The organism is Symbiobacterium sp., assembly GCF_040797425.1.
Taxonomy (GTDB): domain Bacteria; phylum Bacillota; class Sulfobacillia; order Symbiobacteriales; family Symbiobacteriaceae; genus Symbiobacterium.
Genome location: NZ_JBFNEH010000036.1, coordinates 1 through 41,691 on the forward strand (window position 1 = coordinate 1; position 41,691 = coordinate 41,691).

Below are 41,691 nucleotides of genomic sequence, written 5' to 3' on the forward strand. Positions count from 1 at the left end.
CAGCTTTAGCAAAGCCGCCCCTTCAGCCACTTGGGTATCTCTCCACGGCTGCGTGATGCCGCCGCTCGGGCGGCAGCGCAAGTGATACTATACCATGTCCGCGGACGCGACGCAACAGGAATTCCTTGCCCGTATCCCACGCCGGCCCATCGCGGCGGTGCGGCGCTCGCACCGGCCTCCTGCGGAGCCTGAACCGGCGCCAGGACGCGCCTTCGCTCGCCCTGCTTGGGCCAGTGTACACTCAGGGCACTACTTGCGCGTGAACGCGAACGTGAAGTAGCTGGTCGTCTCGATTTGGTCGTCTTGCAAGATGATGCCGGAGTTGGTATGGCCCAGCACCCTCGGGCCGTCGGCCCCGACGGTCGCCATCGCCGTGAGCAGCACGGCGACGGAGCCCGGCGAATCCAGGTGGTCCGGACCCATCCGGAGCAGCCGTTCCAGGTCGCCCGCCATGATCGTCGCCAGTGTCTCCTTGTCCCGGGCCTCGGCCTCGTCCGGGGTGAGGTAATGGGAGAAATCGACGGAGGCCACGAGGATGCGCCCGGGGCCCAGCTCGGCGGCCAGGGCGCCGGAGAGCCGTTCCAGTTCGGGCCGGGTGAGGCCGGGGGGCAGGATCAGCGGCACGACCCGCGCCGCCGGCGCGTGGAACTTGATGTAGGGCATCAGGGTGCCCATGGCGTGCTCCTGCTCGAGCACCTCGTCGTTCACCGCGGCGAGGCCGGCGGCCACCAGGGCGTCCACCGCCTCCCGGTCCACCTCCACCAGCCCGAAATCGGTCTGCCAGGCCCGCCGACCGGTGATGACCGGTCCGCCGGCCGCCTCGTGGTTGGGCCCCACCAGGAAAATCACCTCCGGCGGCTCGGCCTCCAGCCGCAGGAAAAAGCCCGAGAGCAGCTCCGCCGCCAGGTCGTGGTGCGGCACCAGGCCCCCGGCCAGGGGTTCGGCGACACCCGTCGCCGAACTCCTGGCCGCCTCAAGGCCATGGTAGAACAGGTTGGGATTGAAGAAACGGTTGGGCTGGGCCGGCTCCCGCGCCGTCCTGCCGGAGGCGGCGGCCGCGGGGGCCGCATCCGGCGTCACCGCTTCGCCCGCGGCCGGCCGCCCCGACCCCTGCACCGGCGGCTCTCCGGCCCCGGCCAGCCCCAGTGCCAGTGCGAGCGCTGCCGCGGCCGCTGCGGCGGCCGGCCACCATGCCCGCCGCCCTACCATGCGATGCTCACCGCCCCGGGGCTGCTCACGGCGTAGACCAGGCCGCTCTTCTGGTGCATCAGCACGGCCTCCTCCGCCCGGTACTCGCCCCCGGAGACCACCCGTGCGAAGTACCGGATGGGCTTGCCGTTCTTACCGGCCCAGAACGTCACCCGCTGCCCGTCCACCTGCAGGGCCCAGCTGTCATACTGCGACCAGTCGATGCGCTGACCATAGGCCCACCGCCGCTCCAGGTACCGCAGCCCGGAGGGCAGCGTGTCGGTCAGCTCGTAGGCCCCGCCGGGTGCGTCGCCCGGCAGCGAGTAGGTCAGGGTCACCGTGACGATGTCGCCCGGCTTCCAGGTCTCGGGCGCAGGCGAGTAGGTGCGCACCACGCGGCCCCCGTCCATCGCCACGGTCGGCCGCCCGGGCCGGGTGTACGTGACCACCGCGGCCGCGGTTCCCCGCACCGCCGTGACCTCGAAAGACGCCAGCTCCTCCGGCCGCAGCGCCAGGGCCAGCCGCTCGCCGGGCTGCAGCGTCTTCTCGTGCTCCTGCCCGTTCAGCCTGTAGGTAAGGCCCACGGGTTTGCCCTTCAGGTTTTCCAGCCCGCTCCGGGCCGCCAGCAGCTGCTCCAGGTGCAGCACGATCTCCGCGGGCTGGTTGTCCATCAGATAGCTGATCAGCGCCGCGGCCTGCGGTTCGCCCAACCGGGCGGCCAGGATCGCTGCCAGCGCGGTCGCCTGCAGCTGCTCGTCCCGGTCGGCGCCCACGGCAACCCGCACGTCCTGGCCGATCTCCTCGCCGTGCTGCGCCATGAAGGTGCGGTAAACGGGGCGCACCGTCTCCAGGTCGCCCAGCGTCGCGGCGGCCAGCATGGCGCAGAGCCGCTCCCACGGTGTGGCTTCCGGGTCGGCCAGCAGCCGATGGGCGTCGATCAGCACCGGCTCATCCAGCGCGGCCAGGCCGTAGAGCGCCCAGGCCCTCCGGTCGCGCCGCTCGCCCTCGTCGGCCCGCACCTTCCGCAGGTAGCCGGCGAGGGCCGACCGGTCGAACCGCTCCGGTGCGAGGTCGGCCACCAGGGCGGTGAGCTTCAGGTCGCCGTCGCTGTAGGGGAGGAAAGCGACGGAGCCGTCGGCGGTCTGGTAGCGCATGGTCTCCAGCTCGGGCTCAGGCGAGGCGTCCCCCTGCCCGAAGTAATCCTCCAGCAGCTCGGCGGCCACCGTCCGCCCGAGCTTCGCCTCCAGGCGGTTGCCCCAGAGCCAGCGCATCCGCTGCAGGAGGTTCAGGTAGCGGCCCCGCTCCCAGTCCAGGAAGGTCACGTAGGTCAGCCCGTCGTCGGCCCCGGAAAGCTTCGTACCGGGCTCCAGCAGCCGGAAGTCCACGCGGTCCTCGACCAGGTGGGTCTGCCGCACCGCAAAGGTGCGCTCCAGGGCGTCCGTGAGGCTCCCGGACCTGGCCGTGACCCGCAGTGTGTATGTCCCCTCGGCCGGCAGCGGCTCCAGCGGAATCGACACGGGATCGAAGGCCGGTCCGGTGAGGTCGAGCCGCTGGCGATGCCCCGACGGCCCCTCCACCTCCACCTGGTAGCGGACCTGCGCACCCGCCGCCAGGGCGGTACCGTAGGCGCGCACCTGGAACACCGGCCGCTCACCCACCAGGTAGCTCTCGCCCATCACCAGGTCGGCGAAGAAGGGCAGGCTGACCGGGATCTTGATGGCGCCGCTCACAGCCTCCATCGTCCCGGTGAGGACCGCCTGGTAGGTCAGCCGCCAGCTGGTGAGGTTGTCGGGCACGCGGAACGAGACCGTGGCCTTGCCCGCGTCGTCGGTCGTGACGGTGGTGAAGAGCACGGCGTCCTTGAAGTCGCGGCGGATGCTGCCGCCTTCGCCGCCCTTCTCCGCGCCCCCGCTCATCGGCGGCGGCTCGTGGGAGTAGCGGGTGCGCACGATGCCCGTGCTGACCGTGTTGCCATATAGATCGTTAAGGATGTCTACGTACTGCTCCCGCACTGCGTAGAGCGCCTCATCCACCAAGTTCAGGTTGACCAGCGCCCCCGCCGCCGGCCGTCCGGCAGCGTCGCTCACGGCCACCTGCACCTGCACCTCGTCGCCGGGGCGGTACATCGCCCGGTCCGGAGTGACGGTCACCTGCAGGCGCCGCTGCTCCGGGTCGACGCCTACGAAGCGCGTCGCCGTCAGGTAGCTCCGGCCGTCAAAGGCGACGCCGTACAGGGTGAAGTTGGGGAGGTCGGCGGCCTGCAGCGTCGCAGTATAGCTGGGGGAATCCTGCACCGCATACTCCCGGATGCCCCGGCGCGCCGTGAAGAACAGGAACCCGTCGGGCCGGTCATCCAGCCTGACCTCTCCCTTCTGGAACACGTACACCACCGGCTCGCCGACCGGGACCCGATACCGCTGCGACCCGGCGGGGACCAGCTGCGGCCAGCCCCAGTCCGAGTCGAGGCCGTACCACCGCCCGGAGATCCAGGCGCTGCCATACAGCCACAGGCCGCGGGAGTCCCGCACCCGGTAGCGGACCTCGTACTGCTTCTCCGGCTCCATGGGGAACCGGAAGGCGGCACGGCCCTCGCCGTCGGTCTCCGCGCTGCCCTGCAGGATCTCGCGGAAGTCGGCCTCGTACCGGTACCGCTTGCGCACGACCTTCTCGATGAAGTCGTAGTACTCGCCGTCCTCGATGCGTTTCCAATTCTGCTCGATCACGGTGAACTCCACCGGCCGGCCCGCCACCGCGGGTCCCTGCACGTCATTCCCCGTGCCGGCCTCAATCTGGTCGAGCACCACCTGGTTCACCTGCACCGTCACGACGGCCTGGTCGCCGTCCCGGTTCGTCTCAGCCTGGGCCATCACATCCCGCTGGAAGAGCCGGATCCGGCGCTCCTCGTACACCTCGCCCACCTCGGGCTCGCCGCCGGTGACGTACAGGAAGAGCGACTCGTCCCAGCCCCAGCTTTCGGCCGTGTGGGGCGGCGTATAGGAGATGACCGCCTCTCCGGCGGCATCGGTGATCACGCTGGCCCGGTCGTCCTTCGAGTTGATGTGGTAATCCAGCTTCATGTCGGGCACCGGCGTCCCGTCGAAGAAGGTGGCCCGCACCTTAAAGGTCACCCTCTCGCCGCTGAAGAGGGCCTCCCGGTCCGGCGTCACCTCGATCTGGTAGGCGGGCTTGGTGTAGGTGACCACCTCGAACCAGCGGCTGTCGAAGGTCTCCTCGCCGACCCGGACACGCACTGCGTAGGACCCGGGCGTCAGGTTGGGCAGCTCCAGGCTGCCGATGAAGCTGGAGCGCTCCACCGGGAGCGTCGCGCTCGCCAGCACGGTCTGGTCGCCCCAGCCCCGGGTGACCTCCACCCGCACCTCGTCCACCGGCCGGGCCTCCGGTTCGCGGGGATGGACGATGCCCCAGACGTGCACCGTGTCCGCGGGCTTGTAGACGGAGCGGTCGATGTAGAGGTAGTGCCAGTAGAGTTCCGCCAGCGACGCCTCCCCGTCGCCCCAATACCAGTACTCACGCGTGCCGTGCACCACGGCCTCGCTGTGCCCGGACCGGGCAATCCAGAAGGCGATCGGCACCTGTCCGTCCTCGTCCTTCCCGGCCGGGATCTCCACCCGCGCCACGCCATGCCGGTCGGCGGTGGCCGCAGGCGTGCCGTCGGGGAGGAACAGTTCGGCGTTCGCAGCAGGCCGGCCGGTCGCCAGGTCGTTCAGCCACACCAGGCCGCCCGTCGTGCCCTCCGCCAGGTAGTACGAGAGGTCGGTCACCTGGAAGTGGACCTGCCGCACCGCGCGCCCGAGCTGGATCTCGGCCAGGTAGTAACCCGCCGGCAGGGGCTCGGGAAGGGCCAGGTAGCGGTCGTATTCCGCCTCCACCGGCGTGGCGGTGAACGCCGCGACGGAGGCCAGCCCCTCGGTGGGCTCGCGGTGACGGTCGCGGGCCACGCTGCTCCACCCGGGCACCGCGAAGGTGCCGCGCAGGGCCCTGATGTACCCGGCCGCGTCAGAGTACCGGTAGACCGCGACCGTATACTCGTCGCCCTTGCCCTTGTCCCAGATGCGGAAATGCGGGACCGTGCCGGTGCCGAACTCCGCGGACTCATCGAACACGTGAAACGCCGACCACTCCCCCTCCGCCACAGGGTCGGCGGTCTCGAACTGGAAGGTGTACGCGCCCAGCCGCCCCTCCCCCTGCGTGCGGCCGAGCCCTTCCTTCAGGGTGACGGTGTAGATCGTGCCCGGCTGCAGGGTGTCGGCGGGCACGAAGACCGCCGTCTTCTTGTGCCGCTCCCACCGCCCCTCGATCGCGGGGCTGAAGGTGACGTAGCCGGATGGATCGGCGTAGTCATCGTGGGAGAAGGTGAGCTCAATGCCGGTGTTCACGGGTACTCCCGTCCCCCGGTGGGCCGGCAGAGTGCCCAGCAGCCGGAACTCGGTGCGGGTCTGGAAGGACCACTGGTAGTCCCGGTCGACGCCGGCCTCCCGGCTCAGCCGGAAGCGGTAGACCCGGTCGGGCTCCAGCGCGGCGGCGATGGTGAACCGCGTGCCCGCGCTGTCGGCCTGCTCGATGCGCAGCTGTGCGGCGGGCTCCACCGCGAGGGCCGACTGCACCATGGCCAGTGTGAGCGGCCGCCGGCTGGTCAGGATGAGATCGCCTGCGGGGTCGAGTCCCGCCGGGTCGAAGGCCGCCGGGGAAAGCGTCACCTCGGCCGCGTCCTCCTCGGGCGGCTGCGGCGTGGTGGACGGGGCTCTCCCCGGGCGGATCACGGCGACGGCCGTCAGGATCAGCGCGAGAACAACTACCAACACGATTGCGTTCTGTCGGGTGCGCATGGGCCATCACTCCCGCGCAGAACTCGAACTCGCGCGTTGGACGAAAGCGCGGGTGCAGAAGTTTCGCACGCCCATTCCTCCGCCCGCCGGCTCACCCGCCTCCGGACGCGCCGGGGCGGGAGATGCCTTCCGGCACCTCCCGCCCCATCATCCGACATCATTCGCCGCCCAGCACCGCCTCCAGCGCCGCCACGAAGCGGGCGTTCGCCTCCGCCGTCCCCACGGTCACCCGCAGGTGGTGGGGCAGGCCGAAGGAGCCGCAGGGGCGCACCAGAACCCCGCGGCTGAGGAGCCGGTCGAACACCTCGGCGGCGGGCCGCCCGACGTCGAAGAGCACGAAGTTCGCCTCGCTGGGCACGTACGGCAGCCCCAACCGGTCGAAGGCGGCATACAGGTACGCCTTGCCCTCCCGGGTGAGCGCCAGCGTCCGCTCCACGTGCTCGGTATCGCCCAGGGCCGCCAGCCCGGCCGCCACCGCGAGGCCGTTCACGCTGAAGGGGTCGCGGGCCCGGAGCAACGGCGCCAGGACCTCCGGCCGCATGATGCCGTAGCCCAGGCGGAAGCCCGCCATGCCGTAGATCTTGCTGAAGGTCCGTGCGATGACCAGGTTCGGGTAGTCCAGCAGGAGCGAACGGCTGTCGAACGGGGTGCCGTCGAACTCCCGGTAGGCCTCGTCCAGCACCACCAGGGTCGAGGTCGGAATCCGCTCCATCACCGCCCGCAGCGCGTGCTCGGGGAAAACGGTGCCGGTGGGGTTGTTGGGGCGGCACAGGAAGAGCAGCTTGGCGCCATGCGCGGCCGCCGCCTCCGCCATCGCCGGCAGGTCCATGCTCCAGCCCGCCAGCGGCACCGTGACGACCCGGGCGCCCATCAGCTCGCCGACGAAGCGGTAGGCCGAAAACGAGGGCGCGGGCACCACGATGGGGTCTCCCGGCTCCAGGTAAACCTCGGCCAGCAGACGGAACACCTCGTCCGAGCCGTTGCCGACGAGGAACCAGTCCGCCGGCAGATCCCACAGCTGGCCGAGCCGCTCACGGAGCCGGCGGGCAGTTCCCTCCGGGTAGGTGTGCACCTGCATCAGGGCCGCGCGCGCGGCCGCCAGCGCCCGCGGCGACGGGCCAAGGGGGTTCTCGTTCTGGTTCAGCTTCACAAGGTCGGTGAGCCCCAGCTCCCGCTGCACTTCCTCCAGAGGCTTGCCCGGGACGTAGGGCTTCATCGACTGCACGGCCGCGCGCATGACGGGCACCGCCCTCAGTCCTCCTTCTCTTTCTCCCGCCGCTTGCCGCGCCGGCGCGCCAGTTCCTCCGCCACGTCCCGGGGACCAAGTCCGTTGTCCACCAGGGCGATCAGGGTATGGAACCAGACGTCGGCCACCTCGAAGGCCAGGTTCTCCCGGTCGCGGTTCTTCACCGCCAGGACCACCTCGGTGGCCTCCTCGCCGATCTTCTTGCAGTACGCGTCGGCGCCCTTTGTGAAGAGCTTGCTGGTGTAGCTGCCGGGCTCCGGGTGCGCCCGCCGGTCCACCAGGACGGCGGTGAGTTCCCGGAGCACAGTGCCGATGTCGTAGGGCACCGTCTCGTCCGGCTGGATGGGCCAGAACGCGGTGTCCACCAACGCCCGGGGCGAACCGTCCACCCGCCGGGTGAAGCAGGAGTACGTGCCCTCGTGGCAGGCCACCCCCTCCTGCTCCACCAGGAGCAGGAGCGAGTCGCCGTCGCAGTCGGTGCGCACCTCGCGGACCCGCTGGTAGTGGCCGGAGGTCGCGCCCTTCTGCCAGAGCTCCTGCCGGCTGCGGGACCAGTACCAGGCCGTGCCGGTCTCCAGCGTCAGGCGCAGGGCCTCCTCATTCATGTAGGCCTGCATCAGCACCTGGCCGGTCTTCACGTCCTGCACCACGGCCGGAATCAGCCCGTCGGGCCCCCACTTCAGCTTCACCGTCTCCATCATGGTCGCACCAACACCCCTTTCTCCCGGAGGAAGGCCTTCACCCCCTCCACCGTGTGCTCGCCGCTGTGGAAGATCGAGGCGGCCAGGGCCGCGTCGGCCCGGCCCACGGTGAGGACTTCGAGGATGTCCTCCGGGCTCCCTGCCCCGCCGGACGCGATGACGGGCACCGCGACCGCGTCGGCCAGGGCCTGGTGCAGGGCGATGTCGTACCCCTTCCGGGTGCCGTCGGCGTCGATGGAGGTGACCAGCAGCTCGCCGGCGCCGCGCCGGGCCGCCTCGGCCGCCCAGGAGACCGCGTCGATGCCCGTGGGGGTGCGGCCCCCGTGCAGGTAGACCTCCCACCAGCCCTCGGGCCGCCGCTGGCAATCGATGGCCACCACCAGGGTGGACGAGCCGAACTGGTCGGCGATCTCGTCGATGAGGTCGGGCCGGAGTACGGCTGCGGTGTTGACCGAGACCTTGTCGGCCCCGGCCCTGAGATACTCCTTCACGTGTGCGACCGTGCTCACGCCGCCGCCGATGGTGACAGGGATGAACACCTGCTCGGCAGCGCGCCGGAGCACGTCGAGGGTGGCCGACCGCCCCTCGTAGGACGCGTTGATGTCGAGAAGGACGATCTCGTCCGCCCCCTGCCGTTCGTACGCGGCGGCCAGGGCGACCGGGTCGCCGGCGTCCCAGGTGTTCTGGTGGAACTTGACGTTCTTCACCACCCGCCCGTCCTTGATGTCGAGGCAGGGGATGATGCGCTTCGCCGTGGGCATGCTCACGTCGCCTCCTTCGTGCAGTCGCAGGACCGGGTCGCGGGCGCCGTCGTCAGCGGGCCGCCGGGGGCTGCGGCTCCCCGGCAGCCTCCCCGCAGGCCGCCAGCGCCTCTGTCAGGTCGACGGCGCCGGTGTAGAGCGCCCGGCCGAGGATGGCGCCGACCACCCCGGGGATGCGCGTGAGCCGCCGGATGTCGGCCAGCGATGCGATCCCGCCGCTGGCGATCACGTCCAGCCCCGTCTGCCCCATCCGCTCCAGTTCGGCGAAGTTGGGGCCGCTGAGCATGCCGTCGGTGGCGATGTCGGTGTAGATGATGGTCCGCACCCCGGCGGCCTTCACCCGCGCCGCCAGGTCCACCGCCCGGACCGCGGTCACCTCCACCCAGCCCCTGGTGGCCACCAGGCCGTCCCGGGCGTCGATGGAAACGGCAATCCGGTCGGGCCCGAAGCGCTCCACCGCCCGGGCCACGAGGTCGCCCTCCAGGGCCGACGTGCCGATGATGGCCCGGGATACGCCCAGTTCCAGGGCCGCCGCCACCGCCTCGAGGCTGCGCAGCCCGCCGCCCAGCTGCACCCGCACGGCGGGGGCTTCCGGCGGACGGCGGACCGCCTCCACGATGGCGCGCACGGCGCTGCCGTTCTGCGGTCGCCCGTTCACGGCGCCGTCCAGGTCCACCACGTGGATCCAGCGCGCCCCGGCGGCCGCCCAGCGGGCGGCCGCCCGCGCCGGGTCCGGATCGTAGACCGTGGCCTCGTCCATGCGCCCCTGCCGGAGTCGCACCACCTGGCCGCCCTTCAGGTCGATCGCCGGGTAGAGCTCAAATCGCATACCATGCGCCCCCAGTTGGCCAGCATCGCCAGCCCCGCCCGGGAAGACTTCTCCGGGTGGAACTGAATGCCGAGCAGGTGATCGCGGCCCACCACCGACGGGTAGGTGCGGCCGTAGGTCGTGAGGGCCAGGGCCGTGGAGGGCGCCTCCCCCTCCACGGCGTAGGCGTGGTCGAAGTAGGCCCACAGCGGCTCCGGCACCCCGTCGAAGACCGGGTGGTCCTGCCGGACGAGCACCTGGTTCCACCCGATCTGGGGCAGGCGCACCCCGCCTGGCAACCGGGTCACCCGTCCCTCCAGGAGGCCCAGACCCGGCCGGAGGCCGCCCTCCTCGCCGGCCGCGAACAGCAGGTGCATCCCGAGGCAGATGCCCAGGATCGGGCGGCCGGCGGCCGCCGCCTGCTGCAAGGCCCGGTCGAGCCCGCGGCGGGCCAGGTTCTGCATGCCGGCGCCGAAGGCGCCCACGCCGGGCAGCACCACGCCGTCCGCCCCGGCCACTGCGGCGGGGTCGTCGGTGACCTCGGGGTCGTACCCCACCGCCCGCAGGGCGTTCCGCACGCTGGCCAGGTTGCCCATGCCGTAGTCGACGATGACGATGCGGACCATCAGAGCAGGACTCCCTTGGTGGAGGGGATGCCCCGGACCCGCGGGTCCAGCGCCACGGCCTCGCCCAGAGCCCGGGCGAATGCCTTGAAGAGGGCCTCGATCATGTGGTGGGTGTTGCGCCCATAGTGAACTTTCAAATGCAGGGTGATGCCCGCGTTCATGGCCAGGGCCCGGAAGAACTCCGGCACCAGTTCGCTGTCGAAGTCGCCCACCTTCTGTGCGGGGAAGTCTGCGTCGAAGTGCAGGTAGGGCCGGCCGCTCACGTCGACGGCCGCGAAGGCCAGGGTCTCGTCAAACGGCACGAAGGCCGAACCGTAGCGCAGGATGGAGGCGCCGTCGCCCAGCGCCTGGCGCAGGGCCAGCCCCAGGGCGATGCCGGTGTCCTCCACCGTGTGGTGCGCGTCGACCTCCAGGTCGCCGGCCGCCCGGACGGACAGATCGGTCAGCCCGTGGCGGGCGATCTGGTCCAGCATGTGGTCAAAGAAGGGCACCCCGGTCTGGACGTCGGCCCGGCCGGTTCCGTCGAGCCGCCAGGTGACCACGATGTCGGTCTCACGGGTCTTGCGGGCCACTTTCCCGACTCGTTCCGCCATCTCTGCCGCCTCCTCTCCGTGGTGTGGCGACGCCGGCGCTACCCGATCCCCGCGGAGCCCCGCCGCGCCGCCGCTTCCAGACGCACCTGCATGGACCGGGCGTGGGCCTGCAGGTCCTCCGTGAGCGCGAGGCGCACGGCGTGGGGCGCCTGGGCCAGGAAGGCCGCCTCGCTGTAGCACGTCACCGCCGACCGCTTGATGAAGGTCTCCACGTTCACCGGGGAGGCGTACCGCGCCGTGCCCTCGGTGGGGATCACGTTGGAGGGGCCCGCGATGTAGTCGCCGATGGGCTCGGGGGTCCACGGGCCCAGGAAGATGGAGCCGGCGTGGCGCACCAGCGGCAGGAAAGACCAGGGGTCGGCCACGTTCACCTCCAGGTGCTCCGGTGCGACGGCGTTGACGATCGCGGCCGCCGCCGGCAGCGACGCCACCGTCAGCGCCGCACCCAGCTCCGCCACCGACCGGCGGATGGTCTCCGCCCGGGGCAGGGCGGCGGCCTGCCGCTCCATCGCCGCACCCACAGCCTCCACCCGCCCGACCCCGGCCGTGGTGACCAGGATGACCATGCCGTTCGGATGCTCGGCCTGGGAGAGCAGGTCGGCGGCCAGCCACTCGGGGTCGGCCGTGCCGTCATCCACGGCCAGCACCTCCGTCGGTCCGGCCAGCATGTCGATGCCCACCGGGCCAAAGACCAGCTTCTTGGCCAGGGTCACGTAGTAGTTGCCGGGTCCGGCGATCGTGTCCACGCGGGGGATGGTCGCCGTGCCGTAAGCCATCGCCCCGATCGCCTGAGCGCCGCCCACCTTGTAGACGTCTTTCACCCCGCAGGCCCGGGCGGCCACCAGCATGTGCGGGTCGATCCGCCCTGCGCGGTCCGGCGGGGTGCAGACGATGACCTCGCGCACACCCGCCACCACGGCGGGAATCACGGTCATCAGCAGGCAGGAGAAGAGCGGGGCCGACCCGCCGGGCACGTAAATGCCGGCCCGGTCCACGGCGCTCACTTGCTGCCCCATGATCGTCCCATCGGGGCGGGTCATGAACCAGGAGTGCGGCACCTGGGGCCGGTGGAACGCGGTGATGTTGTCGACGGCCACCTGGAGGGCGGCGCGGAACTCCGCCGACACCTGCGCCGCGGCCGCCGCATACTCGGCCTCGGCCACCCTGAGGCCGCAGCCCCGCAGGTCGGCCCCGTCGAACCGGAGGGTCAGGTCGTAGAGCGCCTCGTCGCCTTCCCGACACACACGATCCAGGATTGCCCGCACCTGCGCCTCCACCTCGGGGTAGAACCGGGTCCGGCGCTCGTTCAGAAACTCCAGGAATGCCTGCGGGTCCCACACTCTCAACATGGCGTGCTCTCCTCCTCAGCCCACTGCGACCGCAGGCGGGGCTACATAGAATGGAGGGAATCCCCCAGTAAGGAGGGCGATTCCCATCAACCGACCCACGGAATTCGCACTGCCGCCTGCTCCATCCGCGGCCCCGCCCATCACCGGCGAGCAGGCGCTTTACCTACTCGGCCTGCTGGGACACCTGGCGCAGAAGGCGCACCGCGACCCCGGCGGACTCTCCGGCCCCGGCGGGTCCGCCCGGCCGGGCCAGCAGGCCGAGACCGGCAACCCGGGGGCCGCACGGGCCGCGAGCCGCACCGGCCCCCAGCGAGCGGAGGGCATGGCCCCCGTGCCGCTGGTGGCGGGCGTGCCGGTGCCCGTGCTGCCGGCGGGCGTGGCGGACCGCAACTACTGGTTCCCGGACAGGTCCCGCTGCCCGATCCGTCCCCGGATGCCCTGGATGATCGGCCCGATCCGCTCGGCCTTCAGCCTGTAGGCCGCCCGGTTGGCGATGAGCCGCATGGAGGAGGTCCAGAGCTCCTCCACCACCACCAGGTTGTTCTCCCGCAGGGTGCGGCCGGTCTCGACGATGTCCACGATCAGATCCGCCAGCCCCACCTTCGGGGCGACCTCGATGGACCCGTGCAGGAAGACGGTCTCTACCTGGATGCCCTTGCTGTTGAAGTAGGCCTCCGTCAGGCGGGGGTACTTGGTGGCCACCCGCTGCGGCGAGCGCCCGCTCAGCAGGGAGGCGGCGTCCACGCCGGCCGGGGCCGCCAGCACGAAGCGGCACTTGCTGTAGCCCAGGTCGAGCAGTTCATAGACCTGCGGCTCGGCCTCCATCAGGACGTTCTTGCCGACGATGCCCAGGTCGGCGGCCCCGTATTCCACGTAAGTGGGCACGTCGGAGTCCCGGGCGACGATGAAGCGGGTGCCCTGCTCCGGACACTCGATGAGGAGGCTCCGTCCCTCCTCCTCCGTCAGTTCCGGGCCGGCCAGGCCGACGTCCCGCAGGAACCGCACCGTGGCGGCGTAGGGACGGCCCTTGGGCAGGGCGATGGTGAGCGGTGACATGGCTTCGTAGCTCCCTTCAGTGAATCGAGGGCACCTCGGGCGTGAGCACCCGGGCGGCGCCGCGGGCCCGTGCATAGGCGGCCAGTTCCTCGCCCGAGCGCCCCAGCAGGTCCACCTCCACGGTGAGCCCCTGGGCCCTGAGGCGCGCCGCCCAGGCCATGGCCTCGGCCTCCCGGCCGGGCGGACAGGCGATGAGCGCATCCAGCCCCTCCCCGGCGGCTGCACACCCGTTCCGCTCCTGCGCCATCAGCAGCCGGTCCACCGCCAGGGCGAAACCAGTGGCGGCCAGCGGCGCGCCGAACTCCAGAAGGAGGTTGTCGTAGCGCCCGCCGCCCATCACGGGGGCGCCGATGCCGGGCAGGTAGCCCTCGAAAACGACGCCGGTGTAGTAATCCAGTGAGCGCACCAGCCCCGGGTCGAGGCTCACCTGCTCGGAAACGCCCAGGGCCTCCAACAGGCGCAGCACCTGCCCCACGTGTTCCAGGGCCTCGGCCACCTGCCCGCCGACCCCTCCGAACCGCTCCTGCGCCTCGGCGAAGCCGCCGTGAAAGTGCGCCAGGCCCAGCAGCAGGTCCGCCCGCTCGCCGGAGAGGCCCGCCCGGATGACCCCGTGCTCGAAGGCCACCAGGTCCCGGGCGACCATCGCCTCCTTCAGCTCAGCCTCTGCCTCCGGCGACACGCCGGCGAACTGGAAGAGCCCCTCCACGATGCCCACGTGGCCCAGGCCAATCCGGAAGCCCTCGAGCCCTGCGGCCTTCACCGCGGCGCAGGCGAGGGCGATCACCTCGGCGTCGGCCACCTCGCCGGGAGCGCCCACCAGTTCGACCCCGGCCTGCCAGATCTCGCTGGCGGCACCCGCGCGCAGGTCGCGATGGCGGAAGACCGGGGCGAAGTACGAGAGCCGCAGCGGGAGCGGCTCCCCCGCCAGGCGAGTGGCCACCAGCCGGGCGATGGGCGTGGTCATGTCGGGCCTGAGGGCCAGGGTGCGCCCCTTGCGATCGAAGAACTGGTAGAGATCCTCCGTCCGCGCCCACTTCCCCGCCCCGGCGGCCAACGCCTCCAGGTACTCGAACACCGGGGTGGCCACCTCCCGGTAACCCCAGGCGCGAAACACGCCGTCGAGCTGTGCGGAGAGGCGGCGCATCCGGGCGGCCTCCCCGGGCAGCCGGTCGCGGACCCCTTCGGGCACCTGGGTGCGGAAGACAGGCGCGCTCACGTGGATCCCTCCGTCCTTTAGCGAGCTAATGTAGTAATGTGATAAAATGAAACTACCATAACTCCCCCTCCCGGTCAAGAGGACGCGTAAAGGCCCGACCGATTTCCGGTCGGGCTGAAGGGAACCGTCTCAGAAACCACCTGGGCGGGCCTGGGCCTCGTTGACGGTGAGGGGCCGGCCGCCGTACTCCTGGTTGTGGAGTTCAGCGATGGCCCTGCGGCCGGCCTCCTCGTCGGCCATATCGACGAAGCCGAAACCGCGGGAACGGCCGGTCTCCCGGTCGGTGATGATGCGGGCATTCTCGACCTGGCCGTAGGGCTCGAAGAGGGCCCGCAGGTCCTCCGGTGTTGTGCTCCAGGGCAAGTTGCCTACGTAGATGCTGAATGGCACGACTCGTTGCCTCCTCTTGTTGGGGCGCCGATCCGTTCGGATAGTCAGAGCCCTGTTACCGAGTTAGCCACATTGTGCGCGTCTCGACCGGGTTCACTCCGGCGAAATCCTGGCGCGGGTCTGCCCGCAATCTCCCTCGGGGCTCACTCGGCTTGCAGTCTTACCACCGCGCCGCCGAGCGGAATGTGCCACTCCACGCCGGGCTCCGTCATGGGCGTGACGACCAGAATCGTCCGTTCGCCGAAAGAGTAAATTCCAGCGAGCATGCCCCTGTACGTCTCGCCGCCGGAATGCACTTCGATTTCGCGGCCGACGCACTTGTCTATGGGGGTGTAGGCGGTAAACACTGTAATCATCTCCTCTCGAGAGTTATCAGAATTGAGCGGTTGGAGGTGAGGGAAGGCAGTGGTTGGTAAGCGGCGGTGAGCCGCGCGTGTCGAATGCCGGTCGCAGCCTGCAGAACAGGGTACTCCCGGGCTACAGGCATTGGCGATAGAGCGGCGTTTCCGTGGGACCCCAGGGACTCGGCCTTCGCCCAGGTGGGCGGGCTGCTGCTGATGACGCTGGGCATGGGCTTTCCGTTCGCGCTGGGGGGCGCGGTGTTCCTGGCCGTTGCGAGGGAGATGTTCGTGAGGAGGATCAAGGCGGCCTGGCGACAGTGGTCGGTGCGTACGGGGGCGCGGCGCCGGGCCGCGCTCGGGGGGCTGACCTGAGGCCAACGGCGGGGCATGATATAATACTAAAATCTCATACTCGATACAGGAAAGGGTGGACGGCATGCCCCATCACGGCCCGGCGCTGGGCAGCCTCGTCCTGGTCGCGGTTCTGGCCTTTCTGGTTCCGCTCCTGCTCAACCGGCTGAAGCGGGTGCGCATCCCCATCGCAGCCGGCGAAATCCTGGCCGGCATGCTGGTCGGCCGGAGCGGCCTCGGCCTGGTCCAGGGCGACGAGCTGCTCTCCATCTTCAACTTCCTGGGAATCGGCGCCCTGATGTTCCTCGCCGGGATGGAGGTCGACCTGGCCGCGCTCGCCGGCGGAGGTGCCCGCCCGAAGGGGCGCCCGGAGTGGCTGGCGCGCCTGCACCACCCGCTGGCCCTGGGAATGGTGCTGTTTCTGCTCACCATTTACGGCGCCCGGTGGTTCGCCGGGCTGCTCCAGCAGCGCGGACTGGTAGAGGAGCCGCTCTTCCTCACGCTGATCATCACCACGTGCGGCCTGTCGATCATCCTGCCGGTGCTCAAGGACCGACAATTGCTCGGGGATCCTTTCGGCCAGGTGCTCTTCTCCACCGCAGTGATCGCCGACTTCCTGCCGATGCTGGGCCTTTCGGTGCTCGCAGCGGTGAGGGTGAGCGGCTCGGCGGTGGAAGCGCTCTGGATCCTGGTCCTGGTGGTCTTCGGCGCCGCGGTGTACCTGGTCGCCCGCTGGCTCAGCCGGTTCAACCTCCTGGAGGGTCTCAGCGGGGGCACGGCGCAGATCGGTGTGCGGGCGGCCTGGGCCCTCATGCTGGTGTTCCTTGCCCTGGCGCAGACCGTGGGCGTCGAGGCCATCCTCGGCTCGTTCCTGGCCGGGCTCCTGCTCTCGATGCTGGCCGGCCCCCAGCGGGACGAGATCACCCACAAGCTGGACGCACTGGGCTTTGGCTTCCTCATCCCCGTCTTCTTCGTGATGGTGGGCGTCGAGTTTGATCTGCACGCCCTGCTCGCCGACCCCGCCGCCCTCGCACTGGTGCCGCTCCTCCTGGGCGGCACGCTGGTGGTCAAGGCGCTGCCCGGCCTCCTGCTGGCCATCTGGCACCCGCCGCGCCGCACCCTTGCCGGCATGGTCCTGCTGACGACACAGATGTCGGTGACCATCGCCGCCTCGGCCGTGGCCCACACCGTAGGGGCCTACGGTGCTTCAACCCACGCCGCCGTCGTGCTGGTGGCCATCACCACGGCCATCCTCGGCCCCCTCCTGTTCAACCGCATCCTCGGCGATGCCGATGCGACCCCCGAACGCCGGTCGGTAGTTCTGGCCGGCATGAACCGGCTGTCGCTGCACGTAGGCCGCCGGCTCCTGGCGCAGGGGATTCCGGTATGTGCGGTGGATGAGCACCCCGACCGTGCGCAGGAGTTCGCCGCGGCCGGCATTCAGGCGGTGCTGGCCGATCCCGCCTCCGCGGCGGGGCTGCGGCAGGCGGGAGCGGAGCGAGCCCGCGCCCTGCTCGCGCTCACGGGCAACGAGCGCTCCAACCTGGCCGCCGCGCGGCTGGGACGCCGGGAATTCGGCATTCCCCGCGCCATCCTCTTCGCCACGAGCCCGTCGGGGCTGGCCGAGGCCCGGCAGGAGGGGCTGGAGGCCGTGAACCCCGACCTCGCCCCCGCCCTCCTCGTGGAGAGCCTGCTCGCGAGCCCCGCCGCGACCGAACTGTTCACCGGTGCGGACCAGGACGTGCAGATTCAGGACTTCCTCCTCGCCGGGGGCCCGCTCGTGGGCACCGCCCTGCGGGATGCGCCTCTTCCGGCCGGCGTGCTGGTGGTCGCGGTGCGGCGCGGCCCGGCGAAGATCGTGCCCCACGGCGACACCGTCCTGCAGCAGGGCGACCTGCTGACCGTGGTCGGGCCTCCGGAGGCATGGGAGGAGATGCGGCGGCTCACGGGGTGAGGCGCCCTTTCCCCCTGTCTAACTGTGCTGTTTTATTCAGGTAAAGTCGGGTTGTTCTGACAGTTCGCTGCTCCCTATACTGGACTTAGAGCCCAACCGAGCCTGACAGGGGGTCTGATCCATGCAGCGACCGATGGCAGAGCCGTACAAGATCAAAGCCGTGGAGCCCATCCGCATGACGACCCGGGAGGAACGGGAGCGCGCCATCCAGGAGGCTGGGTACAACACCTTCCTGCTCAAGAGCGAGGACGTCTACATCGACCTGCTGACCGACTCCGGCACCAACGCGATGTCCGACCGGCAGTGGAGCGTGCTGATGATGGGCGACGAGGCCTACGCCGGCGCCCGCTCGTTCTACCGCCTGGAAGAGGCGGTGCGGGAGGTGTACGGCTTCAAGTACGTGGTTCCCACCCATCAGGGGCGCGGGGCGGAACACCTCATCTCCCGCATCCTCATCCGGCCCGGCCACTACATCCCCGGCAACATGTACTTCACCACCACCCGCACCCACCAGGAGCTGCAGGGCGGCACGTTCGTCGACGTCATCATCGACGAGGCCCACGACCCGCAGGCGGAACACCCCTTCAAGGGCAATGTGGACATCGCCAAGTTCGAGGCGCTGATCGACCGGGTGGGCGCCGAGAACATCCCCTACATCAACGTAGCCCTTACCGTGAACATGGCCGGCGGCCAGCCCGTCTCCATGGCCAATCTGCGCGCGGTGCGGTCCGTCTGCGACCGGCACGGCATCCGCATGTGGTGCGACGCGACCCGAGCGGTGGAGAACGCCTACTTCATCAAGGAGCGGGAAGAGGGGTACCGGGACAAGCCGGTGCGGGCGATCCTGCGGGAGATGATGTCCTACTTCGACGGCTGCACCATGTCGGCGAAGAAGGACTGCCTGGTGAACATCGGCGGCTTCCTGGCCATGAACGACGAGTGGATCCTCCAGAAGGCCCGGGAGCAGGTGGTGATCTTTGAGGGCATGCCCACCTACGGCGGCATGTCCGGCCGGGACATGGAGGCCGTTGCGCAGGGGATCTACGAAATGGTGGACGACGATTACATCGCCCACCGCATCTACCAGGTGCGCTACCTGGGCGAGCAGCTGCTGGAGGCGGGCATTCCGATCGTGCGCCCCATCGGCGGCCACGCGGTGATGCTGGACGCCCGCGCCTTCCTGCCCCACGTCCCGCAGGAGCAGTTCCCCGCCCAGGCCCTGGCGGCGGCGCTGTATGTGGACTCCGGCGTGCGCGCCATGGAGCGCGGCGCCGTCTCGGCGGGGCGCGACCCCAGGACAGGCGAGAACATCTACCCGAAGTTGGAGCTGGTGCGGCTGACGATCCCGCGTCGGGTCTACACCGACCGGCATATGGACGTGGTGGCCTACTCGGTGAAACACCTGTGGGAGCACCGGGATACCATCCGGGGTCTCCGCATGGTCTACGAGCCGCCCACGCTCCGGTTTTTCACCGCCCGCTTCGAGCCGATCGTCTGAAGGCCTGGGTCGGCCACCCTTTGTGGTCATCCCGGCCAGCCGGCAAGGCAGCCCGCGCAGGGCTGCCCTGCCGTTTGTCATGACACCGTCAGTGCGGAAGGGCCCAGCCGCCCGCGGCGTCACCCCATGAGGCGCGGCCACATACGCTGAACCTGAACTCTTGTGCGCGAAAGGAGAGGAAGGAACTTGCAGCAGCCCGTTACCCAGCCGATTCCGGCGGGCTGGCCCGGCGTGGCCACGTACGCCTACCAGGCCCCGCTGCAGGCCCCGCCGCAGGCCGCTCCGGTAGCCCCCGCTCCCTTCCCGACGAGCCCGAACGGGGCGCAGCCGCCGATGCTCGCACAGCAACTCGTGCACGTGGCCAGGTCGCTGGAACAGCTCTTCCCCGGTTATCAGGCGCTGGTCTCGCTGCTCCTGGAGGCGACCGCCACACGGCCCTCGCCGAGGCTGCAGGAGGCGGTGCGCAGCGCTGAGGAGGCCCTCTATTACCACGGGGCCACGCTGGGAGCCATCCGGCGGATCCTGTGCGGTGAGGCATCTGCGAACGTACTTATGAACCTGGCCACGGCCTTCCACCACCTGAGCCGCGCCCAGCCGCGGGTACGCGCGGCGGCCGATCAGGTGCTCGCCCTCGTCCCTTCCGCCCAGCACGGCCTGATGGGCAGCCTCGTCCAGTCCGCGGCCGCTGCGGACGGCGTCCTGGCGCAGGCGGGAACGGCCATCCAGGCGCTGGTCGGCCAGCAGGCGTGGGAATCGGCCAGGACGGCCTGAACGCCGGCCGTGTGCGGGCCCAGGCGGGGTTGGCCATCCCTTCAGTACATCAAAAGCGGCACAGGGGGCTTGTCCCTGTGCCGCTGCGCGTCGGTCCTTACTGGCCGCGCTGCTTGAGCCGTTCCAATACGAGCCGGTACCCATCGGCCCCGTAGTTGAGGCACTTCTTCACCCGGCTGATGGTGGCCGTGCTAGCACCCGTGGCCGCAACGATGTCCTCGTAGGTCATGCCCGCATCCAGCATCTTGGCCACCTCGAGCCGCTGTGCGAGAGCCTTGATCTCCCCGATGGTCGCTATGTCCTCAAAAAAGCGGTAGTACTCGTCGACGGTCTTCAAGGTCAGCATCGCCTCGAAGAGCTTATCGGTCAGTTCATCGCGGAGTTTCTCGTTGACCGGCATGCACGGGATCCCTCCCAGCACAGCGCATATCCATCCGAGAGTATATTCGCTTTCGCGAACGAAAACCCCTTTCGTGCCGGACAAGCCCACACGCAGAAATGCCACGTTATTCCTCCACGACGGTCCGGCCCGCCGTTGCAGCGGGCCCCAGGCCGCAGAACGCCCGCCCGCACCTCTTTGGTGCGCAGGGACAACAGAATCGGGTCCTCCCCCCGGGAACGGGGGAGGACCCTTGCCGTCACGCCGCCACCGCGAGCAGTCCGGCCACCGCCACCAGAACCATGCCCACGACGGAACAGACCTGGAACAGGAGGAAGAACGCGGTGGACAGGTGTTCGTGGCGCCTGAGGGCCATCGACAGCGGGGCCATCAGCAGGATACCCAGTGCCAGGTCGATCAGTCCCAGTCCCAGAACCGACTTCACGGCGGACCCCTCCAGCGGTTGGACTTTTTCGTCGCTTTTGTTATTTATGTGCCGCCGCTGCCGTTCCCTGCATGAGTCGGTCGATTCCGCGAACGACTGCCGCCTGCCCCCGGCGTGTCGCGCAGCGGCCGGGGGCAACTGCCCCCGGCCGGTGGCGAGACTCTCATGAGTACGTTACTCCAGTTCGAACGTGACCGAGACCGCGGCCGAAAACATCGTGGTGCCGCTATACACCGGCACGGCTGCGGCCGCAGCCCCGCCGTCCATCCTCATGCCCTCGGCTTCCGCCTTGGCCCGAACCAGAGAAACACCCTGGTCCTGCACGGAGACCGACTGCACCCGGGCCACCTTCGCACCCAACTCACCCGCGACCAGGTTGGCCTTGGCCCTGGCGTCGTCCACCGCGAGCTTCAGGGCTTCTTCCAGCAGCTTGTCGGAGTTCTTCACCGAGAAGCTGACGCCGTTCAGCTCGTTGGCACCGGCCTCCACAGCCGCCTGGATCAGGTTGGCCACCTTGTCCAGTTCCTGCGTGGTGATGGTGAGGGTGTTGGTGGCGCGGTAGCCGACCAGCTGCCGGCCCTTTTCCTGGGACCAGTCGTACTCGGCGCTCAGGTTGAAGATGCTGGTCTGGATCTGATCTTCCTTAATCCCCATGGCCTGCACGGCCTCGGCGATCTTGGTGATGCTCGCCTGCAGCGCGTTGTAGGCCTCGATCGGCGTCGACCGGAGCTCGCTCACGCCCAGCGAGATCACCGCGGTGTCGGGCTTCGCGTCCAGCTGGCCGCGCCCGGTCACGGTGAGGGTCCGCGCCGTGTCCTGGGTCTCCGCGGCCTTAGCCGGGTGAACGGGCGGGGCGAAGAAGGCGAGGCTGGCGACCAGGAGCCCGGCCAGAAGAGCAGCAACGAATCCGCGTTTCATTCCTCGTTCCCTCCTGTGGGAGAATCTCGTCCGTTAGACGGGGGCACGCCCGGAGTCCGGTGCAGAAATAACTATCCCTTACCAGAAATCCCGGGTCGCGCAGGAGCCGTCTTGCGCGGCAGCGTATCCATTCGGTGGCGGAAAGGAGGTATGACTCGGTATGTCAACGCAAATCCGCCGACGCACGGTTCAAACCCCGCGGCTGAAGGTTCACATCCGCGAGGCGGGCTCCGGTCCGGTTCCGATCGTGCTCCTGCACGGCAACTGCAGCTCCTCGGTGTTCTACGAAGACCTGATGCTGGCCCTTGGCGACGAGTACCACACCATCGCCCCTGACCTGCGCGGCTACGGCGATACCGAACCGCTGCCGGTCGATGCGACCCGCGGCTGCGGTGACTGGGCAGATGACCTGGCCGCCCTGGTGGACACCCTCGGACTCGACCGCTTCCACCTCGCCGGCTGGTCCATGGGCGGCGGCGGGGCATCAACAACGCCATGGCGCCCAAGTACCACAACCTGGCCGGCTTCGCCGACGTCACGCCCAAGCCGCCCGTGCTCTGGATTCGCGGTGACAGCGACCCGATCGTCAGCGACACTTCGATGTTCGACCTCGCCTACCTCGGACAGCTCGGGGCCGTGCCGGGATGGCCGGGCGCCGAGGCCTGTCCGCCGCAGCCGATGATCGCGCAGACCCGCTTGGTGCTGGACCGGTATCGCGCCGCCGGCGGGTTTTACGAAGAGGTGGTCGTGGCCAACGCCGGCCACTCGCCGTTCATTGAACAGCAGGAGACGTTCCTGAACCACTTCCGCCGCCACCTGAACCGGGCGGGCCATCACCCTTCGACGCAAGGCTGAGCCACTCCGTGCTCGGCCGGCCCACCAGGTAGCCCTGCGCGTAGTCCACGCCGAACTCCCGCAACAGCTTCAATGTTTCCTCGCTGTCGACGAACTCGGCGATGGTCTTCTGCCCCTGCGACCGGGCCATGGCCACCATCGCCCGCACCAGGTGCTGGTCGGCCGACTCGGTGGGGAGGTTGCGGATGAAGGCGCCGTCGATCTTGAGGTAGTCCACCGGCAGGTGCTTGAGCAGGTGGAGGGTGGAGAAGCCGGAGCCGACGTCGTCCAGGGCGAAGCGGCAGCCCAGTGAGCGCATGGCGGTGATGAACCGGCGCGCCTGCTCCAGGTCGCCGATGGCCGCGGTCTCGGTGATCTCCAGGACCAGGCGCGACGGGTCTACCCGCCGCTGCTCCAGTTCTTCCTTGATCATGCGGGCGAGGCCCGGGTCGGACATGGTCTTGCCGGAGAGGTTCACCTCGAACGCCTCGACCTCGCTCTCCCCATGTTCGGCCATCAGCCGGATGGCCTCCCGCAGCACCCACCGGTCGATCTCCTGAATCAGTCCGAAGCGCTCTGCCCCCGCGAGGAACTCGCCGGGGGCAATCAATTCGCCGTTCTCTCCCACCAGCCGGAGCAGCAGTTCGAGGCGCGACACCTTCCCCGTGGTCAGGTCGAGAATCGGCTGGGCGTGCAGCACGAAGCGGTTCTGCCGCAGCGCCTCCCGGAGGCGCTGGTCCCACGAGAGCTTCGTGGCCAGTTCGTCGCGCCAGTCGTCGTTCTCCTCGAAGACCACGACCGTGTTCCGCCCCGACTCCTTCGCCTTGTACATGGCCATGTCGGCCTGGGCCAGTAGCCGCTCCGCCGACAGGCCGTTCTCCGGGAAGAAGGTGATGCCGATCGAGCCGGTCACCGTGATGCGCCGGCCCTTGACGGTGATCGGCTCCTGCTGGAGCCCCTTCAGGACCGCCTCGGCCACCGTGACCGCCTCGCGCCCGGTGTACGGCATGAGGATGGCAAACTCGTCGCCCCCGTGCCGGGAGGCAATATCGGTGGGGCGCAGGTGCCGCTGGATGATCTCCGCCGCCCGCACCAGCACCTGGTCGCCCGCCGGGTGACCGAGCGTGTCGTTGACGAACTTGAACAGGTCCAGGTCCAGGAACAGCAGCGCGCCCCGCACGCGGTGCTTGCGGGCCAGGTCCAGGTGGCGCTCCAGCTCCGCCTGGAAGGCCCGGCGGTTGTACAGGCCGGTGAGCGAGTCACGGCTGGCCATCTGCCGGAGCCGCGCCTCTGCCTCCTTGCGGTCGGTCACGTCCTGGAACTGGGTGATGAAGTAGAACCCCTCGTTCCCCTGATCGATGCGGCTGCAAGTCTGCTCGACCCAGACTATGCGGCCGCTTTTGTGGTAAAAGCGCCGCTCGCGGCGGCAGATGCCGCGCCGGCCGTCCACGAAGGCGCTCCTGGCCAGCGGGCAGTTGTCGCCGACGCGGTCCTCGGGATGGACAAAATCGTCAACGGGCCTCCCCACCAGCTCGTCCTCGGCGTAACCCAGCATCGCGCACAGGGCCCCGTTCACCTGCAGCCAGCGCCGGTCGGAGGTCAGCAGGGCCACGCCGATGGGGGCGGCGTGGAAGGCGCCGCGGAAGCGCTCCTCGCTCTCGCGCAGGAACCGCTCGGTGCGCTCCTTCTCCCGCTGCCACTGGCGCTCCCGGCGCAGGAGCCACGGGGCCGTCAGCAGCGCCAGCGTCACACCGCCATAGAAGAAGGCGCCGAGCCACCAACCCGCGAGGAGGGACAGCGCGGTGAGCAGCGTCGGCGCCATGAGCGCACCTACGTAAAGCACAACCCGCCGCGGCCCGTCTGACCGCAGGCGGGCAATCGTCAGCAGCGCGACGCTTCCGGCCACATACAGCGCGGCCATCGCGGCGCTCAGCGCCTGACCTCGATGCACATAGGGGGTCAGGAACTGGTGCGGAAGTATACCAATCATCAGACCCTGGAGAAAAAGTACTCCAGCGGCGCCATACGTCAGCAGATCAGTTCGCAAATGGATCATGCTATCCCTCATGTTCCCTTCCGGAGCCCGTACAAAGAATGTACCCAAGTTAACTTTACACAAAGACACGTTCCGGGAACAGAGGGAGTTGAGGTTCGGCGCAGGAAATCGGCGCTCGGCGCAACGCCGGAGGGCACAGACCGTCGGGAAGCGGCGCTCCGCCGGGGCCCGGCGGCAGAGCCGGCGTCAAAGCGCCCTGCGGCCGATGTCCCGCCGGAAAACCCGGCCCTCGAACCGGACCCGCTCGACCCCCGCATAGGCCAGGTCCAGTGCCGCGGCGAGGGTGGGGCCGGTGGCCATCACCCCCAGCACGCGCCCACCGGCGGTGACCAGCACGCCCTCGTCGTTGAACGCGGTACCGGCGTGGAAGAGGGTGGCGCCCGTCTCCTCGGCCTCCACCAGCCCGCCGATGGGGAGGCCTTTCTGGTACGCGCCGGGGTAGCCGGCCGAGGCCAGCACGACGACGGCGGCAGACTCCGGCCGGAAGCGGAGCTCCACCTCGTGCAGCCGCCCGTCCAGGCAGGCGCCGATGACCTCCAACAGGTCGTTCTCCAGCAGGGGGAGCACCACCTGGGTCTCGGGATCGCCGAAGCGGGCGTTGAACTCCACCACCTTCGGCCCCTGCGCCGTCAGCATCAGGCCGGCGAAGAGGCAGCCGACAAAGGGCGTCCCGCGCCGGGCCAGTTCGGCGATGGTCGGCTCGAGGATTGTGCGCTGCACCGCATCCGCCACCGCCGGCGTGTAGAAGGGCACCGGGGCGTAGGCGCCCATCCCGCCGGTGTTGGGGCCGGTGTCACCCTCGCCCACCCGCTTGTGGTCCTGGGCGGCCACCATCTGCTTCACGGTGCGCCCGTCGCTGAAGGCGAGGACGGAGACCTCCTCCCCCTCCAGCACCTCCTCGATCACCACCCGCCGGCCCGCCCCGGCAAAGGCGCCCTCCACCATGGCGGCGCGCAGCGCCTGCCGGGCTTCCTCCACGCCGGCGCACACCCGCACGCCCTTGCCCGCGGCCAGCCCATCGGCCTTGACCACGAGGGGGCCCGGGTGCGCCTCCACGTAGGCCAGAGCGGCGTCGTAGTCGCTGAAGACGGCGTAGCTGGCGGTCGGCACCCCGGCGGCCGCCATCACTTCCTTGGCGAAGGCCTTGGAGGCCTCGATGCGCGCCGCAGCGGCGGTGGGGCCGAAGGCACGGATGCCCGCCTCCGCCAGCGCGTCCACCAGGCCGGTCGCCAGCGGCTCCTCGGGCCCGACGATCACCAGGTCGATGCCGAGCCGGCGGGCCAGTTCCACCTGTCCCGCCACGTCGGTAGCCTTCACCTCAGGGTGGCACCAGGCAAACCGGCCGATCCCGGGGTTGCCCGGCGCCACGTGCAGCTCGTCGATGTGCCGGCTCTGAATCGCCTTCCAGGCGAGGGCGTGCTCCCGCCCGCCCCCGCCGACGATGAGCACCTTCATCCTGTGCGGTCCTCCCCCTCTTCCCCGGATCTCCACTGCCCCCGAATGCACCGCCCGCCCGGGGACCTCGTGCGTGAGCGTCAGTGCCTGAAGTGGCGTACCCCCGTGAACACCATGGCGATCCCGAGTTCGTTGGCCCGGGTGATCGACTCCTCGTCCCGGATCGACCCGCCGGGCTGGGCGATGGCCGCGATGCCCGCCTCGCCGGCCGCCTCCACCACGTCCGGGAACGGGAAGAAGGCGTCGGAGGCTAGCACGGCACCCCTCGCCGCGTCGCCGGCCTGCCGGAGGGCGAACCGGGCGGCGTCGATGCGGTTCATCTGGCCGGCCCCCACGCCCAGCGTCTGGCCGCCCTTCGCCACGACGATGGCGTTGGACTTCACGTGCTTGCAGACCTTCATGGCAAAGGCCAGGTCGCGGAGCTGCTCCGGCGTAGGCGCCTTCGCCGTCACCGGCTTCCAGGACGCCGGATCCTCCTGGACGGCGTCCCAGCCCTGCACCAGCAGGCCCCCGCCCACGCGCTTCAGGTCGAAGCCGGCGGGCGGGTTCCGGTCGATGGGGCCCACGGCCAGCAGCCGCAGATTCTTCTTCCTGGTGAGCACCTGCAACGCCTCGGGCTCGAAGTCCGGGGCGATCACGATTTCGAGGAAGATCTTGCTGAGCAGTGCGGCCGTCTCCCGGTCGCAGGGGCGGTTCAGGGCCACGATACCGCCGAAGATCGAGACCGTGTCGGCCTCGTAGGCCCGGCGGAACGCCTCGGCAATCGTGGGCGCCACCGCCACGCCGCACGGGTTGGCGTGCTTGATGGCCACCGCGGCCGGCTCATCGAACTCCTTCACCAGCTCCAGCGCCGCGTGGGCGTCGTTGATATTGTTGTAGGAGAGCTCCTTGCCGTGCAGCTGCCGCGCCCGGGCGATCACGGTTCCGCCGGCGGTGCCGTCGCTGTAGAAGGCCGCCACCTGGTGCGGGTTCTCGCCGTAGCGGAGATCCTGCACCTTGGTGAAGGTGAGGGTGAGCGTGTCCGGGAAGGGCGAGGCGGCCCCGCCCGAAGCCCCGTCGCCGGCCTCCTGCCCCGGCGCCCTGGCGGCGACCAGCTCCCGCCCCCGGGAGGCCAGCCAGCCCGCGATGGCCCCGTCGTAGGCGGCGGTGTGCTGGAACGCCTCCAACATCAGGGCGAAGCGGGTCTGAAGCGACAGGCCGCCGGTCTCCCGCAGTTCCGCCAGGATTGCCTCATACCTGTCGGGGTTTACGACCACGCCCACGTCCTGCCAGTTCTTCGCCGCTGCCCGCACCATCGCCGGGCCGCCGATGTCGATCTGCTCCACGGCCTCCTCCAGGGTCACCGCGGGATTGGCCACCGTCTCCCGGAACGGGTAGAGGTTCACCACCACCAGGTCGATGGGGGCCACCCCGTGCTCCGCCAGCTGCGCCATGTGCCTCGGGTTGGACCGGATCGCCAGGATGCCGGCGTGGATCTGCGGCTGCAGGGTCTTCACCCGCCCGTCCAGGATCTCGGGGAAGCCGGCCACCTCGGCCACCTCCCGCACGGGCACCCCGGCGCCGTGCAGGGCCCGGTACGTGCCGCCGGTGGAGATGATCTCCACCCCCAGGTCCGCCAGTCCCCTGGCGAATTCCACGATTCCCCTCTTGTCGTAGACGCTGATCAGGGCCCGCTTCACGCCCATCTCTACTCCTCCTTCTCCCGCGGGACCGGCCCTTTCCCCTGCTCCGGGCGGTACCCGTCCCGATCCAGCCAGTAGCGCTGCTCGTGGCCGGCCAGGTAGGCCAGCAGCGGGTCGCGGTAGGTGGGCCAGGTGATGTACCGGGCCACGTCGTCCCGCTTCACCCAGCGCACGTCCACCACGTACTCGTCCTTCTCGGGCACCCGCAGCGCCCCCGCCACCAGGCGGCAGGAGAACACATGGACGAGGAAGTGCTGGTCGTGCACCAGGTTGTGGGTATCCAGCACGTAAGCCAGTTCCACCGGGGCCACGAGCAGCCCGGTCTCCTCCTGCACCTCCCGCACCACGCAGTCGGTGAGCGACTCCCCCACCTCCAGCTGCCCCCCGGGCAGCGACCACACGTCGCCGATGGGCCAGCGGTTGCGCACCACCACCAGCTGGTCCTCTTCCTCCACCAGACCCAGGCCCATCACGAACTGCCGTCCCATGCTACGAATCTCCCTTCTGTGGCTGGTCCAGAATGCGCACCCGGCGCCCCTCGATGCGCAGGCGGCCCTCCGCGAAGAGCTGCACCGCCCGCGGATAGATGCGGTGCTCCTCCACCTGGATGCGCGCCCGCAGCGTCTCGTGCGTGTCGTCCTCCAGGACCGGAACGGCCGCCTGCAGGATGATCGGCCCCTCGTCCATGCCCTCGTTCACGAAGTGCACAGTGCAGCCCGCCACCTTCACGCCGTAGGCGAGCGCCTGCCCCTGGGCGTCCAGCCCGGGGAACGCCGGGAGCAGGGAGGGGTGGATGTTCAGGATCCGGTTCGGGAAGGCCGTGAGCATCGGCTTCCGCACCAGCCGCATGTACCCGGCGAGACAGACCAGGTCGACGTTCCGGGCCAGGAGCAGCTCGGCCAGGGCCCGGTCGAAGGCCGTGCGGGTCGGGTAGTCACCGGGATCTACGTGGATCGCCTCCACCCCGGCCCGGCGGGCCCGCTCCAGCCCGTAGGCGTCGGCCCGGTCGGAGATCACCACCACGACCTCCCCGTCAATGCGCCCCTCCCGGCAGGCGTCCAGGATTGCCTGCAGGTTGGTACCATTGCCCGAGATCAGCACGCCGATGCGGATCATGGCCGCACCTCCACCCGGGACACGCCGTAACCGCCCGGGGCCCCGCCTCCGTCCAGGGCATCCGGGCCGGCTGCGGCACCGCCGCCCGCGGCGCTGTCCGCCACCACCTCGCCCACGACCCAGGCCGTCTCGCCCAGTTCCCGCGCCGCGGCGGCCACCGCCTCTGCCTGGTCAGCCGGCACGGCCAGCACCATGCCGATCCCCAGGTTGAAGGTGGCCTCCATCTCCGCCTGCTCCACCGGCCCCAGCCGCTGGATCAGCCGGAAGATCGGCGGCACCTCCCAGGTGGAGCGGTGGAGCACCGCCCGGCAGCCGGCGGGCAGCATGCGGGGGATGTTCTCGTGCAGTCCGCCCCCGGTGATGTTGGCGATGCCGCGCACGTCGAAGCGCTGCAGCAGGGCCAGCACCGTGCGGGCGTAGATGCGGGTGGGCGTGAGCATCGCCTCGGCCACCGTCTGGCCGCCCAGTTCGGGCGGCCGCTCGTCCAGGGCGAAGGCGCCGCCGTCCACTTTGAGGAGCACCCGCCGGGCGAGGGAGTAACCGTTGGAGTGCAGCCCGCTGGAGGCCAGGGCCACCAGCCTGTCGCCCGGCGCCACGCGCCCGCCGGTGATGAGGCGGTCGCGGTTCACGATGCCCACGGCGAAGCCGGCCAGGTCGTACTCGCCCGGGGCGTACAGCGAGGGCAGTTCCGCCGTCTCGCCGCCGATCAGAGCGCAGCCGGCCTCCAGGCACCCGTCCGCGATGCCCTTCACCACCTGCTCCAGCACCGCCGGGTCCTTCCGGCCGGTGCCGATGTAGTCCAGGAAGAAGAGCGGCTCGGCCCCCTGGCAGAGGATGTCGTTCACCGACATCGCCACCAGATCGATGCCCACTGTGTCGTGCCGGCCCGTGAGGAACGCCAGCTTCAGTTTGGTGCCCACGCCGTCGGTGCCGCTCACCAGGACGGGATCGGGGTACTTCGTGAGGTCCGGCGCAAAGAGCCCGCCGAAGCCGCCGATGCCGGTGAGCGTCCCCGGGCGCCCGAGCGTCCGGGCGGCGTGGGCCGCAATGCGCTCCACCAACCGGTAGTGCCGCTCGCGGTCCACCCCCGCGTCGGCGTAGGTGAGACCCCGGTCAGTCATCGCCGCAGCCCTCCTCCAGTTCGTACGCCTCGATGCCCTCCGGAACGGGAACGGGGTAGTCGCCCGTGAAGCAGGCCAGGCAGAAGCCGTGGCGCCCGTCAGCCGGCCGGCCGGTGGCCCGCACCATCCCCTCCACCGACAGGAACGCCAGCGAGTCGGCGCCGATGGCATCGCGGATCTCCTCGACCTCCCGCCCCCGGGCGATCAGGTCGCTGGACCGGGAGGTGTCGATGCCGTAGTGGCAGGCGTGCCGGTAGGGCGGCGACGCGATGCGCATGTGCACCTCCCGCGCCCCCGCCTCCCGGAGCAGACTCACCAGGTGGCGGGAGGTGGTGCCCCGCACGATGGAGTCGTCCACCAGCACCACCCGCTTGCCCTCGATAACCTTGCGCAGCGGGTTCAGCTTCAGCTTCAGGGCCGACTCGCGCCCGGCCTGCGACGGCAGGATGAAGGTGCGGGCGATGTAGCGGTTTTTGACCAGCCCCAGTTCATAGGGGATGCCGGACTCCTCCGCGTACCCCGTCGCCGCCGAGATGGAGGAGTCGGGCACGCCGATGACGATGTCGGCCTCCGCCGGCGCCTCCCGCGCGAGCTCACGCCCCATCGCCTTGCGCACGCTGTGGACGTTGGCCCCCTCCAGCTGCGAGTCAGGCCGGGCGAAGTAGATGAACTCGAAGATGCAGGGCCGGGGCGGGGTCGCTCCCCGGATCGCCGGCTGCGAACGGAGCTTGCCGCCCTCGCTGATGGTGATCATCTCGCCCGGCGCCACCTCGCGCACGAACTCGGCGCCGATGGTGTCGAAGGCGCAGGACTCGGAGGCCAGGACCCACCGGCCGTCCAGCCGCCCCAGCTGCAGCGGCCGGATGCCGTGGGGGTCGCGCAGGCCGATCAGCCGGTCCTCGGCCAGGATGAGCAGGGCGTACCCGCCGCGCACCTGCCCGATGGCGTCGACCACCGCCTCCTCCAGGGTCGCCGCCCGGGAGCGGACGATGAGGTGCGCCAGCACCTCGGTGTCGACGCCCGTGGCGAAGATGGCGCCCTCCTCCTCCATCTGCCGGCGGAGGAGGAACGCGTTCACCAGGTTGCCGTTGTGCGCCAGGGCAAGCCCTCCGCGCCGGGTGTTCACGACGATGGGCTGCGCGTTGCTCAGCCGGGAGGCCCCGGCGGTGGAGTAGCGCACGTGGCCGATGGCCACATCGCCCGCGAGCCGGTCGAGGGTTTCGGGCTTCTCGAACACCTCGCTCACGAGGCCCATCCCCCGGTGGGCGGTGAGGCTCCTGCCCCGGGCGGCGACGATGCCCGCCGACTCCTGCCCCCGGTGCTGCAGGGCGATCAGGGCGTGGTAGACTACCCGGGCCGCCCCGGCGCAGCCGTAGATGCCGAACACACCGCACTCGTCCACCGGGCCTTTTTCCGGGTTCGTCGCGAGCCCCGCCAGGTAGGGCTCCAGCGCCAGGCCCAGGGTGGGATCGGCGCCGGGCACCGCCTGGCCGGGCCGCGGCGCCGGCCCCGGGGGCGGGACGATCACTCGTCCATCCACCGGGGGATCGCCTCCTTGTGGGCCCGCGCCAGCTCCGCCACCGGCAGGTCGATCAGCTCCTGCCGCCGGTAGACGTGGGCCGATTGGCTCCCCGGAGCCAGGGCGGCCAGCCGGAAGCGGCCGTCCGCGGTCACGTCGCCCAGGACGCGGAAGGGGATCTGTTCGACCATCAGCAGCGCCTCCAGGCGTCCCACCTGCTCACGGGTCGTCGTGACCAGAATGCGGGACTGGGACTCGCCGAAGATCTGGCCATCGACGCGACCCTCGCCCAGGAAGACGCTCACCTGGCAGCCCAGGGCCGGATCGCCGGCGGCGACGGCCATCTCCGCCAGGGCGACCGCAAGGCCGCCCTCCGCCACGTCGTGGGCGGCGGTGACCAGGCCCTCGTGGATCGCCCTGAGCACCGCGTCCTGCAGGCGCTTCTCGAAGGCGAGGTCGAGGGCGGGAGCATCTCCGGCGAGCACGCCGTGGATCAGCCGGGCGTACTCGGAGCCGCCCAGTTCGTCCCGGGTCTCGCCCAGGAGGAGGATGACGTCGCCGGCCTGCTTGAAGCCCGGGGTGGTCAGACGGTCGAGGTTCTCGTGCAGGGCGATCATGCCGATCGTCGGGGTGGGGTGGATCGGCTCGCCGCTGGTCTCGTTGTAGAAGGAGACGTTGCCGCCGGTGACGGGCGTGCCCAGGGCCTCGCACGCCTCGGCCATGCCGGAGATCGCCTCATCGAAGGTCCAGAAGATCTCCGGCTTCTCGGGATTGCCGAAGTTGCAGTTGTTGGTGATGGCCACGGGCCGGGCGCCGGTGACCACGCAGTTGCGAGCAGCCTCGGCCACGGCGATGGCGGTGCCCCGGCGGGGGTTCAGGTACACGTAGCGGCCGTTGCAGTCCACCGAGGCTGCGATGCCCCTCGGCGGGACCGCCTGGCCGGGCCGGCCGGGCAGCTCCGCGCCGGACTGCTGCCGGGTGAGATCGTGCGCCCCGGGGGAGACGGCCGCGCCCAGCCGGATGACGCCGGCGTCCCCGCCGGGCCCCAGCACGGTGCCCGCCTGCACCATGTGGTCGAACTGCTCGTAGATCCAGGCCCGGGAGCCGATGTTGGGCGAACCCAGGAGCCGCAGGAGCGTCCCGTTCCAGTCCTCGGGCTCCGGGAGCACCGACCAGTCGAAGGCCCGCAGCTCGGCGAGGTAGGCGGGCTCAGCCTTCTCCGGATGGTAGACCGGGGCGCTCGCGAGGGCCCTGGCCGGCACCTCGGCCACGACCTCGCCACTGTCCAGCACCCGCACCATGCCGTCGTCTGTCACCCGGCCGATCACGGCGCAGCCCACGCCCCACTTCCGGCAGATCGCCTCGACCTCGGCCTCGCGCCCCTTCTTCACGCAGACGAGCATGCGTTCCTGCGACTCGGAAAGGAGGAACTCCCAGGGCTCCATGCCCTCCTCCCGGGCGGGCACCTTGCGCACGTCCAGCTCCACACCCACACCGCCCCGGGCCGCCATCTCCGCGGACGAGGAGATGAGGCCGGCGGCACCCATGTCCTGAATGCCGACCACCGCGTCGGTCTCGAACAGCTCCAGGCAGGCCTCCATCAGCATCTTCTCGGCGAAGGGGTCGCCCACGGGCACGGTGGGAAGGTCAGTCTCCCGCTCCTCGCCGCTGAACTCGGCCGAGGCCAGCAGCGACGCGGCGTGGATGCCGTCCCGCCCCGTGGGGGCGCCCACCACCATGAGGGCGTTGCCCGGGCCGGCGGCGATGCCCCGGTGGATGCGGTCGGGCCGGACGATGCCAATGCACATGGCGTTGACGAGGCAGTTGCCCCGGTAGGACTCGTCGAAGTAGACCTCGCCGCCGATGCAGGGCACTCCGACGGTGTTGCCGTAGTGGCCGATGCCGGCGACCGCGCCCCTGAGCAACTCGCGCTGCCGGGGATCGTCCAGCGGGCCGAACCGCAGGGAGTTCAGCGTGGCCACCGGGCGGGCGCCCATCGTGAAGACGTCCCGCAGGATGCCCCCCACGCCCGTGGCCGCACCGTTGAAGGGGTCCACAAAGGAGGGGTGGTTGTGGGATTCGATCTTGAACGCCACGGCCAGATCGTCGTCGATCTTCACCACACCGGCGTTCTCGCCCGGGCCCTGCAGCACCCGCTCGCCACGGGTGGGAAGCCGCCGCAGGGCGGCCTTCGAGTGCTTGTAGGCGCAGTGCTCGGACCACATCACACCGAACATCTGCAGTTCGGTGTAGTTGGGCTCCCGCCCCAGGACCTCCACCACACGGCGGTACTCCGCCTCCGTGAGGCCCACCAGACTCCAGGGCTGCTGTAGCTCAGACACGGATGACCCTCCCCGTCAGGAATTCCACCATCGACGCAAACAGAAGGCGCCCGTCCGCGGAACCCAGGACTTCCTCGCTCGCCCGCTCGGGGTGGGGCATCAGGCCGGCGACGTTGCCGGCCCGGTTGACGATGCCGGCGATGTTCTCCGCCGACCCGTTGGGGTTGGCCCCGGGGTGACTTCCCCCTCCGGCGTGCAGTAGCGGAACAGGACCTGGCGGTTCTCGTTCAGCGCGCGCAACGTGTCCGAATCCGCCTGGTAGTTGCCCTCCCCGTGGCTCACGGGGATTCTCAGCACCCGGGCCGGCCCGCAGGCCCGGGTGAAGGGGGTGGTCGCGTTCTCCACCCGCACATGGCTCCAGCCGCACCGGTACCGCCCGTGGGCGTTGGGTCGGAAAGCGCCCGGCAGGAGCCCCGCCTCGGTGAGAATCTGGAAGCCGTTGCAGATGCCCAGCACCAGGCCGCCCCGCGCGGCAAAGGCAGCGATCGCCTCCATCACCGGGGTGTGGCGGGCCAGGGCCCCGCCCCGCACCCGGTCGCCGTACGAGAAGCCGCCGGGGATGACGATGGCGTCGTAATGCGAGAGGTCGCGCGTTTCGTACCACACGTAGTCAACCTGCTGCCCCATGACCCCACACAGCACGTGAAACGTGTCCATCTCACAGTTGGTGCCCGGGAAGACCACGATGCCAAACCGCACCTGCGCTACCTCCCCCAAGATCCGCTGCGCCCCCCACGCGCAGACCGCAAGTGTCGGGGCCTGCCCCCTCCCGGCAGCCCCGTGCGGCCTCTAGGCCAGCACCCGCCGCAGCCGCTCCAGCACGTCCGCGTAGCGCCGGGCGGTCTCCTGAATCAAGGCCTCCGGCAGCTCCGGGGCCGGAGGCTGCTTGTTCCAACCGATTCGCTCCACGTAGTCGCGCACCGGCTGCTTGTCCAGGCTGTCCACCGGGGCCCCCTCCCGGTACCGGTCGGCCGACCAGTAGCGGCTGGAGTCGGGGGTGAAGACCTCGTCGATCAGCACGATCTCTCCCTGCACCCAGCCGAACTCGAACTTGGTGTCGGCGAGGATGATCCCGGCCCTGGCCGCCGCCTCCGCCGCATAGCGGTAGAGCGCCAGCGACTTCTCCTTGATGAAGTCGGTCACCGCGTCGCCGTAGAGCGCCCGCACCCGTTCTTCCGAGACGTTCTCGTCGTGGCCGGCGTCGTTCTTGATGGCCGGCGTGAAGATGGGCTCGGGCAGCCGGCTCGAGAGCCGGAGCCCCCCGGGCAGCGGGACCCCGCAGACCGAACGGCTCGCCTGGTACTCCTTCCAGCCCGAGCCGGCGAGGTACCCCCGCACCACGCACTCCACATCGATCCGCCGGGCCCGGCGGACTACCATGGACCGCCCCTCCAGCAGGGGCATGGCCTCCTCCGGCAGGCCCAGGCCGGAGAGGTCTTCGGTCAGCAGGTGATTGGGCACAAGCTGCTCGGTGGCCCGGAACCAGAGCAGGCTCATCTGCGTGAGCACCCGACCCTTGCCCGGGATGCCCTGCGGAAAGACCACGTCAAAGGCTGAGAGCCGGTCGGTGGCCACCATGAGGAGCCGGTCCGCGTCCAGTTCAAACACCTCGCGGACCTTGCCCCGGTGCAGCCGCTTCAGGCCAAGGTCGGGCACCTCCAGCAAGCAGTCCATGCCACTACCCCCTTGAAATCACGGCGGCCTGCCCCATGCAGGCGGCCCCGGCCGGAAGCCCGGCGGGCCCGCCACCTGCATCAGGCAGGCGCCTTCATCGGTAAGACCAGATTGCGGCCGCACGCAGGCGTGCCGGCCCCTCAGGCTCCCGCCCGCTCCCCCGGTTCCCCCAATCAGATCTCGAGCTGGGTCATCAACAACAGGGCCACTGCGAATCCCAGCAGCGCCCCCACCAGCGCTCCCAGGTGACGGCTCAGGCGCCGGGGCCAGAGGTAGGTGACCAGCACCGTGACCATCAGGCCGGCCAGCGCGCCCACCACGATGCTCCCGATGCCGGTCATTCGATCAACCCCAGTCGCTTCATGATCGTGTCCACGTGGCGCAGATGGTGCCTCAGGTCAAAGGCGGCGTCCAGCTCCGCCGGCGTGAGGAGCGACTGCACCGTCGGGTCCTGCTCCAGCAGCCGGCGCAGGTGGATGCCCTCGGACCAGGCCTGCATGGCCCGCTCCTGCACGATGGCGTAGGCCTGCTCCCGGGAGAGCCCCTTCTCCACCAGGGCCAGGAGCACCGACCCGGAGGAGGTGAGGCCGTAAGAGGCCTGCATGGAGCGCTTCATGTTCTCGGGGTAGACGTGCATGTTCTCGACGACCCAGGTCATCCTGGCCAGCAGATAGTCGGCCAGGATGGTGGAGTCGGGCAGGATCACCCGCTCCACGGAGGAGTGGGAGATGTCGCGCTCGTGCCAGAGCGGCACGTTCTCCAGTGCGGCGACGGCGTTGGCCCGCAGGATGCGGCTGAGCCCGGAGATCTGCTCGAGGGTTACCGGGTTCCGCTTGTGCGGCATCGCACTGGAACCCTTCTGGCCCGGCGAGAAGGGCTCCTCCACCTCGCGGGTCTCTGTCTTCTGCAGCAGCCTGAGCTCGATGGCCAGGCTGTCCAGGGACGAGCCCAGGATGGCCAGGGTGGTGAGCAGGTGCGCGTGCCGGTCGCGCTGCAGCACCTGCGTGGAGATGTCGGCCGGCGCGAGCCCCAGCTTCTCGCACACGTACTGCTCTACGAAGGGGTCGATGTTGCCGTAGTTGCCCACCGCCCCGGAGAGCTTGCCCACCGCGATAGACTGGCGGGCCTGCTCCAGCCGGGCGCTGTCACGCTTGAACTGGGCGTAGAAAACGGCCAGTTTCAGGCCGAAAGAAGTGGGCTCGGCGTGCACGCCGTGGGTGCGGCCCATGATCAGGGTATCCTTGTAGCGCACGGCCTGCCGGCCCAGGGCGGCGATCAGGCCATCCAGCCCCTTCTGCACCTCCTGCACCGCTTCGTTCAGCACGGCGGAGAGGGCCGTGTCCACGACGTCGGTGGAGGTGAGTCCGTAATGGATGTAACGGGCCGCCGGATGGCCGATGCGCTCGGCCACGGCCTGGGTGAAGGCGATCACGTCATGGCGGGTCGTCGCCTCGATCTCGGCCACGCGCCGGACGAATGCCTCGTCCACGGTGAAGGCGCGGGCCTTCAGCTCTTCCACAGCGTCGGCGGGGATGACCCCGAGCTTCGCCCAGGCCTCGCAGGCCAGGAGCTCCACCTCGAGCCACTTCTGGAACCGGTTCTCCGCCGACCAGAGCTGCGCCATGCGCGGCCGGGTGTAGCGCTCGATCATTGGCATCCTCTCCCTCTTGCGGACAGGTTTTCCCCGCCTCCAGCGTAGCCTTCCGGCGCCGGGGCCGCAAGAGCAGACGCGGGGCCCGGGGTTCTGCCCGAGCCCCGCGTCGTACTGCGCCAGGGTTGATCTGGGGTTTGAGGATACGCCGCTACAGTCCCAGTGCGTCGATGACGAAGTAGACGATGAAGAAGACGGCAAGCACCCACATCATCCAGTGGACCTTGCGGTGCTGACCCGTGAACAGGTTGATGGCGGCGTAGGCCACGAAGCCCAAGGCCATGCCCTCTGCAATGGAGTAGGTGAAGGGCATCATCAGGGCCGTGATGATGGCCGGCAGGGCAATGCTGAAGTCGTCCAGGTCGATCTGCGTAATGGAGGAGGCCATCATGACGCCGACGATGATGAGGGCCGGAGCGGTGGCCTCGCCCGGAATCGCCAGGAAGGCCCCGGAGAAGAAGGAGGCCAGCAGGAAGAGGACCGCCACCGTGACGGCCGTGAGCCCGGTGCGTCCACCGGCGGAGACGCCGGCCGCAGACTCCACATAAGTCGTCGTGTTGGAGGTGCCCAGCAGCGAGCCGATGATGGTGCCGCAGGAGTCGGCGATCAGCGCCCGGGTGCCGCCCTTCAGGTTGCCCTCCTTGTCGATCATGTCGGCCTTGGAGGCGACGCCGACGAAGGTGCCGATCGTGTCAAACAGGTCGGCGAAGAACATGGCGAAGATCACGGCGAACATCTTGGCGCTGAACAGGCCCTCGAAGCTCAGCTGCAGGAAGGTCGGGGCCAGCGAGGGCGGCGCCGAGAACCACGTCTCCGGCATATGGGTGATGCCCATGGGAATGCCGACGAGAGTGGTGATCAGGATGCCCAGCAGGATGCCGCCGGTCACCTTGCGGGCCACCAGCACCCCGGTGATGATGAGGCCAATGATGGACAGCAGCGTCTTCGGATCGTTCAGGTGACCCAGGGCGATGGTGGTGTTCGGGTCGGCCTGGACGATGCCGGCGTGGATGAGGCCGATCAGCATGATGAAGAAGCCGATGCCGGCGGAGACGGCGTGCTTGAGCGACTCCGGAATGGCCCGGATCATCAGCTCCCGCAGGCCGGTCATGGTGACGATGAGGGCCAGCACGCCTGAGATGAAGACCGCACCCAGGGCCTGCTGCCAGGGAAGCTGGAGCATGCCGCAGAGCGTGAAGGCGAAGAACGCATTCAGCCCCATGCCCGGCGCCAGGGCGACCGGCCAGTTGGCCACCAGGCCCATCACCAGGGTGGAAAGCGCAGCGGCCAGGATCGTGGCCATGAAGATGGCGCTGGGCTCCATGCCGGTGCCGGTGGACAGGATGTTGGGGTTGACAGCGATGATGTACGACATCGTGACGAAGGTGGTCAGTCCGGCGAGAACCTCTGTCTTGACGGTGGTGCCGTGCTCCGTGAGCTTGAACACGCGGTCGAGGAACCCCGGCGACATGTCATTCGGACGAATCGCCTCACGAACAGCCACAGCGGAACGCCTCCTCAGAGGAAATGAGTGGTGGGACCGATGAGCGCCTGTCGAACCAAGAACTGAGGCGGGCAGGTGCACTCCCGCCTGGAGTGAAACCTGCCCGCCCGGGTTTTTCGCCCATCGGTGTAGCCGGGCCGCTCCCGGCCTGTGCCGCTTGGTCGCTGACCGGCGCCGGGGACGACGCCGCGGAACCCTAGGCACACTTTCCTCCGCAGCCGGTTTTCGCACCGGCCTCTACTTCCACTCTACGGATCGGCGCAGCCGCTGTCAACGGGAAACCCGAACTTTTTTATCACTTGTCCAGAAATCGTTCGGACCTTACCGATCGGGTTGGGACACCAGGGTCCATTCCGTTCGCATTTACATAACCTGTTGCCAGAACGGACAGAATGATGCGAAGGGGGGAAACTCCGATGATGTACGGCCCTGCGCCCTGGCCGCAGCGAGGCGGGCTCCCGGCGCCGGGGTCGGCGGCGCCCGGGTGGCCCGTGGGCGCTGCGCGGGTGCCTGTGCAGCCCCTGGGCCGGTTCTTCCAGCAGACCCTGCCCGGCACCGCCGTGGCCCACAGCCATCACGTGGACGCCCTGCGCCTCCCCGAGGTGCGGAACAATCCCGCATTCCAGCGCTTCACCGAGATCGAACTGCACGAGCTGCATCACCAGATTGCCGCGATGGGCGCCCTGCAGCGCCTGCGGACGGGCGACCGCCGCGCCCTCGAGAGTCTGGGCTATAACCTCTCCCGCTTCGTGGCCCGCCGCCAGGCCGCACAGGAGGCGGTCCGGGCGCTTCCCGCCGCGGTGCGCAACAACGCCGACGTCCAGCGCATGTTGCGGCTCGTCCGCCAGTCCAACCGCCAGATTCGCCAGTACTGGCCTTATATCGCACAGGCCATCGCCGCAGCCGGCCTGGGCACGATGGAGCGGCCCCAGCTCGAGGAGTAGTGGCTGCAAGCGAAAACGCGAGGGTCCGGACACCCGAGCGGTGGCCGGACCCCGCTGTTTCCAGGCGCCCCGCCGCAGCCCGCCCTCCGGCGTTCAGTGGAGCATGCGCGGGTGGCCCCCCGCGGGCCGGTAGAGCTGAAGCGTTCCTTCCCGCAGCGTGTACAGCTGCGGCGAGACCGGGTAGGGGCTGTGGTTGAACGCCACGTCGACGAACTCGGCCATCTCCGCCACGAAGACCGGGTCGGCGTCGCCGAACATGATCAGAAGGTCGCGGTGGGGCGCCGCGATCACGGGGTTCCCCGGAACCAGCGCGGCGGCCTCGCAGAGCCGCCGAGTGAGGAGCAGGCGGGCGGCGTCATAGCCGTCCCGCGCCTGCCACACCAGGGCGAGGTGATGACCAGCCCCGCGGCGGGTCGCGGGCCGATAGGAGCGCGCCAGGTTGGCGAGGGCGAGGGCGAGCAGGTCCGCCTTGGCCATGTTCCAGTGCCCCAGCATCGCGTAGTCGATGTACGTATACCGGTGTGGCTCGTCCACAACAAAGGCCACCGCCACCTCGCCCAGATGGGGGATGGCCGCCAGGTCGCGGTCGCCCCGGTACTCCTCGGGCACCAGCCAGTACGGCACCAGCTGCGGCAGCAGCCGGCCCCGCACCTCCTCCAGGCCGGGACCGCGCGGCCGGCGTACCCCCGGCCCGCCTTCCGGCCAGAGTACCGTACGCGCGCCGCCCACAAGCCTCCTGCCCATCGCGTCACCCCACTTCCGTTGCAACGGCTTCGGCGCGGGGTTAGACGGAATCGCCGCGCAGTTCGGTGCAGGAACGGAGCAAGTTCTGCTTTGAACCAGCCATCTGTGCGCAAATTGGACCCATCCAATTTTGGATGGTTCTGGCTGTTGACGGCCAAAGGTGCGGACGGCACCATGACAGGTGAGACCGATCGCACAGCGGGAGGGGAATGGGAATGTACAAGGCACTGACGATCGCCGGCTCCGACACCAGCGGCGGCGCGGGCATTCAGGCCGACCTGAAGACTTTCCAGGAGCTCGGTGTCTACGGCATGTCCGTGCTCAACGTGATCGTGGCCATGGACCCCCACAACAACTGGAACCACCAGGTCTTTCCCCTGGACCTCGCGCTGGTGGAGGCCCAGATGACCACCGTCTTCGAGGGCATCGGCGTCGACGCTCTGAAGACCGGCATGCTCGCCTCGGCGGCGGTGGTGGAGCTGGTCGCCCGCAAGCTGGAGCAGTTCGGCATCGAGCGGGTGGTCATCGACCCGGTGATGGTCTGCAAGGGAACCGACGAGGTGCTGATGCCCGACCATGCGGCCGCCATCCGGGAGCTGCTGCTGCCGCGCGCCCTTGTGGTGACGCCGAACCTCTTCGAGGCGGCGCAGCTGGCCCAGCGGCCGCCCATTCATACGCTGGACGACATGAAGGAGGCCGCCGCCCGTATCCACGAGGCCGGGGCCCGCAACGTGCTGATCAAGGGCGGCACGAAGCTGCAGGGCGTGGAGAAGGCGGTGGACCTGTTCTACGACGGCCGGGAGTTCACCCTCCTGGAAGCCGAGCGGGTCACCCACGGGTTCACCCACGGCGCCGGCTGCACCACGGCGGCGGCCATCACGGCCGAGCTGGCGAAGGGGGCCGGCGTGCCGGAGGCGGTCCGCACGGCCAAGCGGTTCGTCAGCGCGGCCATCCGCCACGGCTTCCGCCTCAACCAGTTCGTGGGACCCGTGATGCACGGCGCCCTGCGCGCCTTCGGCGACAACTAGGGCTGGCGGGTAAGGACCAACTTCATCCCGACGATCATGAGGAGAACGCCGACCACCTGCGGCCAGCGGATCGGGATCGGCCCGACGGTGCCGAAGCCGACGGCGTCGATCAGCAGCGCGGCGATGAGCTGAATGCCGGTCAGCAGGCTCAGGGTGGCGTTGACCCCGATGGAGCCGGTGCCCACGATCACCGCGGTGACCACCACGGCGCCGCAGATGCCCCCCACCAGGCTCCAGGGCGGTGCCGCGGCGATGCCGCCGGCCAGGCCGGAGATGCCCTGGCCCCGGAGGGTGAAGAGCGTGAGCACCAGCATGGTAAGAGCGCCCACGGTGAAGGAAACCAGCGACGCCGGGATCGGCCCGGTGTGGCGCGCGAGGGTCGTGTTGATCGGCGCCTGCAGGGCGCCGGCCACTCCGCCGGCGACGATGAGCAGCCATGTCACCCAGGAAGCCATGAAGCCGCCTCCTCACCAAACCTCGCTATAAGGTAACGGTCAAGGTTAATCGTGTTCGGCGCCGGCAGGAGAACTCCTCTGCCGGGCGCCGTGCAGAGCGCTGCGGCCAGGCGGGCATCCCGCCTGGC

At 69.8% G+C, this 41,691-nt stretch carries 38 protein-coding genes and 1 pseudogene; 7 read left to right on the forward strand and 32 right to left on the reverse strand.

Annotated elements, in window-relative coordinates; translation table 11 throughout:
• Positions 1-249: 249 nt before the first annotated feature.
• The 13 genes from amrB to AB2385_RS11865 form a co-directional block, all read right to left on the reverse strand.
• On the reverse strand, positions 250-1,209 hold the full coding sequence (amrB, locus tag AB2385_RS11805) for an AmmeMemoRadiSam system protein B (protein WP_367655204.1): 960 nt from the start codon (positions 1,207-1,209) through the stop codon (positions 250-252).
• Positions 1,203-6,035: an Ig-like domain-containing protein gene (locus AB2385_RS11810; RefSeq protein WP_367655205.1), complete on the reverse strand. Its 4,833-nt coding sequence runs from the start codon at positions 6,033-6,035 to the stop codon at positions 1,203-1,205. Before AB2385_RS11810 ends, amrB begins: the two co-directional genes overlap by 7 nt.
• A 157-nt stretch (positions 6,036-6,192) precedes the next feature.
• Positions 6,193-7,272, reverse strand: coding sequence for a histidinol-phosphate transaminase (gene hisC, locus AB2385_RS11815; protein WP_367655237.1), 1,080 nt, complete (start codon positions 7,270-7,272; stop codon positions 6,193-6,195).
• A gap of 14 nt (positions 7,273-7,286) precedes the next feature.
• Positions 7,287-7,982 (reverse strand): bifunctional phosphoribosyl-AMP cyclohydrolase/phosphoribosyl-ATP diphosphatase HisIE, encoded by a 696-nt coding sequence (hisIE, locus tag AB2385_RS11820; protein ID WP_367655206.1) that lies wholly within the window; start codon positions 7,980-7,982, stop codon positions 7,287-7,289.
• A complete protein-coding gene (hisF, locus tag AB2385_RS11825) occupies positions 7,979-8,743 on the reverse strand; it encodes an imidazole glycerol phosphate synthase subunit HisF (protein ID WP_367655207.1) in 765 nt (254 codons plus the stop codon). The genes hisIE and hisF overlap by 4 nt, the downstream gene beginning before the upstream one ends.
• Positions 8,744-8,795: 52 nt before the next feature.
• Positions 8,796-9,572: a 1-(5-phosphoribosyl)-5-[(5-phosphoribosylamino)methylideneamino]imidazole-4-carboxamide isomerase gene (gene hisA / locus AB2385_RS11830; RefSeq protein ID WP_367655208.1), complete on the reverse strand. Its 777-nt coding sequence runs from the start codon at positions 9,570-9,572 to the stop codon at positions 8,796-8,798.
• Entirely contained in the window at positions 9,539-10,177 is a 639-nt protein-coding gene (gene hisH, locus AB2385_RS11835) for an imidazole glycerol phosphate synthase subunit HisH (protein ID WP_367655209.1), read from the reverse strand. Before hisH ends, hisA begins: the two co-directional genes overlap by 34 nt.
• Positions 10,177-10,770, reverse strand: a complete 594-nt coding sequence (hisB, locus tag AB2385_RS11840) for an imidazoleglycerol-phosphate dehydratase HisB (RefSeq protein ID WP_367655210.1) — start codon at positions 10,768-10,770, stop codon at positions 10,177-10,179. Before hisB ends, hisH begins: the two co-directional genes overlap by 1 nt.
• 38 nt (positions 10,771-10,808) lie before the next feature.
• Entirely contained in the window at positions 10,809-12,119 is a 1,311-nt protein-coding gene (gene hisD, locus AB2385_RS11845; protein ID WP_367655211.1) for a histidinol dehydrogenase, read from the reverse strand.
• A gap of 390 nt (positions 12,120-12,509) precedes the next feature.
• Positions 12,510-13,175, reverse strand: a complete 666-nt coding sequence (hisG, locus tag AB2385_RS11850; protein ID WP_367655212.1) for an ATP phosphoribosyltransferase — start codon at positions 13,173-13,175, stop codon at positions 12,510-12,512.
• 16 nt (positions 13,176-13,191) lie between these two features.
• Entirely contained in the window at positions 13,192-14,391 is a 1,200-nt protein-coding gene (gene hisZ / locus AB2385_RS11855; protein WP_367655213.1) for an ATP phosphoribosyltransferase regulatory subunit, read from the reverse strand.
• A gap of 129 nt (positions 14,392-14,520) precedes the next feature.
• A complete protein-coding gene (locus AB2385_RS11860; protein WP_367655214.1) occupies positions 14,521-14,781 on the reverse strand; it encodes an RNA recognition motif domain-containing protein in 261 nt (86 codons plus the stop codon).
• 143 nt (positions 14,782-14,924) lie between these two features.
• On the reverse strand, positions 14,925-15,128 hold the full coding sequence (locus AB2385_RS11865) for a hypothetical protein (RefSeq protein WP_367655215.1): 204 nt from the start codon (positions 15,126-15,128) through the stop codon (positions 14,925-14,927).
• Between the two features lie 430 nt (positions 15,129-15,558).
• On the opposite strand from AB2385_RS11865, the gene AB2385_RS11870 reads away from it, so the two are divergent.
• From AB2385_RS11870 to AB2385_RS11880, 3 genes are all read left to right on the forward strand, one after another.
• Entirely contained in the window at positions 15,559-17,427 is a 1,869-nt protein-coding gene (locus AB2385_RS11870) for a monovalent cation:proton antiporter family protein (protein WP_367655216.1), read from the forward strand.
• Between the two features lie 121 nt (positions 17,428-17,548).
• The gene (locus tag AB2385_RS11875; protein ID WP_367655217.1) at positions 17,549-18,925 is read left to right on the forward strand and encodes a tyrosine phenol-lyase; all 1,377 of its coding nucleotides are present in this window, start codon (positions 17,549-17,551) and stop codon (positions 18,923-18,925) included.
• A 186-nt stretch (positions 18,926-19,111) separates the two neighbouring features.
• On the forward strand, positions 19,112-19,696 hold the full coding sequence (locus AB2385_RS11880; RefSeq protein WP_367655218.1) for a hypothetical protein: 585 nt from the start codon (positions 19,112-19,114) through the stop codon (positions 19,694-19,696).
• Between the two features lie 97 nt (positions 19,697-19,793).
• On the opposite strand, the gene AB2385_RS11885 is transcribed toward AB2385_RS11880, so the two are convergent.
• From AB2385_RS11885 to AB2385_RS11895, 3 genes are all read right to left on the reverse strand, one after another.
• Positions 19,794-20,096 (reverse strand): YerC/YecD family TrpR-related protein, encoded by a 303-nt coding sequence (locus AB2385_RS11885; protein WP_367655219.1) that lies wholly within the window; start codon positions 20,094-20,096, stop codon positions 19,794-19,796.
• A gap of 238 nt (positions 20,097-20,334) precedes the next feature.
• Complete coding sequence (locus tag AB2385_RS11890; protein WP_367655220.1) at positions 20,335-20,520, reverse strand: hypothetical protein; 186 nt, start codon at positions 20,518-20,520, stop codon at positions 20,335-20,337.
• 174 nt (positions 20,521-20,694) lie between these two features.
• On the reverse strand, positions 20,695-21,438 hold the full coding sequence (locus AB2385_RS11895) for an SIMPL domain-containing protein (protein ID WP_367655221.1): 744 nt from the start codon (positions 21,436-21,438) through the stop codon (positions 20,695-20,697).
• Positions 21,439-21,733: 295 nt separating this feature from the next.
• Here AB2385_RS11895 and AB2385_RS11900 point away from each other — a divergent pair.
• Both AB2385_RS11900 and AB2385_RS11905 read left to right on the forward strand, forming a co-directional pair.
• Positions 21,734-21,865 (forward strand): annotated as a pseudogene (locus AB2385_RS11900) (alpha/beta fold hydrolase); the annotation flags it as partial.
• A 68-nt stretch (positions 21,866-21,933) separates the two neighbouring features.
• A complete protein-coding gene (locus AB2385_RS11905; protein ID WP_367655241.1) occupies positions 21,934-22,293 on the forward strand; it encodes a hypothetical protein in 360 nt (119 codons plus the stop codon).
• On the opposite strand, the gene AB2385_RS11910 is transcribed toward AB2385_RS11905, so the two are convergent.
• From AB2385_RS11910 to AB2385_RS11975, 14 genes are all read right to left on the reverse strand, one after another.
• On the reverse strand, positions 22,211-24,193 hold the full coding sequence (locus AB2385_RS11910) for a putative bifunctional diguanylate cyclase/phosphodiesterase (RefSeq protein WP_367655222.1): 1,983 nt from the start codon (positions 24,191-24,193) through the stop codon (positions 22,211-22,213). The two genes, AB2385_RS11905 and AB2385_RS11910, sit on opposite strands and share 83 nt — an antisense overlap.
• A 321-nt stretch (positions 24,194-24,514) precedes the next feature.
• On the reverse strand, positions 24,515-25,783 hold the full coding sequence (purD, locus tag AB2385_RS11915) for a phosphoribosylamine--glycine ligase (protein WP_367655223.1): 1,269 nt from the start codon (positions 25,781-25,783) through the stop codon (positions 24,515-24,517).
• A gap of 80 nt (positions 25,784-25,863) precedes the next feature.
• Positions 25,864-27,468 (reverse strand): bifunctional phosphoribosylaminoimidazolecarboxamide formyltransferase/IMP cyclohydrolase, encoded by a 1,605-nt coding sequence (gene purH / locus AB2385_RS11920; RefSeq protein WP_367655224.1) that lies wholly within the window; start codon positions 27,466-27,468, stop codon positions 25,864-25,866.
• A gap of 2 nt (positions 27,469-27,470) precedes the next feature.
• The gene (locus tag AB2385_RS11925) at positions 27,471-27,953 is read right to left on the reverse strand and encodes an NUDIX domain-containing protein (RefSeq protein ID WP_367655225.1); all 483 of its coding nucleotides are present in this window, start codon (positions 27,951-27,953) and stop codon (positions 27,471-27,473) included.
• A 1-nt stretch (position 27,954) separates the two neighbouring features.
• Positions 27,955-28,581: a phosphoribosylglycinamide formyltransferase gene (purN, locus tag AB2385_RS11930; RefSeq protein ID WP_367655226.1), complete on the reverse strand. Its 627-nt coding sequence runs from the start codon at positions 28,579-28,581 to the stop codon at positions 27,955-27,957.
• Positions 28,578-29,702: a phosphoribosylformylglycinamidine cyclo-ligase gene (gene purM / locus AB2385_RS11935; RefSeq protein WP_367655227.1), complete on the reverse strand. Its 1,125-nt coding sequence runs from the start codon at positions 29,700-29,702 to the stop codon at positions 28,578-28,580. Before purM ends, purN begins: the two co-directional genes overlap by 4 nt.
• Positions 29,695-31,242: an amidophosphoribosyltransferase gene (purF, locus tag AB2385_RS11940; RefSeq protein ID WP_367655228.1), complete on the reverse strand. Its 1,548-nt coding sequence runs from the start codon at positions 31,240-31,242 to the stop codon at positions 29,695-29,697. Before purF ends, purM begins: the two co-directional genes overlap by 8 nt.
• Positions 31,227-33,563 (reverse strand): phosphoribosylformylglycinamidine synthase subunit PurL, encoded by a 2,337-nt coding sequence (purL, locus tag AB2385_RS11945; RefSeq protein WP_367655229.1) that lies wholly within the window; start codon positions 33,561-33,563, stop codon positions 31,227-31,229. Before purL ends, purF begins: the two co-directional genes overlap by 16 nt.
• Entirely contained in the window at positions 33,556-33,762 is a 207-nt protein-coding gene (locus AB2385_RS11950; protein WP_367655238.1) for a phosphoribosylformylglycinamidine synthase subunit PurQ, read from the reverse strand. The genes purL and AB2385_RS11950 overlap by 8 nt, the downstream gene beginning before the upstream one ends.
• A complete protein-coding gene (purQ, locus tag AB2385_RS11955; protein ID WP_367655230.1) occupies positions 33,663-34,262 on the reverse strand; it encodes a phosphoribosylformylglycinamidine synthase subunit PurQ in 600 nt (199 codons plus the stop codon). Before purQ ends, AB2385_RS11950 begins: the two co-directional genes overlap by 100 nt.
• Before the next feature lie 90 nt (positions 34,263-34,352).
• Positions 34,353-35,237 (reverse strand): phosphoribosylaminoimidazolesuccinocarboxamide synthase, encoded by an 885-nt coding sequence (locus tag AB2385_RS11960; protein ID WP_367655231.1) that lies wholly within the window; start codon positions 35,235-35,237, stop codon positions 34,353-34,355.
• A 173-nt stretch (positions 35,238-35,410) separates the two neighbouring features.
• Positions 35,411-35,578, reverse strand: coding sequence for a hypothetical protein (locus tag AB2385_RS11965; protein WP_367655232.1), 168 nt, complete (start codon positions 35,576-35,578; stop codon positions 35,411-35,413).
• Positions 35,575-36,888 (reverse strand): adenylosuccinate lyase, encoded by a 1,314-nt coding sequence (purB, locus tag AB2385_RS11970; RefSeq protein ID WP_367655239.1) that lies wholly within the window; start codon positions 36,886-36,888, stop codon positions 35,575-35,577. The genes AB2385_RS11965 and purB overlap by 4 nt, the downstream gene beginning before the upstream one ends.
• Positions 36,889-37,039: 151 nt before the next feature.
• Entirely contained in the window at positions 37,040-38,359 is a 1,320-nt protein-coding gene (locus AB2385_RS11975) for an NCS2 family permease (protein WP_367655240.1), read from the reverse strand.
• Positions 38,360-38,808: 449 nt separating this feature from the next.
• Between AB2385_RS11975 and AB2385_RS11980 the strand changes: the two genes are divergently transcribed.
• Entirely contained in the window at positions 38,809-39,336 is a 528-nt protein-coding gene (locus AB2385_RS11980; RefSeq protein ID WP_367655233.1) for a hypothetical protein, read from the forward strand.
• Positions 39,337-39,429: 93 nt separating this feature from the next.
• Here AB2385_RS11980 and AB2385_RS11985 read toward each other — a convergent pair whose 3' ends face one another.
• Positions 39,430-40,080 (reverse strand): DUF1444 family protein, encoded by a 651-nt coding sequence (locus AB2385_RS11985; RefSeq protein WP_367655234.1) that lies wholly within the window; start codon positions 40,078-40,080, stop codon positions 39,430-39,432.
• A 215-nt stretch (positions 40,081-40,295) separates the two neighbouring features.
• Here AB2385_RS11985 and pdxK point away from each other — a divergent pair, with 215 nt between their 5' ends.
• Positions 40,296-41,108 carry a pyridoxine/pyridoxal/pyridoxamine kinase gene (gene pdxK / locus AB2385_RS11990; protein WP_367655235.1) on the forward strand — a complete coding sequence of 271 codons (813 nt, stop codon included), beginning with the start codon at positions 40,296-40,298 and terminating at the stop codon, positions 41,106-41,108.
• Here the strand turns inward: pdxK and AB2385_RS11995 are convergent.
• Positions 41,105-41,563, reverse strand: coding sequence for a DMT family transporter (locus tag AB2385_RS11995; RefSeq protein WP_367655236.1), 459 nt, complete (start codon positions 41,561-41,563; stop codon positions 41,105-41,107). The two genes, pdxK and AB2385_RS11995, sit on opposite strands and share 4 nt — an antisense overlap.
• Between the last annotated feature and the right edge of the window lie 128 nt (positions 41,564-41,691).

Excerpts from the sequence above, each read along its gene's own strand:
- purH (WP_367655224.1), bottom strand. The coding sequence starts at position 27,468 with ATGGGCGTGAAGCGGGCCCTGATCAGCGTCTACGACAAGAGGGGAATC.
- hisF (WP_367655207.1), bottom strand. The coding sequence starts at position 8,743 with ATGCCCACGGCGAAGCGCATCATCCCCTGCCTCGACATCAAGGACGGG.
- AB2385_RS11905 (WP_367655241.1), top strand. The coding sequence starts at position 21,934 with ATGGCGCCCAAGTACCACAACCTGGCCGGCTTCGCCGACGTCACGCCC.
- purM (WP_367655227.1), bottom strand. The coding sequence starts at position 29,702 with ATGACTGACCGGGGTCTCACCTACGCCGACGCGGGGGTGGACCGCGAG.
- AB2385_RS11995 (WP_367655236.1), bottom strand. The coding sequence starts at position 41,563 with ATGGCTTCCTGGGTGACATGGCTGCTCATCGTCGCCGGCGGAGTGGCC.
- hisG (WP_367655212.1), bottom strand. The coding sequence starts at position 13,175 with ATGTCACCGCTCACCATCGCCCTGCCCAAGGGCCGTCCCTACGCCGCC.
- purD (WP_367655223.1), bottom strand. The coding sequence starts at position 25,783 with ATGAAGGTGCTCATCGTCGGCGGGGGCGGGCGGGAGCACGCCCTCGCC.
- AB2385_RS11810 (WP_367655205.1), bottom strand. The coding sequence starts at position 6,035 with ATGCGCACCCGACAGAACGCAATCGTGTTGGTAGTTGTTCTCGCGCTG.
- hisH (WP_367655209.1), bottom strand. The coding sequence starts at position 10,177 with ATGGTCCGCATCGTCATCGTCGACTACGGCATGGGCAACCTGGCCAGC.
- hisB (WP_367655210.1), bottom strand. The coding sequence starts at position 10,770 with ATGGCGGAACGAGTCGGGAAAGTGGCCCGCAAGACCCGTGAGACCGAC.
- hisIE (WP_367655206.1), bottom strand. The coding sequence starts at position 7,982 with ATGATGGAGACGGTGAAGCTGAAGTGGGGGCCCGACGGGCTGATTCCG.
- hisC (WP_367655237.1), bottom strand. The coding sequence starts at position 7,272 with ATGCGCGCGGCCGTGCAGTCGATGAAGCCCTACGTCCCGGGCAAGCCT.
- purN (WP_367655226.1), bottom strand. The coding sequence starts at position 28,581 with ATGATCCGCATCGGCGTGCTGATCTCGGGCAATGGTACCAACCTGCAG.
- AB2385_RS11985 (WP_367655234.1), bottom strand. The coding sequence starts at position 40,080 with ATGGGCAGGAGGCTTGTGGGCGGCGCGCGTACGGTACTCTGGCCGGAA.
- AB2385_RS11960 (WP_367655231.1), bottom strand. The coding sequence starts at position 35,237 with ATGGACTGCTTGCTGGAGGTGCCCGACCTTGGCCTGAAGCGGCTGCAC.
- AB2385_RS11965 (WP_367655232.1), bottom strand. The coding sequence starts at position 35,578 with ATGACCGGCATCGGGAGCATCGTGGTGGGCGCGCTGGCCGGCCTGATG.
- hisD (WP_367655211.1), bottom strand. The coding sequence starts at position 12,119 with ATGTTGAGAGTGTGGGACCCGCAGGCATTCCTGGAGTTTCTGAACGAG.
- AB2385_RS11925 (WP_367655225.1), bottom strand. The coding sequence starts at position 27,953 with ATGGGACGGCAGTTCGTGATGGGCCTGGGTCTGGTGGAGGAAGAGGAC.
- pdxK (WP_367655235.1), top strand. The coding sequence starts at position 40,296 with ATGTACAAGGCACTGACGATCGCCGGCTCCGACACCAGCGGCGGCGCG.
- AB2385_RS11975 (WP_367655240.1), bottom strand. The coding sequence starts at position 38,359 with ATGTCGCCGGGGTTCCTCGACCGCGTGTTCAAGCTCACGGAGCACGGC.
- AB2385_RS11875 (WP_367655217.1), top strand. The coding sequence starts at position 17,549 with ATGCAGCGACCGATGGCAGAGCCGTACAAGATCAAAGCCGTGGAGCCC.
- AB2385_RS11910 (WP_367655222.1), bottom strand. The coding sequence starts at position 24,193 with ATGGCCGCGCTGTATGTGGCCGGAAGCGTCGCGCTGCTGACGATTGCC.
- AB2385_RS11895 (WP_367655221.1), bottom strand. The coding sequence starts at position 21,438 with ATGAAACGCGGATTCGTTGCTGCTCTTCTGGCCGGGCTCCTGGTCGCC.
- AB2385_RS11870 (WP_367655216.1), top strand. The coding sequence starts at position 15,559 with ATGCCCCATCACGGCCCGGCGCTGGGCAGCCTCGTCCTGGTCGCGGTT.
- purB (WP_367655239.1), bottom strand. The coding sequence starts at position 36,888 with ATGATCGAGCGCTACACCCGGCCGCGCATGGCGCAGCTCTGGTCGGCG.
- AB2385_RS11980 (WP_367655233.1), top strand. The coding sequence starts at position 38,809 with ATGATGTACGGCCCTGCGCCCTGGCCGCAGCGAGGCGGGCTCCCGGCG.
- AB2385_RS11885 (WP_367655219.1), bottom strand. The coding sequence starts at position 20,096 with ATGCCGGTCAACGAGAAACTCCGCGATGAACTGACCGATAAGCTCTTC.
- amrB (WP_367655204.1), bottom strand. The coding sequence starts at position 1,209 with ATGGTAGGGCGGCGGGCATGGTGGCCGGCCGCCGCAGCGGCCGCGGCA.
- hisA (WP_367655208.1), bottom strand. The coding sequence starts at position 9,572 with ATGCGATTTGAGCTCTACCCGGCGATCGACCTGAAGGGCGGCCAGGTG.